We start from the raw sequence: 57,671 nt of genomic DNA on the forward strand, positions 1-57,671 counted from the left end.
ACGAATGCTTCGCTTAACTTCTTCTAAACTAATAGCGTTTTTTTGGAAAGAACGAATTCCGCCGAGTGTACCAACCACGTAAGCCTGATCTTTTGCAGCTTGTTTCGCTAATTTTACACCAGCAACATTGATGTCTTTGACTGAATCTTCTAATCCATAACGGGCAAGTTTTTGATAATTAGCAGCGTACGTATTTGTTTGAATAACGTTTGCACCAGCTTCTACATAGGCTCTGTGAATACGAGAAACCTCTTCTGGTTTGGTGATGTTTAGTTCTTCAAAACAGCTGTCAATACCGTGTGAGTAAAGGAGGGTACCAGTGGCACCATCCCCAATTAAAATTTTAGACTTTAAATCTTCAAGTAACCCCATGTCAAAACCTCCTTAAATTGTTCCGCTTCTATTTCACGAGTGATTCGTTTTATGCAATATGCCGATAAAATAGAAAAAGTCTTCTTAAGAAGAAGACTTTTTTCGCCTTCTTATCTTCCAAGCAATAAATTGCTTGCTGGATTTAGCACCATGTCTCTAACGACTGGTTGCTGAGGTTTCAAAGGGCCAGTCCCTCCACCTCTCATGATAAGAATCAATTGTATATAATTGAAACATATTTTTTTAAATAGAAAGAATACTTATTTAATAATTTATCTGATTTTTAGAAATTATACAACAGTAAATTATGAATTTCCAGCAAATATTGAGGAAAATTTAAAAGGTAAAGGGAAAATATCCGTATATTTTGTTTGAAAATGACTGTTATGTTAGGGGTTAAGGAGTTTTTTTTAAGAAATACAAAAAGAAAATGAAAAATAAAAAATAAACGAAAAGGCACAAGCGCTGGGATATGTGTCGATTTATACGTAAAAAGGCTCGTCTTTTTTTAACCGTTTCTACATATAGTGAACTATGAAGGGTAGAAGGGTGATGGGCATGAAAAGGTGGAAACTCACGCTGCAGGTTGCTGCTACGTATGTAGGAACCGTTGTAGGAGCCGGTTTTGCAACAGGGAAGGAAATCGTTCAATTTTTTACACAGTACGGAGAACTTGGAATGGTCGGAATTTTGGTCAGCGGCTTGTTTTTTATTTGGCTAGGTTCAAAAATGATGCTGCTTTCGCACGCAATTGGGGCTTCTTCTTATCAGCAGCTTAATACATATTTATTTGGTGATGTGCTTGGAAAAGTGGTAAACGGTGTAATGATTGTCATTTTATTTGGAGTAACTTCAGTCATGCTAGCGAGTACGGGGGCAATAGGAAAAGAACAGTTTGGGCTGTGGCCTCCTGTTGGGATGATTTTTACAATTGTTTTAACTTATATATTTATCGCAAGAGGAATTAACGGTATTTTAATGGTTAATTCTCTTGTTGTGCCGATGATGCTTTCATTTGCTTTTATCATCTTTGTGCCAAATATCAGCTATTTCTCACTGATTCAAACGAAGCCGGATTTAACGCTCGTCACGCAGTGGAAGTGGGCGGTTAGTCCCTTTTTATATATTTCCCTAAATCTAGCTTTGGCTCAGGCCGTTTTAGTTCCATTAGGAAGCTCCGTGAAAGATAGGAGCGTGATTAAAAAAGGGGCCGTAATAGGAGGATGTGTACTTACGTTTATGCTTGTTTCTACTCATCTTGCCCTTTCCAATTTGCCTTATTCATTTCAACTTGATATTCCTATGAGTGCCGTTGTTAAAAATATCTCAGCGTGGGTGAATGTTTTATTTACGGTAGTTGTGTTAGGCGAGATTTTTACTACATTGATTGGAAATGTATTTGGAATCGCTAAGCAGCTTCAGTCATTTCTTCCCCTGAATGATAAGCAAGCTTTTGCGTTTATTATCTTGGCATGCTTTATTATTGGGCAATTTGGATATGCACAGCTTCTTGAGTTTTTGTATCCGATATTTGGCTATATTGGACTAGCTTTTGTATGGATGCTATGTATTAAAAAAGAAAAAATAAGCTAAAAGCTAGATTTTAAAGAATAGATGTGAAAAAACGAAGTTAAATGATGTGACAAGTCGATTTTACTTTGCTATAATGTAAAACAAATAAGACTCTAGTAGTCGAATATATTATCCTTCGGGGTCGGGTGCAAGTCCCAACCGGCGGTGATAAAGCATATGCTTTTAAGCCCGTGACCCGTTTTCATACGATGTATGTTAGCGGTGGATCTAGTTAAAATCTAGAGCCGACAGTAAAAGTCTGGATGGGAGAAGGATCAGGAAGCACAGTTGTTTTTTTGTGTTGTATTAATAAGGGACAGGTTTGCCTTTTTTAAAGCTACCCTTGTTTTTGTACACAAAATATAACTGTTTATTTCGTATACAATTAGCGGAATTTTGCATAGATAAAACTGATTCAGCTCAGCCGACCCCTTGGACGTTTGTTCAAGGGGCTTTTTTATTTTCAGTGGTTGGGGGAAAGATAAATATGAAAAAAAAGCAGCTGCTGTTTCAAAACGGCATAAGAAGTTGGAATAGCGCCAAAGCAGGTGAAGAAAATGTTCACAGGTATTATTGAAGAAATTGGAAAAATAAAACGTATTCAAAAGGCTACAGAAGCAATTGTTCTTACGATTGATGCTAAGACCGTGTTAGAAGACGTGAACTTAGGGGACAGTATTTCAGTTAACGGCGTTTGTTTAACCGTAACGGCATACTCTCAAAATGAATTTACGGTCGACGTCATGCCGGAGACGATTAAAGCAAGTACCCTTCAGCTTCTAACCGTTGGATCACGTGTTAACTTAGAACGGGCGATGGCTGCAAATGGCCGGTTTGGAGGGCATTTCGTTAGCGGACACGTTGATGGAATTGGAACCATTGTAAGCAAAACACGTAAAGGAAATGCCTTTTATTATGAAATTCAAGTCGATCCTGAACTTCGTGAATTTATGATGTTAAAAGGATCTGTTTCCGTAGACGGAACAAGTCTTACTATTTTTGATGTCAGCAACCAATCATTTACTATTTCTCTTATTCCTCATACGGTGCTTCACACAGTCGTTGGAGACAAACAGCGAGGAGACAAGGTGAATATTGAATGCGATATGTTAGCTAAATATATGCATCAGATGATGACAAATAAGTCAACTCCTGGCGCCTCGAATCGTTCAGGTAACATGAAGGATTTATTGCAGCAGCATGGTTTTACAAATTAACAGTGAGGTGAAAGAGATGTTTCATAAAGTAGAAGAAGCCATTGAAGAGTTAAAAAAGGGAAAAGTGGTTATTGTATGCGATGATGAAGATCGAGAAAACGAAGGAGATTTTATTGCATTAGCCGAAAAAACGACGCCTGAGGTTATTAACTTTATGGCTACTCATGGAAGAGGATTAATTTGTACACCTGTTAATGAAGAAATTGCGCATAAATTGAATCTTCACCCGATGGTAGCGAACAATACGGATGTCCATGGAACAGCATTTACAGTAAGTATTGATCATATTTCAAGTACAACAGGTATCAGTGCATACGAACGCTCTGCTACCGTTATGGCTCTTGTAAATGAAGCGACGGTAGCAAGTGATTTTCAACGCCCAGGACATATTTTCCCGTTGATTGCAAAAGACGGGGGCGTTCTGCAGCGTGCAGGTCATACAGAGGCTGCAGTTGATTTAGCCGTATTAGCAGGAGGGAAGCCTGCGGGTGTTATTTGTGAAATTATGAATGAAGATGGAACAATGGCACGCGTACCGGATTTAACAAAAATTGCAGAGCAATTTGATTTAAAAATGATTACGATAAAAGATTTGATTGCCTACCGCCGCAAACATGACCAGCTTATTAGCCGTGAAGTAGAAGTGAGCTTACCTACGGCATTTGGTGAGTTTAAAGCTGTAGGGTATACAAATAAACTTGATAATAAAGAACATGTGGCTCTTATCAAAGGTGATATTGATCATAATAGCCCCGTTCTCGTTCGCGTTCACTCCGAGTGTTTGACTGGAGATGTGTTTGGCTCTGAGCGCTGCGACTGCGGTCCTCAGCTTCACGCGGCTCTTACGCAAATTGAAGAAGAAGGACGCGGCATTCTGCTGTATATGCGTCAAGAGGGCAGGGGCATTGGCTTATTAAATAAGCTAAGAGCATATAAGCTGCAGGAAGAAGGATACGATACCGTAGAAGCGAATGAAAAACTCGGGTTTGCTGCAGATTTACGAGAGTATGGAATCGGTGCTCAAATCTTAAAAGACCTTGGAGTCAAACAAATGAAGCTTTTAACGAATAACCCTCGTAAAATTACTGGGCTAAAAGGCTACGACCTTGAAGTGGTCGAGCGCGTGCCTCTTCAAATGCCGGCAGTGGATGCCAATAAAAAATACTTAGATACAAAAGCTAAAAAATTAGGCCATTTATTACATTTATAAGTTTACACTTTTTTTCGTTATAACAAATGAAGCTAATTCATGAAAAGAAATGTAAATAACTATACATTACTACTAGCAGGAGGAACAAAAGATGAATCATTTATATGAAGGAAATTTAGTAGGCACAGGATTAAAAATCGGAATCGTGGTAGGGCGTTTTAATGAATTTATTACAGGCCGTTTACTTAGTGGCGCAGAAGATGCGCTCAAACGTCACGGCGTAGCTGATGAAGATGTAGACGTGGCTTGGGTGCCGGGCGCTTATGAAATCCCATTAATCGCCAAAAAATTAGCTGAATCTAAAAAATATGATGCAGTTATTACGCTAGGCACCGTTATTCGAGGAGCTACTCCACACTTTGATTTTGTATGTAATGAAGTAGCAAAAGGTGTTGCATCTCAAAGCTTACAAACAGGCGTGCCAATTATCTTTGGTGTATTAACAACTGAAACAATTGAGCAAGCAATTGAGCGTGCAGGAACAAAAGCAGGAAATAAAGGATGGGAAGCTGCAGCATCAGCTATCGAAATGGCTAACCTTTCAAAAATGATTGAAGGATAATAGAGACCATTCCAGTTTTTATAAGCTGAAGAGTTAAAAGAGGCTGAAACAAAAGTATGTTAGTTGAAGGAAGATCCGAACGATGAATCGTTCGGATCTTTTCATTAGTAGGGTGAACGTAGGTTTCATTTATATGGTGGCTTCTAACTAAAGGGTAAGGCAAAGACTCCTGCAGGAAAAGCGGAAGAAGTGTGACCCCTCAGAAGCGGAAGCGACGAGGAGGCTCAGCGGCCGCGCGCGGAAAGCGAAGTCTTGCACGGAAATCAATTGCAGTGTAAAAAGCGATCCATACTATCTTATGTATCCCGTTTGTTCGCCTTTAGATTGGATTGATGTAGTTATGTCTCAAGCTCTTTTGAATAGAAGCTAGCTATGTATAATTTGGCTAAAACGTCTTACTCTAAGTAATAATTAGGTCGTAAAAGGGAGACGTCTATGCCTCATTATACTGCTTTTTTTGCATTGATTATTATCAGCACAGCCGTTTTGCTTACAGTATTCAAACGTAAAAAAGATAAAAAGCTAGTTGTTTTGCTTTTTTTTATCATTGGAATGGCTTATGTACTAGAATATGTTGTATTTGTGTTGTTTGAAAGTTACGATTACGATCCTGATTTTATGACCAATGAATATTTTGATAATTTGTTTGGTTCCTTAACTTCTCAAGCGTTTGCTTTTCCAATCATGGCTATGGTGGTAGCTGCTTATCAATTAAAATTCCGCTATATTTTAATTATTTCAGCTATATTTATGGGGATTGAAGAATTATTTTTACACTGGCATATTTATGAACATCACTGGTGGAAAACAGTTTATACAGGCGTTTTAATGACTATAGGCTTTAGCATTTCAAAGATTTGGTATGTATGGCTAACAGAACGGTATATGACATTTGTGCATTACGCTACATTTTTTCTCGGGATGCTCGCCATTACTTCTACTATTATGTTTATGCTGTTAGCATATTTTCATAATAATTGGTTTTATACGGGATGGTTTGCGTCGGCTACTCATGATTCCGTAAATGCAACGATGATTTACGTTTGTGTTGTTACGATTCTCCTCGTTTGGAGTGTAGCCAAAGAATTTTTTGTTGGAGCTGGAATGATTATAGCGGGGCTGCGTATAGTAGATATTTTGCTGATTCACTATGGGATTTTGCTGGTATCTATTACCACTTCACTTGTTCTTTTTACGCTTCTACAAGCGGGTGCATTCATTCTGAGCGTTATGCTTCAAAACTTTATTATGAAAAATTGTTATGGGACGAGCAAAAAAGACGTTGCGTTTCCAGCGAAGAACTACTAAGATAATACGTAACTCAAATAGTTTAGTTCAATAATATTTGAAACAAAGAAAAATGAATTGACGGTTATGCGTATTATTTGTAAGATAGGAAAGCAAATAATAGAAAGCCGAAACAGGGGAGTGAAGGATTCGTGAAAGAGTCCTTTTTTGTAGAAAAGGTACTTAATAATAATGTATTAATTGCTAAACACCTTACCTATGATGAAGTTGTGCTAATTGGGAAAGGAATAGGGTTTAATAAGAAAAAAGGCGATGAAATCGATGCAAAAGCCGTGGAGAAAATGTTTTTGTTAAAGAGTGAAGAAGAGCAAGAACAGTACAAGCAGCTCTTAGCTCAGGTGGATGAAGACGTGATTGAAATGATGAATGATATTGTAACCCACATTCAAAAGCGTGTTAACATTCCTTTGAATGAGCATATACACATTTCATTAACGGATCATATCGCGTTTGCGATAAAACGTTTTCAGCAGGGAATGGGGCTTAAAAATCCATTTTTACTTGAAACAAAAGCTTTATATCCAGAGGAATATACGATCGCATCTGAAGTGGTAGAAATTATTAGTCGCAAAATAGGCGTGCAGCTTCCAGTAGGAGAGATTGGTTTTATTGCGCTTCATATCCACAGTGCGCTGACTGAAAAAAACCTGCTGGAAGTGAATCAAGACTCGCAGCTTATTCAAACGATTATTAATGTGATTGAAGAGTCGCTTCATCTGCAGGTAGACAAAGAATCTGTGCACTATATGAGATTGATTCGTCATTTGCATTTTGCTATTGATCGAGTAAAAACAGGAGAAAAAATAGAAGAGCCAAAAAAAATTGCTTTGCTATTGAAAGAAGAATATCCCCTGTGTTACAATGTGTCTTGGAAAGTGATAAAAGTAATGCAGCAAGCGTTACATTTACCTGTGTATGAAGCAGAAGCAGTTTACTTAACGATGCATCTGCAGCGACTTATAACAAAAACGGATTTATAAAATCATTTCAATACGTGTTACTGATACGATCAGGCATGAGTGAGAAATGAAGCGATGTGTAATTGGATGAGTGTATCCATTTATCGTTTCTTTTTCCTCATGCCTTTTTTTGTTATAAGAAAGCGCAATCATTTAAAGCTTAGGCTTCAGGACACCAGGATATGTAATGAGTTTTCTAGTTAAAGAAAGCGTTTTATGAAAGCGCGTTAATGATTCACGTATCAAATAAATAGCTTGTTGCACACTAAATATATAAAAGGAGGTAAGCGCCATGTTTAAAAAACTTTTTGGAGTATTACAAAAAGTCGGAAAAGCGCTTATGTTACCGGTTGCGATTTTACCGGCAGCAGGGATTTTACTTGGGGTAGGGACAGCGCTTCAAAACCCTACATTGTTGGATGCAGTACCGGCACTTGGTGCAGACTGGGTTCAATTGGTTTCAAATGTTTTGTCGCAAGCAGGTCAAATTGTATTTGACAACTTATCGCTATTGTTTGCCGTTGGTGTTGCCGTTGGTTTAGCTGGTGGTGACGGTGTAGCAGGTATTGCTGCAATCGTAGGCTACTTAATTATGAACAAAACGATGAGCACAATCTTAGTTGCTACAGGACAACTAGATCCTGACAAAATGGGTGCCAATCCAGCTTACACTAGCATCTTAGGAATTCCTACGTTAGCTACAGGTGTATTCGGGGGTATCATAGTAGGTATTTTAGCTTCATCCATGTATAATCGTTATTTCAATATTGAATTACCATCTTATTTAGGGTTCTTTGCAGGAAAACGATTTGTACCAATCATTACTGGGGTATTTTCAATTGTTTTAGGTGTTATTATGATTTTCATTTGGCCGCCAATTCAAAGCGGATTAAATGCTTTCTCTACTAACATGATTGATGCAAACCCAACTTTATCAGCTTTTGTATTTGGATTGATTGAACGTTCATTAATTCCATTTGGACTTCATCACATTTTCTACTCTCCGTTCTGGTTTGAGTTTGGTGATTACGTTAATAAAGCAGGTCAACATATTCACGGTGACCAAAAGATTTTCTTTGCTCAATTAGCAGATGGCGTGCCTTTAACAGCAGGAACATTCCAAGTTGGTAAATTCCCGTTCATGATGTTCGGACTGCCAGCAGCAGCTCTTGCGATTTATCACGAAGCTCGTCCTGAAAACAAAAAATATGTAGCTGGTATCATGGGTTCAGCTGCTTTAACATCTTTCTTAACGGGTATTACAGAGCCGCTTGAGTTCTCATTCTTATTCGTAGCACCAGTACTATTTGCAATTCACGCAGTATTTGCTGGTTTATCATTTATGGTTATGCAATTATTAAATGTTAAAATCGGTATGACATTCTCAGGTGGGGTTATCGATTACGTTCTATTTGGAGTTATGCAAAACCGTACAGCATGGTGGCTAGTTATTCCAGTAGGTTTAGTTCTAGCAGTTATTTACTACTTCGGTTTCCGCTTTGCAATCCGTAAATTTAACTTAAAAACACCGGGTCGTGAAGATAAAGAAGAGGGAGAAGAAGATGTAGCAGTAGAAGCAGCAGAGCTTCCGACAAATATTTTGGCTGCACTTGGCGGTAAAGAAAACATTACACATTTAGATGCTTGTATTACGCGTTTGCGTGTATCAGTAGATGATGTAGGTAATGTTGATAAAAACCGCTTGAAAAAACTTGGAGCAGCTGGTGTTCTTGAAGTTGGTAACAATATTCAAGCTATTTTCGGTCCGAAATCTGACACGTTAAAAGGTCAAATTCAAGACATTATGAATGGCAAAACACCGGTTGTCACAAAAGAAGAGACAAAAACAATTGAAAAACCTGTTGCAACATCTGAAGTAGGAAGCGATAATGGTAATGATATTGTTTCACCGATTGAGGGAGAATTGGTACCTTTATCGGAAGTACCAGATCAGGTATTTTCACAAAAATTAATGGGTGACGGTTTTGCAATTATTCCGAAAACAGGCACAGTAGTTGCACCAGTGGACGGAAAAATAGTAAACTTATTCCCGACGAAACATGCTTTAGGTATTGAATCAACGACTGGACGTGAAATTTTAATTCACGTTGGTATTGATACAGTTAATTTAAAAGGCGAAGGTTTTGAAGCTTTAGTTGCCCAAGGCGATGAAGTGAAAAAAGGACAGCCTCTATTGAAAATTGATTTAGACTTTGTAAAAGAAAATGCGCCGTCGACGATTACGCCGATTATTTTCACGAATTTACAAGCTGATGAAAAAATTGATATCTTAAAGCAGGGCCAAGTTTCTCAACAAGAAGCAAATATTATTAACATTTCAAAGTAAAAAGGAGATTGATTTAACATGGCACAAAAAACATTTACAGTAACAGCAGACTCAGGAATTCACGCACGTCCGGCAACAACTTTAGTACAAGCAGCAAGCAAATTTGATTCTGATATCAACTTAGAATTCAACGGTAAAACTGTAAACTTAAAATCAATCATGGGCGTTATGTCTTTAGGTATTCAAAAAGGCGCTACAATCACTATCTCTGCAGAAGGTTCTGACGAAGCAGATGCACTTGCTGCTCTTGAAGATACAATGAGCAAAGAAGGATTAGGCGAATAATGACAAAGGAAATTCAAGGCATTGCCGCTTCTAGCGGCATTGCTATTGCTAAAGCATTTCGTCTAGAAAATCCAGAATTAACCGTTGAAAAAAAATCAGTAACTGAAGTTGAAGCAGAAGTAGCACGTCTAGAAGCTGCGCTAGAAAAGTCAAAATCAGAACTTGAAATTATTAGAGAGCACGCTCGTAAAGAACTTGGAGATGACAAAGCAGAAATCTTTGAAGCTCACTTATTAGTTCTAAGCGATCCTGAACTTATTAATCCAATTAAAGATAAAATTACAAATGAAAATGTAAACGCTGAACATGCACTTGATGAAGTAGCGGCAATGTTTATTAATATGTTTGAGTCAATGGACAATGAATATATGAAAGAACGTGCTGCTGATATCCGTGACGTAACAAAACGTGTATTAGCTCATCTTTTAGGTGTAAACGTTTCAAATCCAAGCTTAATCTCAGAAGAGGTTGTCATTATCGCAGAAGATTTAACGCCGTCTGATACAGCACAGTTAAATCGTAAGTTCGTAAAAGGATTTACAACAGATATTGGCGGACGTACTTCTCACTCAGCAATTATGGCGCGTTCAATGGAGATTCCAGCTGTTGTAGGTACAAAAACAGTTATGGAAGACATTCAAAACGGCGTATTAGTAATTGTTGATGGTTTAGATGGCGAAGTTATCGTTGACCCAAGCGAAGAAACAGTAAAAGCTTACGAGAAAAAAGCCGCTGAGTATGCAGAACAAAAAGCTGAGTGGGCTAAGCTTGTAAATGAAAAAACGGTTTCAGCTGATGATCATCACGTTGAACTTGCAGCTAACATTGGTACACCAGAAGATGTAAAAGGCGTATTAGAAAACGGCGGCGAAGGCGTTGGACTTTATCGTACAGAATTCTTATATATGGGCCGCGAAGAGCTTCCGACGGAAGAAGAGCAGTTTACTTCTTATAAAACAGTTCTTGAACGTATGGAAGGCAAACCAGTGGTTGTTCGTACTCTTGACATTGGTGGAGACAAAGAGCTTCCTTATTTAAATCTACCAAAAGAAATGAACCCATTCTTAGGATTCCGTGCCATTCGCTTATGTCTAGAGATGCAAGACATGTTCCGTACACAGCTTCGTGCGCTTCTACGTGCAAGCGTATACGGTAATCTGAAAATTATGTTTCCTATGATTGCTACTGTTGATGAGTTCCGTCAAGCAAAAGCTATTCTTTTAGAAGAAAAAGCTAAACTTCAACAAGAAGGCGTACAAGTTTCGGAAGACATCGAAGTAGGGATGATGGTAGAGATTCCTTCTTCAGCGGTAATCGCAGATTTATTTGCTAAAGAAGTAGATTTCTTCTCTATCGGAACAAACGATTTAATTCAATACACGCTTGCTGCTGACCGGATGAATGAGCGCGTGTCTTATTTATATCAACCGTATAACCCAGCGATTCTTCGCTTAGTGAATATGGTAATCAAAGCGGCTCACAAAGAAGGTAAGTGGGTAGGCATGTGCGGAGAGATGGCAGGAGATGAGATTGCAATTCCAATTCTTTTAGGCTTAGGCTTAGATGAATTCTCAATGAGTGCAACATCTATTCTGAAAGCTCGTTCTCAAATCCGTCAATTATCAAAAGCTGATATCGAACCTCATTTAGATACAATTCTATCAATGTCTTCTACGGAAGAAGTTATTGAGTTCGTAAAATCAACTTTTCATATTGGATAATAAAAAGGTGTGATCATATATGATCACACCTTTTTTATCTTTTAAGCGAAAATAGTAGGCAGAAGCATATTCGCAAACAGCATTGTAAGAAGGGCTGCTACGATCATGCCAAGGCTAGAAAAAGTACCTTCAATTTTTCCAAATTCAAAAGCTCTTGCTGTACCTGTCCCATGAGAAGCTACTCCTAAAAGAAGACCTCTTGCTAGAGAAGAGTGCAGTGCGAGGAGCTTAATCAGTTTTGGAGCGACCATACATCCTACTACACCGGTTATAATCACAAACATAATGGTAATATTCGGATCTCCTCCTAGCGTTTGAGATACATTAACGGCAATAGGAATCGTAACCGATCTTGGAATTAAGCTATGAACCAGCGTTGATTGTAAATGAAACACTAATGCTAACAGCATGGAAGATATCATGGCAGCAAACGTACCGAGCCCTACGCTTAAGCTGATTTCAACACGATGTTTTTTCAGTAAATCAAAATACTTGAACATAGGAACAGCAAAAGCAACGGTTGCTGGCCCAAGCATAAAGCTAATAGCACTGGCACCTTGCTTATAATGATCATAAGAGCCATTCGTTACTAATAAGATGCCAATTAAAAGAATGGGGGCTAGTAAAATAGGGGAAACTAGCATAGACTTATATTTTTTATAGAGCACTTTTGTGCCGACATAAACGAGCAGTGTAAGCGGAAGAGCAATCCATGTGAGCAATGTCATTTTAGCGAACCTTCCTTTCTTCTTGAAATATGTTCTGCAATGATTCCCGTTATAGACATCACAATAATCGTACTGATTGTGATAATAATCACAATCTGGATTCCAAAATGCATCAATACATCTCCATAATTGATGAGTCCAACGACGGCTGGTATGAAAAATAGTAATAGTTCTCCCACTAACAGTGTTCCACCTTGTTCAACCCAGCTTAATTTAATTACTTTAAAGTACAGTAAGAAAAACAGTAAGAAAAATCCGATGATACTACCTGGCACTGGGAGGTCAAACCACTGTGAAATACTTTCTCCTATTAAAAACAGAGCCGTTAGTAATAAAATCTGTAAAATCACCATAATCAGTTTCATGATTAGCCTCCTTTATTTATGTTTTTATTCATTCATTCCTAGTTTGTTGAGACAATAATGGAGTCGTCTATGCTGAAAAGACGACTCCATCATGGGAAAAGAGAAACTATTTGGATTTTGCAAATGGGGATACAACTTAAGTAAATGAATGCTACACACTTATCTTACAAAAAAACGACTATAATATGAAATATATAATAACTATGATAACTATTCTTTTTAGTTATAGTTGAAAGAAATCTCTTTACAAATGCATTGGTAACCTTTTCAAAAAAGAGTTTGTGAAATATCAGGTGTAACTATTTAATAAAAGGCAATCAAAAAAAGAAATGGAGACATGCCTAAAACAATTCCATATCAAAACGAACCAATAGGATAAATGATTTAGTATGAATGACTTGTTACACCGCCATGAAAAAATCCGAACGAGTTTGATTTTCTATCAAGAATCAAACTCATTCGGATTTTTAATTAAACTACTTTTGTCTCAGCTTTGTTAAACTGTACTTTTAATATAGTCAATAAAAGCCTGTGTAGCATAAGAGATATAGCGATCTTTTTTAACGATTAAAGCAATTTCCCATGGAATAGCATTCTCGAGATTAATTACTTTCACATGCTCTAAATCAAGCTTTTCACATAGTGAATAAGGGAAAAGAGCAATGCCGAGATTAGCAGCTACCAGCTCTCCAATGAAGTCCCACTGAGAGCTTTTAAAAGCAATATTAGGTGTAAATCCATTTTTTAAACATTCGTTATAGACCATTTCATGCATGGTGAAGTCTTCATGAAAGGAAATAAGCGTTTCGTCTTTTAACTCTTTTAATGAAATCGTAGAATGCTGAGCCAACGGATGAGATTTATGAACAACAAGCTGCAGTGTTTCTCGAGCTAAAGGAGTCGTAAAAAACATGTTTTCATCAACTGGAAGTAAAACTACGCCCACATCCACTTCTCCTTGTTCCACAAATTTTTGCATTCTTTTAGCGCCATATTCCACTAATTGAATATGAATCTCAGGGTATTGCTCTCGAAATGCTTTAATGATAGTAGGAAAAAACAATGTACCAATAATAGGGGGAATGCCTATTTTGATGGTTCCTCTTTTTAAATGCATTAAATCATAGAGGGAATCCGATAAATCTCGGAGAGAAGATAAAATGCTTTCAGCTTGCTCGTACACGATTATTCCTGCATCGGTAAGCTGAACTTGTTTGCCAGCGCGATCAAACAAAGGGGTGCCGAGCTCTTCTTCTAATGATTTAACCATTTTACTGAGAGAAGGTTGAGAAATATGCAGCGCTTCAGAAGCTCTTGTGAAATTTTTATGTTTAGCCACTTCTGTTAAGTAATGCAAATGGCGAACATCCATTTTGTATACCTCCGTGTTCATACATGCTAATTAATAAGATACACACATTCTACCACATTCACAATCAGCTCTATACCTTTCTTTCCTATCAAATAAAATGATCAGTAGAAGAGGTAGTGAATACAAAAGAAATTGCCAACAATATATATTTACACATTGTTTATTTTAGAAGTATAATATATAAATCAGTAGAACGGTTACATATCGATCACAGAATCAATCAATAAGGTGGTTAGAACGGTTGAGTAAAGCAGATGAAATAAGAGATATCGTTTATATTAATGGCCATGTAAATAAAAAATGCTTTATTACATATGGAATTGAATTTAAAGAGTTTTATCATTCCCTTCCTACGCCGCTTGCAAATATATTATTGTTAAAGCACGGTTTTGAAGACAGTGATTACCACTACCAAACCCATATGGACTACGTAGAAGAAGAACAAATTCATCTTTTAGCAGAGGATGATGTTTATAATTATGGTGACTTTTGTTGGATTGATTTTGAGGATATATCTTCGTTGGATTTGTTAGAACCTCAAGATATTGCAGCGCTGCTGTATTTAGGTCATTTAAAAAAACCGCTCAATTCACCATTTAATAATAAACTCGGTAATCAATTTGTTTATTTAGCTCATGATGATGGATTTTATAACAAAATCTATTTTCGAGATGTATATGATATGAAGCATATTTTAAGCCGAATCATTCCGTTAAAAATGTCAGCAATTAAGCAAAAAAGATTTGTATTTAGAAGGAAGAAGTTAGAATATCCAATATTGCCGCTCGTGTTAGCAAATACGCTTCTTACTTTAACGAATGACGGTTTGTTTATTGATTTCGAACATATGGTTCAATCCCGTAAAGATATTAAAATTCCTTTGTATACAATCGGTGATTTTGACGATATGAATGAAATGTATAATGATCGGTTTGAGCACAAAGAGATGAGTAAATTGCAGGCGCATCTTGTTCTCACTCACAAAGAACTAGAGTGGAGCATTGAAGAAGTTCAATAATCTAAAAAGACGTTGAGACATAAAGAAATGAATCCAATCAACTGCTAGAAGGAACGAAACAGATAAAACTATATTCACCATCACAAAAAAACGAACCGTTAATCAAACATGTTGATTAACGGTTCGTTTTTCACTTGGGCTAAAATACCTTTGTCCCAGCCTCTTTTTGAATAGCCGTATAAAATGGATTTTTCCATTCCATTAGTACGGCGTAGTTGTGCGAATCTTCATCTTCAATATAGTTTGCTGCGAGACCAATGGGCGTTCTGCCACAGCGCATTAAAAAGGTCATAACCGGGTCGTAGAGAGTTCCGGCTGATACAAGGTTCATGTATTCAACGGGCGTGTACAAGGAAGACACTGATGCGTATCCAGGGATGCGGCACCCGCCGAGCAGCCTTTCTAACTTGTAATGAATCACGACTTCATATAAAGACTGCAAAAGCAGCTTCCCAAGCCCCATCGATCGATGCGAAGGAGTGACGCATACGTCCACTACATAAAGCGTATTACCAGAAGGATCGTGCGTATGAATATATCCGCTTCCTGTTACTTCATCCCATGTGTGAGCCGCATTTCCTTCCACTGAAACAATCGCGCTTGTGATAGATCCGCATATTGTTCCGTCTATCTCCACGCATAGCGCTCCATCGGGAAAAAGGGAAACATGGTTATTTAACTGATCTTTGCTCCATAATAATTCAGAAGGGAAAGGAGCGGGAAAACTTTCTTCTTGAATCCGAATCAACTCATCGAAGTCGCTTGATGTATATGATCGTAATGTACATGTTACAGGCTTATTTTGATGAAAGACAAAGCATTGCTTTTTATACACTGCTTTTTTGCCTCCTTTAGAAAATAATTTTCAGATAATTAAGTATACCATATGGAAAAAAGAAATTATTTCATATTTATTGAAGAATTTGACGAGAACGTGATAAAGTTAAAAAGATTCGAACTATTAGACGAGGTGAAAGAAATGGATGTTGAATTAAAAGGAAAAACAGCGCTTGTATTTGCGGCCAGCCAAGGGCTTGGCAAAGCGATTGCTGCCAGACTTGCTGAAGAAGGCGCAAACGTTATGATTGCAAGTCGCTCAGAAGAGAAACTAATTCAAGTAGCGGAAGAGATTTCATATCTTGGAAGCGGACAAGTGTTACATAAAACGGCAGATGTCACGAAAACTCAAGACATTCAAGATGTTATTCAATATACAGTAGATACGTTTGGAACCATTGATATTTTAATTAATAATACAGGAGGTCCTAAAGCTGGGAACTTTCTTTCTTTAACAGATGATGATTGGAAGCATGCGTTTGAGTTAAATCTTCTCAGCTATATTCGTATTATTCGTGAGGTAGTGCCCGTTATGAAAAAGAGCGGAGGACGTATCGTCAATATTGCTTCTTCTTCCATTAAAGAGCCAATCGCTGGACTTATTCTGTCAAATACCTTCCGTACAGGAATCGTGGGACTTACCAAAACACTTGCTTCAGAACTAGCAGAGGACGGTATCTTAATTAACACGGTTGCTCCCGGAAGAATCGCAACAGACCGAGTGAAAGAACTAGATACCATTCGTGCTGAAAAAATGGGAGTAGAGGTTTCAGAAATTGAAGAAGAGATGAGAAACCAAATTCCTCTTAAACGCTACGGTCAGCCTGAAGAGTTTGCTAAAGCCGTTGCTTTCTTTGTTTCGGGAGCGAATTCATATATGACAGGCCAGTCGTTTCTAATCGACGGAGGCATGGTAAAATCCATTTAGTTACATAGAAAAACCCTGCAGCTGCAGGGTTTTTTGTTAAATCCAAGTTGTAACTTGATCTAATGGTAAACGATCGCTAGCGTGAGCTTCTTTAGCCGCTTTTCCAACTGAGATAAGCATAACCGGAATGTATCGATCCTCAATTTTAAATTCTTCTACAAATTTTTGAGCGTTAAATCCGCCCATTGAGCAAGTGTCATATCCTTTTGCTTTTGCTGCAAGCATGAATGTCATAGATGCAAGAGAAGCATTTGTAAACGCGGCATCGCGGGCAAAAGCACCGTTTTTATAAGCGCCGTTAATTTGTCCTGACAAAATGTTTTTTACGTCTTCTGTCATGTGACCTGCTTCGACTAGTGGGTTGTACACGTCATCTACATTTTTATTGGCTTCTAAATCACCTAAGACAGCTACTACAGCGCCTGCTTCTGTAATTTGTTTTTGGTTGTAAGCGATTGGAAGTAGACGTTCTTTCGCATCTTGGTCTGTAATAACAACGAAATGCCAGTGCTGTAAGTTCCAAGCTGATGGTGACTTCACTGTTGCTTCTAAAAGTTCCGTTAATTCTTCTTTGCTTAATTTAGCTGAAGAGTCATATTCTCGAATCGATGTACGTTCATTTACCACATCAAAAAAATCTTTTGTCATAATAAAAACCTCCGTTAAAAGTATGTATTTCTTTAGTGAATCGATGCACATTTTATAATGATACACTATTGAAGTCAATTTATATGCTTCTAGTATACCCGCTCTTATGTGCTGTCACTCACAAAAAAATGCATACACTTTTTATCATCGGCTTAACGTGATTGACGAGATGTAAGATAAGCTTCAATTCGATCACAAGCTTCACGCAGTGTATTCATGGAATACGCATACGACAGGCGGACATATCCTTCACCGTGGGAAGAAAAAGCGCTGCCGGGTACTAGTGCAACACCCGCTTCTTTTACTAACTCCAGGGCAAAATCAAATGAATTACTGTGGAAGTTCTGAATAGAAGGGAAGATATAAAAAGCACCGGTCGGCTTTTCTACGTCAAATCCCATATTTACTAGTCGGTCATACACATAATTCAGTCTTTGTTCGTATTCTTTTTTCATATCCACCGCATCGTTTTTACCTGCTGTCAGTGCCTCGAGTGCAGCTGCTTGAGAGACAGAAGAAGCACAGCTCACGTTGTATTGATGAACTTTTAAAATATGTTTGGCTAAATAAGAAGGAGCAAATAAAAGACCAATTCGCCAGCCCGTCATGGAATGAGACTTTGATACTCCGTTAATAACAATTGTTTTCTCTCTCATAGAGGAAATGGAGGCAATGGACTGATGTTTTTTATCAAAAACGAGCTCGCTGTATATTTCATCAGAGAGTACAAAAATATTTTTATCGCTTAAAAGAGCGGCAATTTCTTCTAATTCTTGCTGTGACAACGTCACGCCTGTAGGATTAGACGGATAAGGTAAGATGACGCATCTTGTTTTAGACGTCAAATGTTGTTGGATTAAATCCGCTGTTAGTCGAAATCCTGTTTCGGTTGTATCAATATGTACAGGTTTAGCGCCGTTTAACCGGATAAGCGGTTCGTATCCTGGGTAAACAGGTCCAGGTAAAATAACTTCAGAATCTTCTTCTAAAATGGTGCGAAGAGCAATGTCAATTGCTTGACTAGCTCCAATGGTCACAATCACTTCATCCGCTGGGTTATAGTGCAAGTCATATTTTTCTTTGACAAATTGAGCTGCTGCCTCGCGCAGTTCTATTGTTCCAGCATTGTGGGTATAAGAAGTTTGGTTACCATCAATTGCAGATTTTGCCGCTTCTTTTACATGCTGTGGAGTTAAGAAGTCAGGTTGTCCAATTGTGAGGGATAAAACATCTTGATATTGTGAGACCATATTATAAAATGTACGTATTCCTGATAGTTCAATTTCTTTGACACGTTTATTGATTAAGTGCTCCATGGTTTCAAATCCTTCCGCGTATTTTCAACTCATTTTATCACAATGAAAATAGGTAAAAAACCACTATTTGCGCATTTTGCAAATAGTGGTTTTAAGTTAGGTGTTATATAGCTTATTATAAGCAGTTGTTAGTTCATAAAATTGTTCTTCGTCTCTGTTATCTAACGCATCGTCGATAAGAGATTTCAAATGCTGTTTATTAAAGTTTGTACTCATAGCCGTTAAAATACGATCAGCTTCTTTGGCGTAATAGTGTTGGTAAGGTGTGTACTGAGATGAGTGAGGATAGTGATTCATATTTTTTCGATAAGAACTCATAACATAAACCTCCTTTTTTTAAATAAAACGCAGCTTCTATTACTTGAAATGTACCCTTTCTATATAGTTGTTAACCCTGTTTTTAGCTGCGAATGTGCTAAGGTATGTGTTAGGAAATCAGAGGTTCCTCGCTTCACGTTCAATTCTAGTTTCAAAAAAATAAGCGTATAAAAAGACCTGCATATATATGCAGGTCTTGTATATTAGTCAGTGTGTATTTGGCCTTCACGCCAATAAACGGGGGAAACGTAGCCAAAATCAACTTCATGATCGTCCAATGTTACAACGCAGTGATCAGAGCCTTCTTGTTCTTTAATATCTTGATATACAGCTTCTTCTACGTTTTCAATAATGGTCATTTCATTATCGTCATTAAAAAGAATGACGGAGCCTTTCATATTACGAACACCTTCTTTTAAGATTATTCATTCACTTTGTGTAGTATAAACCGTTTTGGCTGTAGAGTCCACAGCTATCTTCGATTTCTTGTTAAAAATTTGTGAACAGGCTTTTAGGAATGAATAAGAAACCCTCTAAATAGAAGAGTAACCGACTTGTCTATTCTTTCTTGAAGGGCAGTAGAGTCGGGTTGGTTGGTACACCAGTAGAGAAGTGTGCCAAAAAAGTTAAGTATAGCAATAGAAGCCATTTCTTCGGCCGGGATATCGACTATAAGTTCACCTCGGTCTTGTCCTGTTTGAAAAACTTTTGTAAAATGAGCACGCATTTTTTCAATTTGAAGAATTTCAGATTGTTGAAAGGAACTGTTGGTAATAGCAATATGAAACCAGGAACGGATTAGGTGAGGGTTCGCTTCTTCGTTTGATTGTGCTAATAATAAAAACAGTTGTTTAACAATGGCAGCAGTTGATTCTTTTGTTTTAAGGAGCTGTTCTAATTTATAGGAGATACGGTTTGTAAAATTAATTCCAAGGTAGTGAAGAACTTCTTCTTTCGTTTTGAAGTAATTAAAAAATGTTCCCTTTGCTACACCCGCTTCATGGGTAATTTGAGACACAGTCGTTTTTTGATATCCCTGCTGTTGGAATAAAGAGATAGCGGCTTTTTGGATGCGTTTTTTTGTTTCTTCTTTTTGTAATCCTCTGTTCATAAATTACACCTCGTTCGAATAGGAGTAGTCGTTTGACTCAAGTTCATAAGCTAGTATAGAGAAGTAAAGTAGAGTAAGTAAAAAACTGAGCAGAGGATGAGACGAAAGGGATCGACGCTCATGTTTTTATATAGTATATAATATTCTGTCAATTCGTAAAACAATATTTTATGTATATGTTTTAGGGAAAAAGGATAACAAAATAAGAAAATTTTTCTTTACGGATATAAGAGGCGGTCACTATAATGGGAAATATGGACTATTAGATAAGCAGGTGAGATGAGAGGAGTAAGTATATGAATCCAGATAAAGGAATACTGTTAGAAAGTGGTACAAACGAACTGGAAATTGTCGAATTTGAGATAGGAAATGTTTGGTTTGGTATCAATGTAGTAAAAGTTAGAGAGATTATTAATCCCGTATCTATTACACCTGTTCCAAATGCGCATTCTTACATAGAAGGTATTATAGAGCTAAGAGGGGAAGTACTTCCTGTTTTTGACATAGCAAAAGCGTTAAAAATGGAACCTTCAAATACGCCGGAGAAGGATAAGTTAATTGTTACAGAGTTCAATCAGCAAAAAATTGTCTTTCATACCCATGCAGTGACGCAAATTCACCGTATTTCTTGGAAAGAAATTGAGAAGCCTTCAGATTTGTACCAAGGTTTGGAAACGCAGATTACTGGAGTGGTGAAATTAAACGGTCAAATGATTCTGCTGTTAGACTTTGAAAAGTTGATTTCTGACGTAAACCCTGATGCGGGTATTAATCAGTCGAAAATAAAAAAGCTAGGGGCTAGGGAACGCTCTAATAAAAAGATTGTTGTGGCTGAAGACTCGCCGCTGCTGCGCCGAATGATTGAAGATACTCTTGCACAAGCAGGTTATGAGAACACGGAATTTTTTGAGAACGGCGAGGAAGCATGGAACTATCTAAGCTCGGTGATCGATGAAGGAGTGGAAATCAGTGATCAAGTCCAGCTGCTTATTACAGATATAGAAATGCCGCAAATGGATGGGCATCATTTAACTAAAAAAGTAAAAGAAAATCCTCAGCTTTCTATACTTCCAGTCATTATCTTCTCTTCTCTTATCACAGAAGATTTACGTCACAAGGGAAAAATGGTAGGAGCGGAAGGACAAGTAAGTAAGCCGGAAATCGGAGAGCTTGTTGAGTTGATCGATCTCTATATTTTGTAGGATGACAAAAAAGTGCCTGAAAGCAGATTGCTCCACTTCAGGCACTTTTTTAAAAATAACTTTTACCCAGCGGTTTAAACACAGGTGCTTGCCGTTTTCTTGGAGTCGAAACAGGGCTTTTGGCCGGCTGTACGAGATGACCCGTATATTTAGATAATAAGCGCTTCGCATAAGATAATGACATAGTCGTTTTGGGATTTCGATACTGATGGTTTAAATGGCCGAGGTGTGATAACTCTTTGAAGTCTTCTTTCTTTGGAGGCATATGGAAAAAGTAGTCTCCAACTGATACAAGTACATCTGATTTTTGTTGACTTTTACCAGGGTTTGGCGAAAAGTGAAGTCCTTCTTTTTTGGCTTTTCCTTCTAAAATTAGTTGATCTAATGCAATTTTCTTTAACGTATATAACTGCTTAGGATCAGGAGCAGCTTTTGCGTGACGATTTACAGTGAAAATAGCTTGTGCAATCTCAGATACAGACGGGGTCAAAGAGCCTTGTCCATTTGCTTGAGACATACGTTCACTCCCTTTCTATCATATCAGCTGTTCAACCTATAAGGTGAAAGCTGATACGTTCATTATAGCGTGTCTTGTCCCATTTGAAAATAATTACACGAAGAAGTATTTTGGTAATTAATGAAATTTCCTATGTATAGGGTTTGTTTTGTTACGCTTCCTTATACAAGTAAAGTGGAACAGCACGTCATACTTTCTATTTTAAAAAAAGTGCTGCTCGCACAGTTAAGCCATCATTGATTAGTAAATCCCGAACTACTGAGCCATTCGTCGAGAAGGTCGAATATACACACCAGTCCCATTTGGCACAATTTGAGCTAGCTCATTTACTTGGGCATTATACATGCGAATGCATCCTTTGGATACGGCTTTTCCAATAGAACTTGGATCATTTGTTCCGTGAATGCCATATGACTTTTTAGACAAGCTTAGCCACATTGTGCCAAAAGGCCCCCCGGGGTTTGGCTCCCGGTTAACGATAACAAAGTCTCCAGTAGGGGTTGCGCTCAGCATTTTTCCTGCTGCAATGGGATAGACTTTTTGTATGATATTATTTTTTCGTAATTCAAGCTGTTTTTCAGCAATAAACACGTGAATCGTGTAAGGAATGAGTTCTTTATCAGGGAGGTTTGGAATGATGATTACTTGCCCAGGCTTCAGCGTGCTATGGCTTACAAAAGGATTAGCCATCCACAGGTCTTCAACCGGAATCCGGTAGTCACCTGAAACGCTTTGCCAGGTTTCACCGCGCTTTACTATATATCTCATTAGCTTCGCTCCTTTGATATATGACTATGTTGTAACAGTATACGATTAAAAAAAGTAAAAGTGACCTTTGTGAGCATAAAGTTATTTTGAAAAAGGTGTTGAAATTACATTGACTTATAAGCATGGACTGATTGATATAGGTTCAAATACGATACGCCTTGTTATTTATGAATACAAAAAAGGCAGAGGGTTTAAGCAAATTGAAAACGTGAAAGTAGCTGCACGGCTTCGAAATTATTTAAGTAAAGAAGGAGTGTTAACGGCTAAAGGAATATATACCTTGCTTGATACGCTTAAAACGTTTGGAGTTATTACCAAGCATCAGCAGCTGCCGCATGTTACCTGTGTGGCCACAGCTACCATCCGTCAAGCGGCTAATGCAAAAGAAGTTCTAGCGCTTGTAAAAAAAGAAACGGACTTTTCTATTCAACTATTGTCTGAATATGAAGAAGCGTACTACGGCTTTGTTGCCGTTATTCATTCCACTTCGGTCGAAGAAGCCATTACAATTGACATTGGCGGGGGAAGTACGGAAGTTACGTATTTTCGCAATCGAGAGTTAGTGCAGTACCACAGCTTTCCATTCGGTGCCTTATCTCTGCGTCTGCAGTTCGTTAAAGGCAATATTCCCACTGCAGAAGAAAAAATGAAAATCCGAGATTTTGTGATCCGGCATTTCCATACCGTCCCGTGGCTTTTAAATCGCCAAGTTCCGATTGTAGCAATTGGAGGAAGCGCAAGAAGTATGGTGCAAGTGCATCAAGGTTTTATCCACTATCCTCTCGCCGGTCTGCATCAATATGAAATGAATTTAGCTGATATATTGCATGTGAAATCTGCTATAGGCTCATTGTCTTATCACAATCTTCAAAAGCTAGACCGCTTGTCAAAAGATCGCGTGGATACAATTTTGCCAGCGATTGAAGTATTTCAATCATTATATGAAACAGTGAACGCGACTCGCTTCATCTTAAGCCGCAAAGGCTTAAGAGAAGGGGTGTTATTTAAGGAAGCGTCTGATGCTAATATCCAGCCAATGTACCCCGATGTCATACAGCAAAGTTTTCAAGAAATAATGGAAGAGTTTGAAGTAAGTAAAGATTACGTCAAACAGCTTACGCGCACAGCTAGTATGATGTTTCAGCATCTTAAGGAGCAGGGACCGGTTGATTTAAAAGAGGATGACTTAGCGCTTCTTATAAAAGCTGCGCAAGTGTATGATATAGGAAAGTATATTGATGCGGAATCAAGCAGCCAGCATACGTTTTATGTGCTTGCTAATCGTACAATTGATGGTATTTCACATAGAGAACGTTTAAAGCTGGCGCTTGTTTCTTCATATAAAGGGAAGTCTTCTTTTAGGCAATATGTTGCTCCTTTTAAAAAGTGGTTAACAAAAGAAGAACAAAAAAAAGTCCAGCTGCTCGGTGCGGTTTTAAAAATAGCTGACGGTTTACATGCAACAAAGCGAAATGTTGTTCAACATATTGACATGAAAAGCGATGAAAACACAGTTACGATTAAACTATTATGTACAAAAACCTTTCGTCCTGAACAATATCAGGCTGAAAAACAGAAAAAGCATCTAGAAAAAGTAGTGAAAAAAAATATTGTTCTTGAATTTACTAAGCTTTAGAATAACGCTGGATCGGTTAGAATATTCAGTATAGCTAACTAGATTAAATCCATTATCCTGGAAGGTGAGGCTAATGTTAGAAAGTAATCGCACTTATAAGCAAACCATACAAGTAGCTGATTCAGCTTATTACAATAATCGTGAATTGAGCTGGCTGGCTTTTAATAAGAGGGTGCTGGAAGAAGCAGTAGATACGAAAAACCCTTTGCTTGAGCGGTTTAAATTTCTAGGAATTTTCAGTTCAAATCTGGATGAGTTTTTTATGATTCGGGTAGCCGGATTAAAAGATCAAGTGAAAGCTGGATTTAGCAAACCTGAAAACAAAGCAGGCTTAACTCCTAAACAGCAGCTATTTTCTATCTCCAAACAAAACCACGATCTAGTCAAGCAGCAGTATGATACCTATATTCACACACTTCTTCCCGAATTACAGAAATACGGTGTGGAAATCATTACGGTTGAAAAGCTGGAGAAATCAAATCTAGATAAGCTTGAACAGTATTTTGACGAGCAAATCTTTCCCGTATTAACTCCTATAGCTATTGATGCCTACCGCCCGTTTCCCATGTTGATGAATAAAAGCTTGAACTTAGCAGTCGTCCTTTCAGAAAATTTAAATGATGAGCAGCAAATTGCCGAGATAAAAGGAAGGTTAGCTATCGTTCAAGTACCTTCAATGCTAACGCGCTACATTGAAATAGCCACGTCAGATTCTACCCGTCTATTTGTATTGCTAGAGGATGTGATTGCCTATTTTATTAAAAAGTTGTTTAAGGGATATCGGGTTTCTTCCGTTTCTCAATTTCGAATTACCCGCAACGCAGATATGACTATTCACGAAGAAGACGCTCAAGATTTACTAAAAGAAATTGAAGAAGAGTTACAGAAGCGAAAATGGGGAGCGGCTGTTCGACTTGAGATTAAGAGGCCATATGATCAGGGTGTACTAGCGTATTTAAAGTCAGTACTTGAAATTGACGATGAAGATGTGTATGAGATTGAAGGACAGCTGGATTTAACCAGTTTATTTTCGTTTTATAGATTACTTAAATCTACGCATGAAGAGTTGGCTGAAAAAGCTTTTATTCCCAAGCTTACAACAGAGTTACATCCAGATCAAAATGTTTTCGACCAAATGATGCAAAGAGATATTTTGCTTCACCATCCTTATGAATCGTTTAAGCCGGTACTTGATTTTGTTAACTGTGCAGCAGACGATGAAAATGTGCTCGCTATTAAGCAAACGTTATACAGGGTAAGCGGAGATTCTCCCGTTATTAAAGCATTAAAACGAGCAGCTGCAAAAGGTAAGCAAGTGACGGTACTAGTTGAACTAAAAGCGAGGTTTGATGAAGAGAATAATGTGCAATGGGCTAAAGAGCTAGAGCGGGCAGGGTGCCACGTGATATATGGAATGCCTCATTTAAAAACGCATGGTAAAATTACGCTCGTGGTGAGAAGAGAAGGAGAGCATATTAAGCGATTTGTTCATCTTGGCACCGGGAATTACAACGATGCGACGGCGAAGATCTATACAGATATAAGTCTTTTTACTGTCAACAGAAACATCGGGATAGATGCGGCCAATTTTTTTAATTACTTAAGTGGCTATACGCAAAAACCAGTATATCATCATTTATCCGTTTCACCATTTGATATAAGAAATGATTTTTTGCATCTCATTGATCAGGAAATCCATTATCACAGACGGTATGGCAATGGAAGAATCATTGGGAAAATGAACTCATTGACGGATAAAATTTTAATTATGAAGCTATATGAAGCTTCTATAGCTGGTGTGACAATCGAACTCATTGTTAGAGGAGCGTGCTGCTTGCGCCCTCAAATTCAAGGCGTTAGCGAAAATATAAGAGTAAGAAGCATTGTCGGACGATTTTTAGAGCATAGCCGAATCTATTATTTTCATCATAATAAACAGGAAAAGTGTTTCTTTTCATCTGCAGATATGATGACAAGAAACATGGTGAAACGAGTAGAAATTTTATTTCCTATCTTGGATACACGTTTGAAAAAAAAAGTGTGGAAGTGGCTTCAAGTTATGCTTGCTGATAATGTAAAAGCACGAGAACAAGACCAACAAGGGAATTATCATTACGTCATAAAAAAAGAACATGAGCTCTCTATTAATAGTCAAGAGATCTTTTGTCAATATGCTCTTTGCAACAATCAAGAATAACATAAAAAAAGCCGAATACTCGGCTTTTTAGTCATGTTATTATCTAGGAATGGGACCAACAGGACCGTATCCAGGTCCGTAGTATGTGTTATAAACAGGAGCACCGCCTCCATAGCCGGCACCAGGGTAGCCTCCTCCAGGAAATCCTCCTCCAGGAAATCCACCGCCGTAAAAAGGAACTGGATAAGGATAAGGTGGTGGACAGCACCCAGGTCTGCCTCCAAAACCGCCAACAGCTAGTCCGCCAAGCAGCCCACCAGCTAAGCCAGCAACAAAAGGAAATCCAAAAAAGCGCTCGTCACCATTTGGAATATTACGATATCCTGTATAGGGATATTGATAGTACATAATTTAACCTCCTTGTCAGTTGTCTTTGTAGTGTATGGCTGAACGGAAACTTTTGAGCCTGGTTTATTTCTTTAAGACTAGAATTAGGCGGTCATGATCAGCTAAAAAAAGACAATCAACATAAAAACGCCCTGTAAGGGCGTTTTTATGTTGATTGCAAGGTGAAAAGCGTAATTTCAGGCGTAGCTAAAAAACGAAAAGGAATGCGAGTGGTTCCTAAGCCTCTATTCACATAAAGCTTCATTTTAGAATCTCCAACTTCGTACATTCCTTCAGGGTAAACCGTCCCAAAGGGCGGTGTAATCAAAGGACCGTAAAAAGGAATTTGAATTTGGCCTCCATGACTATGGCCGGAGAGCTGAAGATCCACTGGAAAAGGAGCTGCTTTGACAGCAACGTCAGGTTCATGAATCATAGCAATAGAAAAAATATCCGGCTGTAATTGCCCTAGCGTTCCTTCATATTGTGGGTTCCCAAGCATAATATCATCCAGTCCACAAATATGAATGTAGCTTTTATCGGGCATGGATACTCTGTCAACTTCATTTACTAAAAGTCTAAATCCTGCGTCTTCAATGGCTTGTTTGTAGATATTTGTTCCATATCCCCCATGATCATGATTACCATATATGGCATATTTTCCAAGAGGAGCCTGAAGCCTCTGTAAAATCGGGGGAATTCTTTCTGGATGCGGGTATTCATTAGGTACATCCATTAAATCTCCGGTAAATAATATAATAGTAGGCTTCAAATTATTTATGGTCACCATAAGCTGTTCCAGTTGTAATAAATCATAAGAGAGTCCAAGATGAATATCACTAAATTGTAAAATTTTTATTCCGTTAAAGCTTTTCGGAATGTTTTTAGAAGTAATTGTATGACGAACAATTTGCAGACGTCTAGGCTCAATATATTTGGCATATGTATACCCAAAAGACGTGGTGAGCAAAGACCCTAACGAAATAGACGCTAGTCCTTTCAAAAAAGATCGTCTTGTATACGTCTTTTTCATGCAAAATCAACCTATTCCTTATAGTTTTCAAGTTTTCATTATAGCATTGTTTTTTTTATCATCACAACGAGAAGTCTGCTTTTGAGTTAAATAGATAAAAGTTTCACTTTATTCAGAAAAAATAGTAAAATGATAGTTGTAAAACACTTACGTTTTGGGGAGGAATATAAATTGAAGAACAAGGTCGTAATTGTTACTGGCGGTTCAAGTGGAATGGGAAAACATATGGCGAAGCGATTTGCAGAACAAGGTGCTCATGTGGTAATTACAGGTAGGTCAGCCGATCGATTACAAGAGACAGAAAATGAAATTAAAACGTTTGATGGACAGGTACTTTCAGTGGTGATGGATGTACGCAATCCAGAAGATGTGGAACGAATGGTTCAAGAAACGGACAAGGCATTTGGCCAAATTGATTTTTTAGTTAATAATGCTGCAGGCAATTTTATATGTGCAGCTGAAGACTTATCCATTAACGGATGGAACAGCGTAATTAATATCGTATTAAATGGTACATTTTATTGCAGTTCCGCAGTAGGGAAATATTGGATCGATAAAGATACAAAAGGGGCCATTACAAACATTGTGGCTACATATGCCTGGAATGCAGGAGCAGGTGTTATTCATTCAGCTTGTGCCAAGTCAGGAGTTTTAACCATGACGCGCACGCTCGCAGTAGAGTGGGGAAAGAAATATGGTATACGGGTGAATGCAATTGCACCGGGGCCGATCGAGCGAACAGGAGGAGCCGATAAATTATTTGAGTCAGAAAAAATGAAAGCGCGTACATTAAATTCTGTACCATTAGGACGCCTTGGAACTCCTGAGGAAATAGCAGGATTAGCCAGTTTCTTATTCTCCGATGAAGCGTCTTATATCAATGGAGAGTGTATCACAATGGACGGGGGGCAGTGGCTAAATCAGCATCCTTTTTAAGGTTGGATACGTACTAAAAAGTACAAAGCAAACCGAGAAGGGCTAGCAAAATTATGCTATTCGTATTATACTAACGTAAAGTGAACAAGGAGAGGGGAGAGTTGAGTGGACCCGTTAGATGTATTAACAAACATAGAGAAAACTCTTCCGTATTATCAAGCAATTTTTAGTGCAGATGGACATAGAGTAATTGGCTATGAAGTGTTGGCGAGGTTTCAAAATGAAGGGGAAATTGAAAGTCTCGGCCCATTCTTTCATGATGATGCGATTCCGGATGAATATCGCATAGAAGTTGATTATGCTGTTTTAACACAAGCGCTCGAGCATATGTTGACCCAGGAAGAGCAATTTTTAATTTTTATTAATCAGAACCCTAATTTATTAATGAACGATCATGGAGAATCCTTGCTAGAATTATTGCAACTTTTCGAAAATAAAGGATTATCGCTTGATCGAATTGTTCTCGAAATTACAGAACACAATTTTAGTGGAGATTTGGAATCACTTCAACACTTACTAAAGTATTATCAAACATATGGTATTAAGATTGCAATTGATAATATAGGAAAAGAAAGTAGTAATCTAGACAGGATTGGGTTGCTTTCACCAGATATTTTAAAAGTAGATTTACATATTCTGAGACAAACGGACATGGCGCAGTCGTATCAAGACGTATTGTATTCTTTATCTCTGTTAGCAAGAAAAATGGGTGCTACGCTTCTATACGAAGATATAGAAGCCTCCTATCAGCTGCAATATGCATGGAGAAACGGAGGCAGGTATTTTCAAGGTTATTATTTACATAAGCCGGCTGCTGAACTTGTCGATCCGAACATCTTAAAGGATAAACTAAAGGAACGTTTTGAAATGTATATCGCTCATGAAAAGAAAAAGCTGCTTGCTGTTTACCAGCTGACAGAACGCTTTCAAGATAAAATGCAGCAGGTAATGACAAAGTGCAGAAAGCTAGAAACGTATGACGAGATGCTGCCTGTTATTGCAGAAGAACTATCCAACGTGTGTTTTCGCCTTTACATCTGCGATGAAAACGGATTTCAAAAGTCTTCTAACTATGTAAAGAAAAATGAGGATTGGATTCTTGAGCCTGAATATGTAAAGAAAAATTGGAGCTGGCGCCCATATTTTCTTGAGAATATTATTCGAATGAGCTATGAAAAAAAAGGCATATTATCAGATTTGTATAATGATATTGAAACAGGTGAGAATATCCGGACTTTTTCGTATCCGATTGATAATATGCACTATATATTCCTTGATATTTCATATTCTTTTTTATACGAAAGAGACGTTTTGTAGAGAATAAATAAGTTGAAGTTAAACCGGCAACCAGCAAAAGTGGTTGCCGGTTTTTTATGTTTTTTTAGAGGAGAACGACAGTCGATTATAGAGATATGCATAGGCAGGGGAAATTTCGGAATTCTAATAAAAAAGAAGTGAAGGAGCTGATTTAATTTGAAGAAAATATGCTTACTTGTCTTTTTGCTGATTGTCTTGTACTCAGGAAAATCTGTTCATGCAGAAGTATCAGGAGAGATTAGGCATGAAATCTTTATAAATTTGCAGGACGCTTATCAGGCTCAGCTAAGAGCTGCGTCTGCCCATACTAATCCAGGCGCTGTTCGTGAGCTGAAATTGTTTTTAGATGATGAGTATGCATCTGTGTTTTTTAATGAGTCTCTCTTACAAAAAGCTCAAGGGTATGTCGGAGAGGGACCTGAATATTTAACACACTACATCCCTTTCTTTTCTTTCGATGAACAGACGAAGGTAGCTCTTCATTCCGACCAAAACAAAGCTTATGTCTATCAATTTTTTCCGGCCGTGCATAATGAACGGGTAAAATACCAAGATCATTATGAAATGATCGCGTTAGTAAAAAAACAAGGGAAATGGAAAGTGCAAAAGTTTATATATAGTAAGTAACACTCAAAATAGCCGAGGAAAGCTTATTTTGAGTGTTTCTGTTACCCGATGTTAAGAAGCTTCTCAAGTGCTTGAAGATCAAATCCTCTGATAATTTCTTGGTCAACACGAATGGTCGGAGTGGAATAAGACTCTAACTCGGTAGTCATTCGTTTTCGAGCAGAAGCATCTTTAGATACGTCAAATTCTTTATAGGAAACGTGATGATGCTGTAAAAACTGTTTAACAATTTCGCAAGGTGGGCAAGCTGGTTGTGTGTACAACTCTATAGATCTCAATGAAAGCACCTCCCTATATTAAAATGAATGGTGTTAAAGTAGAATGAAGTTTTGTATGATACATAGTATATCGCTATGTTATTATAATAAAAAACGACATATATCGCTATAATAAGGCATTTTCTTATGAAAAATCACGTAAAGTACTTGTGTTTTTTTAGTATGTGGCATATAGTGAAATGGTGTCTTTTAAGTATTAGTTTAGATAAAGTATTTATTTGAATTGATATTGTAGAAAAGTCGAATGCGTAATGATGTAATAGGTGAAAGGAGAGATTATATGTCACAATTACAAGGTATTTTAACTCGTCTTGTGAATCTCCGTGAGCAAGCAAGTGGAAGTGAAGCGCCACAACGCTTCTTCGAAGTAGAGGGAAAAAGAATTTGCAGCGTGAAATATCATGCAAAAACTGAAACATACGAACTTGAAGTATATCAAGATGGTGAAAAGCCAGCCGTTTATCAATTTGATAACGTTGATATGATTGCAATTGAAATTTTTGAACTTATTCATTAAGGGATAAAGCAAAACGAATGCCGCAAAGGATTTTATACTTTGCGGCATTTTTTTGTTACTGCGTATGGAGTTTTTGCGGTGGCTTCCGCCCTATTTTCCCGAGAAATATCGACAAAGTGATAGCAGATTTTCTGATAAATAGAAGGAACGGGTCGAATGCTGTAAAAAAATCAAAATAAAAAATTCAGATAATTATGAACTTTCGTTGACACTTGTTTTAAAAAAATCTAGACTTAACATATAAGGGAGAACATCGAGTGTGTCTGCTTCTATTCCCTCTTAAAGGTTCGCATTTACGTAAGCAAGCTATTTTCATTTTGTAGCTTGTTCTTTTTCTCTTTACACACGTGGAAGTTATGAGAAATGGAAGGAGAATGTATAAATGATTGATATTGATCACAATCAGTTAAATCAAATTGAACTTCGAGATTTGCTTGTCACTTCTGATAAAGTTGCTCATGTTCAAGTGGGAAATAATTTAGAACATGCTTTGCTTGTGTTAACAAAGACTGGTTATACGTCCATTCCCGTATTAAATCCAAGGTTTCAGCTGCAGGGGTTCGTGAGCATGACGCTTATTTTAGATTCGATTTTAGGATTAAAGCGCATTGAATTTGAACGATTAGAAACCATGAAAGTAGAAGAAGTTATGAATCAAAATGTTCCTCGTGTCTCCATGAAAAAATCCGTATTAAAAGTCATAAATGCCATGATTAACCATCCTTTTTTGTGCGTAGAGAATGAAGATGGCATTTTTGAAGGGATTTTAACACGAAGAAATTTGTTAAAATCATTAAGAAGGCAGTCCATCATTCTCCCGAAAGAGTCATTTCAATAATTTTTTTAAGAAATCGTGTTTCAGCCTATCTTTCTCCGTTTTTTTCTTATATGATAAAGGTAAAATGAAAGTAAAAAGAGGCTTGAAAGGAATAACTGAATGCAATTAATAGAATGTCGAATGCTCGTTGTATTAGCTCAAGAATTAAATATGAGAAAAGCTGCAGAGAGATTATTTGTATCGCAACCAGCTTTATCACAGAGGCTGCAAACCATTGAAAAAGCATGGGATACACAAATCTTCATTCGTTCGCAAAAAGGACTGTCATTAACGCCTGCTGGAGAAAAGATTGTTCAATTTGCAAAAGAAGTGGTAGAAAAAGAAGATCGGGTTCGTGAGGACTTGCATCATTTAGATAATGAAGTATATGGTACACTCAAATTAGCGGTGGCTTCGATTATTGGACAGCACTGGCTGCCGGCGGTGTTAAAACGCTATATGGATCGTTACCCACATGCTAAAATCTCTCTTGTAACCGGCTGGAGCAGTGAAATGCTTCGCTATCTGTACGAAGATGAGGTACATATTGGAATCATACGCGGAAATCCGGATTGGAAAGGCGTCAAAGAACATTTGTTTACAGACCCTCTTTACCTAGTTGATTCAGAAATTGAAAGGGCAGCGGAAGTAGTAAACACTCATCGACCATTTATTCAATTTAAAAGTGACTCAACGTATTATCAAGAAATTTTAGAATGGTGGCATCGAGAGTTTCATACTACACCGAAGCGTACAATTGTAGTGGATCAGATTGAGACGTGTAAGCAAATGGCTTTGAATGGTCTTGGGTTCGCTATTTTACCATCGATTGCTATTAAAGAAGCTGGAAGCCATATTCACCGGACGCCGCTTCTGAAAGCAAATGGAGAGCCAATTACGCGAGACACTTCTTTAGTTGGATATGAATCAGCGTTTAAACTGAAGCAAGTTCGAGCATTTGTTGATATTGTACGTGAATATGTAAGAGAAACGGTCTAAAGCGAGCCCAGATGCTCGCTTTTTTTATTTGCAATCGTTATCTTTTTATTAAAACGATAATGATGCTTGTCATTGTGAAAGCATTTTGTTACATTAAATGAGACATTGCTTACTTAGGAGGAATACATAATGAAAATGATGGATGCTAATGAGATTATCTCATTTATTCAAAACAGCACAAAATCAACACCGGTAAAAGTTTACGTAAAAGGTGAAGTAGAAGGAATTGACTTTGGTTCATCTTCTAAAACATTCGTAACGGGCAACACAGGTGTAGTATTTGGTGAATGGAAAGAAATCAAAGCTGCTATTGAAGCAAACGAAGGAAAAATTGAAGACTACGTAATTGAAAACGATCGCCGCAACTCTGCGATTCCTTTATTAGATATGAAAGGAATTAAAGCTCGTATTGAGCCAGGCGCTATTATTCGCGATCAAGTTGAAATCGGCGACAACGCTGTTATTATGATGGGTGCATCTATTAACATCGGCTCGGTGATCGGTGAAGGAACAATGATCGACATGAACGTAGTACTTGGTGGTCGTGCGACAGTAGGTAAAAACTGTCACATCGGCGCAGGTTCTGTATTAGCTGGTGTTATTGAGCCACCTTCTGCAAAACCAGTTGTAGTAGAAGATGATGTAGTAATCGGTGCTAATGCTGTTGTTCTTGAAGGTGTAACAGTAGGTAAAGGTGCCGTAGTTGCTGCAGGTGCAATTGTGGTAGAAGATGTAGCTCCTTACACAGTAGTAGCAGGTACACCGGCTCGCGTTATTAAAGAAATTGACGAAAAAACAAAGTCTAAAACAGAAATCAAGCAAGAATTGCGTCAATTAAACGAAGAATAAGAAAAACGATCAGTTTGCGCTTTTTCTTTGCTGAATTAATAGGTTTTAGCGATTGGGATACTGAATCCTTGAACGTATCATATGGACAAGTTGGAAGCGTGGGCAACCACGCTTTCTTCTTTATTTCGTGAGGAGGACATACACATGGCTGAAAATGAATTTGTGAAAATAAGAAGAGAGCTACATAAAATTCCTGAATTAGGGTTTCAAGAGGTGAAAACACAGCGTTTTTTGCTTGATTATATTAACACTCTTCCGCAAGAGCGCTTAGAAGTAAAGACGTGGAAAACAGGACTCTTTGTTAAAGTACATGGTACAAACCCAACTAAAACAATAGGCTACCGAGCAGATATTGACGGTCTTCCTATCACGGAAGAAACGAATTATTCTTTTCAATCACAGCATGAAGGACTTATGCATGCCTGCGGACATGATATGCATATGGCCATTGGGCTAGGCGTACTAACTTACTTTGCTCAGCATGAAATCAAAGATAATGTACTGTTCATCTTTCAACCTGCAGAAGAAGGTCCAGGAGGAGCACAGCCAATGCTCGAAAGCGATATCATGAAAGAATGGCTTCCAGATTTCATCTTCGCCCTTCACGTAGCGCCTGAATATCCGGTTGGTTCGATTGCGCTGAAGGAAGGGTTGCTATTTGCTAACACGTCTGAGCTATTTATTGATTTAAAAGGAAAAGGCGGCCATGCTGCTTATCCACATACAACAAATGATATGGTAGTTGCTGCATGTCAGCTCGTTTCACAGCTTCAAACTATTGTTGCTCGCAACGTTGATCCGCTAGACAGCGCTGTAATTACAGTAGGAAAAATTCAAGGCGGGACGGTTCAAAATATTATTGCGGAGCGAGCTCGCATAGAAGGAACCATTCGCACGCTATCTCCTGAATCAATGACGCGTGTTAAAGAACGAATTGAAGCGATTGTTAAAGGAGTAGAAGTAGGGTATCAGTGTGAAACAGCCATTGATTATGGCTGTATGTATCATCAAGTATATAATCACCATGAAGTCACGCGAGAGTTCATGGAATTTGCCAAAGCGCAAACGGACGTGGATGTGATTGAGTGCAAAGAAGCAATGACAGGAGAAGATTTTGGCTATATGCTAAAAGATATTCCTGGATTTATGTTTTGGCTTGGCGTTCAGTCTGAATATGGGCTTCATCATGCAAAGCTGCAGCCTCATGAAGGCGCAATAGATATTGCGATTACACTTATTACAAAATATTTTGAACATAAAGGCAATCAATAAATCGTATAATCATTTTTCCTTATGGCTAAATTAATACCATGAGGAGGTGGGCAACGATGGCACGAATTGGTGTAGAATACGGTTTAACAGATGTACAAGCTGCACTTCAGCAGCTCGGACATGAAGTGGTACAATTACGCAACGAAAGTGATGCACAAGGGTGCGATTGCTGTGTTGTAACAGGACAGGATTCAAACGTAATGGGGATTTCTGATGCAGTAACGCAAGGCTCAGTTATTACAGCTAGCGGATTAACGGCAGAAGAAATTTGTCAGCAAGTAGGCAACAAGGTACAAGGGTAAAAGAAAGCCGAAGGATATAAATCCTTCGGCTATTTTTTATGCATGCTGAGGCTGCTTGGCATCTTCAGGCTGCTTTTTATCAATATTTACTTGATGAGGGAACGGAATATCAATACCGTTTGCGTCAAACGCTTCTTTAAACTCTTTGCGAAGCTGACGTTCAACTCCCCACTGTTCACCGTTTTTAGCTTTGCCAACTACACGAAGCACAACGTCCGATGCGCCTAGGCCTTGAACTCCTATCACGCTTGGACCTTCTACAATGTTTTCATTTGTTGCAGCAACGCGCTCGCATACTTTTTCTAGTACGGAAATAGCTTTGTCAATATCATCATCATACGAAATGCCAATATCAATCAACGCGCGCATATTGCCTCGGGAATGATTGCTTAAGCTTGTAATTTCACGGTTAGGCACATAGTGTAGAGTTCCATCAAATCCGCGAATTTGAGTAGTACGAAGACCTACTGATTCGACAATTCCTGAAAAACTTCCGGTTGTTACATAGTCGTCAACATCAAGCTGTTTTTCAAGAAGTAAAAAGAAACCTGTTACAACGTCGCTAACCAGTCCTTGAGCACCGAACCCGATTGCTAGACCAACAACTCCGGCACCAGCTAATAAAGCTGTCGCGTGGATATTTACTGCTTCAAGCAGCATAACGACAAAAATAAAAATAAGTACATATGAAAACACATTAACGGTTAAACTTTTGAGTGTGAGCATACGTCCGCGCGTAGCATTTTCGCGCTCGCTCATTTTTTCAAAGGAACGTTCAATAACTTTTTTACCAATTGCTCGTACAAGTAAAAATACAATGGTAATGGCAATGAGTTTTAACACAATAACTCCAGCATTGGTAAGAAGCTGTTCCCAGTTGATGTCTTGCATCTTAAACATTAGTTGTTCATCCTTCCTATGTTCTGTTTCAATATTAATAAGTGGGAATTTATTCTCTGGAAAAGATTTTGTAAGAGTATGAGCACATTTGTTTATTCCCGATATTAGACATGCTAAACTGAGAAGGTAAATAAATGCAACCCTTTTATAGCATTTTTTTGCTGAAGTCAGGGTTTAATTTGCCCTAAAGGCGGGCATAACAACTATGTTACCATTATAAGGTGTTGTTTAAATTCATTCTTAATTAATATTGACTAAAAAAACAATATCCATTATAATGAAAACCGTTATAACAGTACATAAGTGAGAATGTTTTATACATTTTCTCATTTAATAATTATTTGGAGGGATCATGTATGCCAGAACGTATGGTAGGTAAACAAGCTCCACGCTTTGAAATGGAAGCTGTATTATCAAACAAAGAATTCGGTAAAGTTAGCTTAGAAGAAAATATTAAAAATGACAAATGGACAGTATTATTCTTCTATCCGATGGACTTTACATTTGTATGTCCAACAGAAATCACTGCACTTTCTGACCGTTATGATGAGTTTGAAGATCTTGACGCAGAAGTAATCGGTGTTTCTACAGACACAATCCATACACACTTAGCTTGGATCAACACTGATCGTAAAGATAATGGTTTAGGTGATCTTAAATATCCATTAGCAGCTGATACAAATCACGTTGTTTCTCGTGAGTACGGCGTTTTAATTGAAGAAGAAGGTGTAGCACTTCGCGGTTTATTCATCATCAGCCCAGAAGGCGAATTACAATATTCAGTTGTAAACCACAACAATATTGGCCGTGACGTTGATGAAACTTTACGTGTTCTTCAAGCGTTACAAACTGGCGGACTTTGCCCAGCTAACTGGAAACCAGGTCAAGCTACTTTAAACGCGTAAGCACAACGTTTAAAAGGTCTAACGTCCACGTTAGGCCTTTTTTTCATCGGATAATAAAGAACATATAGTTAATAATAGTGAAAATAAGGGAGGCTTTTATTCATGAAATTACGTCAGCCAATGCCTGAGTTAACGGGCGCTACAGAATGGTTAAACGGAGAGGTTACAAAAGAGCAGCTAATCGGCGAAAAGCCAACGCTTATTCATTTTTGGTCAGTAAGCTGTCATTTATGTAAAGAAGCAATGCCTCAAGTAAATGAATTTCGCGACCAATACAAAGATCAATTAAACGTAGTAGCAGTTCATATGCCGCGCTCTGAAGATGATTTAGACTTATCAAAAATTAAAGAAGTAGCAGCAGAACATGATATTACGCAGCCAATTTTTGTAGACAGTGAGCATAAATTAACGGATGCATTTGAAAATCAGTATGTACCGGCATATTATGTATTTGACAAAACAGGTCAGCTACGCCACTTCCAAGCTGGTGGAAGCGGTATGAAAATGCTTGAAAAGCGCGTGAATCGTGTATTAGGCGAGAACGAATAAATACAGGCAGTTGTAACAGGTGAAAAGCATTCGATGCTTAGTAGAACTTGCATCGAATGTTTTTCTTTTTTGTGTGTAGGAAGTAACTGATAAAGGAAATATAAAAATGTGGATTTTTTCTTGTGAGTTTACACCATACTAACACTAACAACATGATACGAAACTTACTATTGGAGGTAATTTACATATGAAATTAGGTATGATTGGCTTAGGGAAAATGGGAGCAAACTTAGTATTGAATTTACTAGATCATAACCATTCTGTGGTAGCATTCGATGTGAATAACGAAGCCGTACAGAAAGTAGCAGAAAAGGGAGCAGAAGGCGCTTCTTCCATTAAAGAATTAGTGAGCAAATTAGAGAAACCACGCATTGCTTGGGTCATGGTTCCGGCTGGAGAGCTCACAGAAAAAGTAATTTCTGAGCTCCAAGAACTACTTGAAGAAGGAGATATGATTATTGAAGGCGGTAATTCTAAGTATAAAGATTCTGTACGACGTGCTGCAGCTTCTGCTGAAAAAGGAATTCACTACTTTGATGTCGGAACAAGCGGCGGAATGGAAGGTGCCCGAAACGGTGCTTGTATGATGATTGGGGGAGATAAAGAAGCATTTGCTACAATCGAACCTATTTTCCGCGACATCAACGTAGAAAACGGCTATCTTTATTCAGGTGCAGCAGGAAGCGGCCACTTCTTGAAAATGGTTCATAACGGAATTGAGTACGGAATGATGCAAGCAATTGCTGAAGGTTTTGATGTGTTAGAGAAAAGTGAATTTGACTATGATTATGAAGCTGTAGCCCGCGTATGGAATAATGGCTCTGTTATTCGCTCATGGTTAATCGAATTAATGGAACGTGCATTTTCAAAAGATGCAAAACTTGACAGTATTAAAGGAGTTATGCATTCTTCCGGTGAAGGAAAATGGACGGTTGAATCAGCTTTAGATTTACAAGTGCCAACGCCAGTTATTGCTCTATCGTTAATGATGCGCTATCGCTCACTTGAAGACGATACGTTTACAGGTAAAGTAGTTGCCGCTCTTCGCAATGAGTTCGGCGGACACGCAGTAGAAAAACAATAAAAAAAGAGGCTGGAACAAACGTATTTTAGACGAAGTGAAAAACGACCCATTGATCAACATGTTTGATTAGTGGGTCGTTTTTTGTTATGGTGAATAGTTTCGTCTGTTTAGATCCTTCTAGCAGTTGATAGGAGTGCAAGTTGGCCGCCCGCGCAAAGTCTTGCATGGAAATCAACTGCGGTATCACAAGCAGCTCAACTAATATATTCCATTTGTTCGTCTTTAGAGTGGATTCATTTAATTATATCACAGCCTCTTTTTTTATGACTATTTACCTTTTTTTGAAAAATTATCTAAAAATTATGGTAAATTATTTCGGGAACCGATATATTTAAATATGTGTGCCGCATTTTAGCTAAAGGAAGGACGGGGTATATGGAAACGTTTAAAAAACTAAAAAATTTTTATTTGCCGTACCGAATGTACTTTTTTTATTCTGCTATTTGCTTGTTGTTTGTAACCTCCATCACGGTGATTTACCCTATTGTGTTGCAATATACGATTGATCATATTGTGTTAGGAAAACAATATCAGCTAGTCGATAATGTAGCATTTATTTTTATTGGGCTAATGATTGTCAAAGGAATCTTTACATATATTCAGCAATATTACGGCGACTTATTTGGAATTAAGTCCGTGTATACTCTTCGCAATAAACTTTACCGCAAACTTCAGTATTTACCGTTTTCTTACTATGACAATGCTAAAACAGGGGACTTGATGTCCAGGTTGACAGCTGATGTAGAAGGATTTCGTTTTTTTCTATCTTTTGGCTTCTCAGAATTAATTCGCTTCGTTATTTTACTTACTGCCAGCTTTTCCGTTATGTTCTATTACTCTATTTCACTTACTCTTGTCACAATCTGCCTGCTGCCTTTTTTAGGGGTAGCTGTTTATCGTTTCGATAAACGCGTTCATCCAGCGTTTCGCTTAATTCGCCAATCGTTTGGAGAGCTTAATACCAATGTTCAAGAAAATATAAGCGGCATACAAACCGTCAAATCATTATCAAGAGAAAAATTTCAAACCTCTAAATTTAACGACTCCAACGGAGTTTATAAAAATCGAAATATTGAAACCGCGAATGTGTGGGCAACTTATTTCCCCTTAATGGAGTTTATAGGAAACTTATCTATTGTTGGTCTCCTTGCGTACGGAGGAGCGCTTGTTATGAACGGAAGCGTACGTCCGGGAGAGCTTGTTGCTTTCTTTAGCTTAACCTCTTATTTAATGTGGCCTATTATGAATCTAGGGTTTGTTATCAATATGTTTTCACAGTCTAAAGCTTCAGGTGAAAGGCTGCTAGAAATTTTAGAAGAAGAAGAAAAAGTCCATGAGCATGCCGGAAGTTTCTCTATTAATGGAACGGTCGAGTTTCAACATGTTAGCTTATCCTATCCAAACGAAGAAAAAAAGTCGCTTGAGAACATATCTTTTTCTGCTTCTAAAGGAAAAGTAGTAGGTTTAATCGGAGCAACTGGATCCGGCAAAACAAGCTTAACCCAGCTGCTCACGAGGTTTTACGAACCGACTTCAGGACGAATCTTAGTTAACCATCGTCCGATTAAAGAGTATCCGCTTCCTGTTCTTCGGAAAGAGATTGGCTTTGTACTTCAAGAAACCTTTTTGTTCTCAAGCAGTATAGGAACCAATATTTCCTATGGCGTGCCGGGTATTTCTAGAGAAGACATTATTGATGCTGCAAAACGAGCGCAGGCGCATGACTTTATTATGGAGCTTCCGGATGGGTATGACACGATGCTGGGAGAGAGAGGACTGGGGTTATCAGGCGGACAAAAGCAGCGCATTGCGATTGCACGAGCGCTTATCTTAAACCCTAGCATCTTAGTATTAGATGATGCGACAAGTGCTGTTGATATGAAAACAGAAAGAGAAATTCAATTGGCTTTAAAAGAAGTGATGAAAAATCGTACGACGTTTATTATCGCACACCGCCTTTCTTCTTTGCGACATGCCGATGAAATCTTAGTCTTGCATGAAGGTCAAATAAAAGAGAGAGGAAGCCATGAAACGCTCATTCAAAAGGAAGGGATTTATAAAAATATTTATGGCATTCAATATGAAAGCAATACGTCAGTGATGAACGTATAACAAGGGAGGAATAGAATGGAAGCCGAAAAAAATAAAGTTGTGCGAGAGCGCTTTTATTATCAAACAGATCAAATCATTGATAAGATGTTTAACTGGAAGCAAATGTCCCGCTTGTTTCGTTATCTTCATCCATATCGAAAAAACTTGCTTCCTTTCTCGTTTCTTATGGTCATTATCACGACGGTCATTAGACTCGCTATTCCTATTTTGATAGGTGTATATACGCTTGATCACGCTGTGAAAGATAAAAATAGCACGCTGCTCATGCAGTTAGTTTTCATAATCTTTAGCTTGTATGTACTATCTTATATTTCGAATATCTTTCGAATTAAATGGATGAACCAACTCGGGCAGCACGTTATATATGATTTAAGAAAACATTTATTTACGCATATTCAAGGGCTGTCGCACCGGTTTTTTGATACGCGTTCAGGAGGCTCTATTCTTGTAAGGATCATGAATGATATTAACTCTCTTCAAGATTTATTTACCAACGGGGTAGTTAACCTGTTTATGGATCTCTTATTGTTAGTGGGGATTGTAGTTATATTATTTTCTCTCAGTCCTGCTTTGACATGTGCTGTTTTAATCATTTTACCGATTATGTTTTTGATTTCCACAAAGCTGAGAAGAAGAATTCGTCGGTCGTGGCAAGTTGTTCGTATGAAGCAGTCAGTATTAAATTCACATTTAAATGAGAGTATTCAAGGCATTCGCGTCACTCAATCATTTGCTCAAGAACAAGAAAATATGCTGTTTTTTGAGCGCATAAACAGTGAAAATTACGAGAGCTGGAGGCAAGCTACTCGAAAAAATGCCATGTTTCGACCGTTTGTAGAACTCACAAATGCTGTCGGAACGGCTATTTTAATTTGGTTCGGTGCCGTACTTATTCAAGATGAACGGCTAACAATTGGTATTTTTGTATCATTTGCTTTTTATCTTGGAATGTTTTGGGAACCGATTTCCCGTTTAGGGCAAGTGTATAATCAATTATTAATGGGAATGGCTTCATCCGAGCGTATTTTTGAATTTCTAGATGAAAAACCTCTCGTCGCAGATTTGGAAACCGCTACGTCTTTAGAGGATATGAAAGGAAAAGTTGAGTTCAAACACGTCTCATTTTCTTATGATGGGAAGCGGAAAGCTCTCAACAACGTATCAATTGACATAAAAGAAGGCCAGACGGTTGCTTTAGTGGGGCATACTGGATCTGGAAAAACGTCCATTGCTAATTTAATCACCCGTTTTTATGATGTGAACGAAGGGCAGATTTTAATTGATAATATGCCTATTCGAGATATTACGTTAGCAAGTTTACGAGCGCAAATTAGTATTGTGCTGCAAGAAACCTTTATTTTTTCAGGAACCATTATGGAGAATATTCGGTTTGGAAAACCCGATGCTACTGATGATGAAGTGATTAAGGCCGCAGAAGCGGTAGGGGCTGCAGATTTTATAAAGCGTCTGAAAAAAGGCTATGATACGGAAGTAGAAGAACGAGGAAACGTTTTATCCGTGGGAGAGCGTCAATTGATTTCATTTGCTCGAACGCTGTTGGCTGATCCTCGTATTATCATTTTAGATGAAGCAACAGCAAGCATCGATACAGAAACAGAAGTGAAGATTCAACAAGCGCTTAAAACGCTGTTAAAAAACAGAACGGCTATCATGATTGCTCATCGGTTATCTACTATACGAGAAGCAGATAACATCATTGTATTAGATCACGGAAGCATTATTGAAACAGGGAATCACGGGGAACTTATGCAGCAAAAAGGCGTATATTATTACCTTGTTCACACCCATGCTACAGCTTAAAAAACAGAGGGAGCTAATCCTTCTGTTTTTTTATGAGTGTGAGAAATAGTAAAGAGATATAAGCGTTGTTAACGGGAAAATGAGGTTGATACAAAAGAATTGTGGTAAAATAACGGTAGTTCAGATTTTTTCCTGTACATAATGGAGGAATTCAAATGAAAAAAGAATTTGCAGTCATCGGATTAGGTAGATTTGGTGGAAGTATTTGTAAAACATTAAGCGATCAAGGAATGGAAGTTCTGGCGATTGATATTGATGAAGAAAAGGTAAATGAGTACGCTAACGTTGCTTCCCACGCAGTAGTAGGCGATTCAATGGATGAAGGGGTTCTAAAAAGTTTAGGAATTCGTAATTTTGATCATGTTATCGTAGCTATTGGTGACAATATTCAGGCGAGTATTTTGACGACCCTTATACTAAAAGAGCTGGGCGTTGAAAAAATAACGGTAAAAGCGCAAAATGATTATCATGCCAAAGTATTATCAAAAATTGGTGCCAATTTTATCGTGCATCCCGAACGAGATATGGGACGAAGAATTGCCAATAACATGATTTCAAACAGCGTGCTGGATTATTTAGAGCTATCTGAAGAACACAGCATTGTCGAATTAGTAGCGAGCAAAAGAATGGCTGGCAATACGCTGATTGAGTTAGACATTCGTGCGAAATATGGCATTAACATTGTAGCCATTAAGCGTGATCGAGATATCATCGTTTCTCCTCAGGCTTCCGAAACGATTCAAGAAGGGGACGTGTTGATTGTTATTGGAGCAGATGCAGATATCAACCGCTTCGAAAATAAATTTGCCAGTGCTTAATAAAAAAGAGCAGATGCGATTGCATCTGCTCTTTTTCTTGTATTAAACCTCCATAATGATTGGTAAAATCATTGGACGGCGCTTTGTTTTTTCGTAAAGGAATGGAGCCAATGTGTCTGTGATTTCATTTTTAATCTCAGACCATTGTGACGTACGACGTTCCATCACTTTGTTCAAGTGTTTTGTAATGAGGGACTGTGCATCATTAATTAAGTCGCCAGATTCGCGCATATAAACAAAACCACGAGAGATAATGTCTGGACCAGCAGCGATCTTGAAGTCTTTCATATTGATGCTTACAACGACAATAACAAGACCTTCTTCAGATAAAATGCGGCGGTCACGAAGTACGATATTTCCAATGTCACCGATTCCGCTTCCGTCAATATATACAGAGCCTGAAGGGATTTTGCCGGCTACTGAAGCTTCGCTGTCGCTTAAAGCTAGCACCTCTCCATTATCCATAATGAAGCAGTTTTCTTCAGGAACTCCACAGTCTGTTGCAAGTTTGATGTGCATCTTCTGCATGCGATACTCACCGTGAATTGGCATAAAGTATTTTGGCTTCATTAGGCGAAGCATTAATTTTTGCTCTTCCTGTCCACCGTGTCCAGAAGTATGGATATCGTTTAGAGCACCGTGAATAACCTCTGCTCCTGCACGGAATAGCATATCAATTGTTTTGCTAACACTTACTGTATTTCCTGGAATAGGTGAAGATGAGAATACAACCGTATCTCCAGGGATAATTTGAATTTGGCGGTGAGTACCATTTGCAATTCTAGATAGCGCTGCCATCGGTTCACCTTGGCTGCCTGTACATAAAATAGTCACGCGGTTAGCTGGAATTCGGTTAATTTGAGAAGGCTCAATGAACGTATCTTTTGGACATGAAATATATCCAAGCTGTTGGCCAATCTCAATAGCTGCTTCCATACTGCGTCCGAATACAGCAACTTTACGGTTATGCAATACGGCTGCTTCCACTACTTGCTGTAAGCGGTGAATATTTGAAGCAAACGTTGCAAAAATAATACGGCCGTCTACTTTACGGAAAATGTCATGAATGCTGTCACCTACGCGGCGCTCAGACATCGTAAAGTTAGGAATTTCACTGTTTGTACTGTCTGAAAGCAAGCATAGAACGCCTTCTTTACCGATTTCAGCCATTTTTGTTAAGTTAGCCGGTTCGCCCACTGGTGTAAAATCAAACTTGAAATCTCCTGTATGTACGATTTGTCCGTTTGGTGTTTTTACCACAATTCCGTAAGAATCAGGAATACTGTGAGTTGTACGGAAGAACGTTACCGATGTTTTACGGAATTTAATTACGTCATCTTCAGTAATTTCATGAAGCTGAGCTGTACGAAGCAACCCATGCTCGTCTAATTTGTTGCGAAGAAGCCCAAGGGCTAATTTCCCTGCATAAATAGGAATGTTTAATTCTCTTAATAAGTAAGGAATTCCGCCGATGTGATCTTCATGACCATGTGTAACGAAAAGGCCACGGATTTTATCTGCATTTTTTACTAAATAACTGTAGTCAGGAATAACGTAGTCAATTCCTAAAAGCTCATCTTCAGGGAATTTAATTCCTGCATCAATAAGAATAATTTCATCTTGAAACTGTACGGCATACGTGTTTTTACCGATTTCGCCTAGTCCACCCAGGGCGAAAACTGCCGTTTGATTATTTTTTACAAATTTCATTTTCATCATATCTCCAATACTTTAAAATCTTCATGCTGTTGTTCATATTCTAGATAGTCTCCAGTCACTGCTTGAACAAACTCAATATTAATTGAACGCGCTTTTAACTTTTTACGAACGTCACGCTCAGAATCTGCGTTCACATACACTGTTTTTGTATTTTCACGTACAGCTACTTCACTCATTTTTTCTTGAAAATAAACTTTAAAAATCATAACAAAAATCTCTCCTTAATTCCGAAATTCAAATAACTTATTTTATTATATTATAAAATGTGTATGTATTTCATGTATTTTCTAAAGAAACTTGCTTTCACTACATTTTAGTCATCTAAATATAACAAGTCAATTAATTATAGAATAATATTAATAGGAAACGGATACAAGACTATATTTTCCGGGCGTATAAAAAATAAGGGCTATTCCATTGTACGATGCAGACACACACTCTGCAAATTTTACAACAGAAAGCCCTAAAAAAATCGATTATGCCATCGTTTTTTTACGCAATAATTCATTCCAGCGTTTTAGCAGCCTTTTTCGAAAATCTTTTAACATGATTTTTCAGCTCCTTTGTTTTTTTTGCGATACCTGCCTGTCTCTCTCTGTACTTTTATTATATGATGAAAAGGGAGAGGTTTCTCGTGGTTAAATATGGAAAAATTGTAAATAAGGCCGTCCATTTATAGAGAAACCAGCGCTTGTTTGATATAATTGGAAAGGCTTAACAAAGAGATAAAAAATTATAAAAAATAAGGTGATAAACGTGGAACGAAAGATTATTTTTTTTGATATTGATGGAACGTTATTGGATCATGATAAAAAACTGCCTGCTTCTACAAAAAAAGCTGTCCAGCTGTTAAAAGAGCAGGGGCATGAAGTGGCAATTGCAACTGGAAGGGCTCCTTTTATGTTTAAAGATCTGCGTGAAGAGTTGGATATTCAAACATATATTAGCTTTAATGGTCAGTACATTGTTTTAAATGGAGAAGTTCTTTATAAAAACCCGTTAAATAAAGAAGAGCTTCAAGATTTAACAGCTTTTGCTGTTGAGCACGATCACCCTGTCGTATACATGGATCATGAAGATATGAAATCAAACATTGAATTTCATGATTATATCGAATCCAGCATCAGCACGCTGAAAATTGGATTTACCCACCCTCACCACGATCCTACTTATTTCAAAGGGCGTGAAATTTATCAATCCCTCTTATTCTGTACAGCGGGAGAAGAAGCTCCTTATGAAGAAAAATTTAAGAAATTTGATTTTATTCGCTGGCATGAATTTTCAACTGATGTTCTGCCAAAAGGTGGATCAAAAGCGCGAGGAATTGAGACCATGATTGAAAAGCTTGGCTTTGACAAAAAAGATGTATATGCATTCGGAGACGGCTTAAACGATATCGAAATGCTGGAATTTGTCGGAAATGGCGTAGCGATGGGAAATGCGGAAGAAGTCGTGAAAGAAGTTGCTAATCTTGTTACAAAAGATGTAGCAGAAGATGGTATTCTCCACGGATTAGAGCTAGTAGGATTATTAAAGTAAGAAAAAACGCGAGCTCTGGCTCGCGTTTTTTAGCGTTCATATGGAAAAGCATTTTCAGGTTCTTGAAATGGACTTTCTTTATTAATGTAATCATAAAACATAATTCCGTCTAAATGATCAATTTCGTGCTGAAATACGACAGCAGGAAGGCCCTTCAAACGAATTTTGACTTCTTCGCCTTCAAGCGTTGTGCCTTTTACTGTGATACGTGCATATCGAGGAACAAATCCTGGGATATCTTGATCGACAGACAAGCAGCCTTCACCGCCTGTAAGATATGTCTTTTCAACTGAGTGGCTAATGATCTTAGGGTTAAATAATGCATAGCTGTATAGCTTGCCTTTTTCATCCGTAACGTGTACCCCAATCATTCGTTTTGATACATTGATTTGAGGAGCGGCAAGCCCGATACCAGATCGCAGTCCATATTTAGCAGCAATTTCAGGATCTTGGCTGTTTTTTACATATTCTAATAAGCTATGTAAAATCTTTTTGTCTTCTTCAGAAGCAGGTAACGGTACTTCTTTTGCTACTTCTCGCAGCGTTGGGTGTCCGTCTTGAATAATATCATTCATTGTAATCAACTTTCACATCTCCCTAGGCTATTTTATAGGTATAAAGTGTACCAAATCCGTATAAAAAAGTCATTACCTCGACCTTCACCACATAAATGTTTCTACTAATTATATGTATCAAACATATGGAAAAACATGCATAAGAAAAAATAAAAGCGACCGTTAGCCGCTTTTATTGTATAATTACCAGCCGCCACAGCTGCAGCCGATAATAACTAATAAAATGAACAGTACGATTAATAACACAAAACCTTTATTAGAACCGCCGCAGCCATATCCACCATAACCCAACATAATATAACCTCCCGTAGTTATCAATCCCAAGGTAAAAAGTAATAAACTCCCTTTTTTTCACGATTGGGTTAGTATAATATATTAAAAGGTGGAAAAAGGGTGTAGATAAATTGCTAATTTCCTACAAAAATTGTATAATGACCCATGGATAAGGGAGGATTTACCAGATATGAAATGCGTCGGAAGATATATAGTTATCGGCATTGCTGCTATGTCACTAGCAGGCTGTGCAGAAGGCTCATCGCCTGAACTTGAAGTATATAATGGATTAGAAAAAGTGGTAGCACAAGAAAAGCAATTTGCTGATCAGCAAAAACCGTTAGCTGACTTAGAACAGCAAGAAAATGCGATATACGACCAAATTATTGAGCTAGGAATTAAAGATAAAAAGAAAATAAAAAATAAAGCACAAAAAGCGCAGCAGTTATTAGATGAGCGTGAAAGTAAATTACAAAAAGAAGTAAAAAGCATCAGCGCTTCGCAAAAACAGTTTGAAGCAACAGAGCCAAAGATCCAAAAGCTAGAGGATGGGAAAGCAAAAGAAGAGGCGCTTGAACTATCTTCGTTAATGAAGAAGCGTTATAAGGCCTACCAGTCCTTACATGACGCCTATCTTCATTCCATTGAATTAGATCGTCAGCTATATACGCTCTTTGAAAAAGACAATGTGAAATTAGAGAATCTTGAAACACAAATCGCTTCGATCAATACTACTTATAAAGAAGTTGAAAAGAAAAAAGAAGCGTTTAACACATTAACAGCTGACTATAACAAAGCCAAAGAGGATTTTTATAACAAAACGAAGTTAAAGGTGAAAAATAGCGAGGATAAATGAGGAGGCCTGTGAAGTTTACAGGTCTTTTTTTTTGGCTGAAAAGGAAGGTTTTCTGAAATAAAGAAAGAGTTTCGACATGATTCAAGTAAAAATTACAAAAGGTTATTGTTTTAAAAAATCGTTTATTTGTGGCAAGATAGGAGTTGTGCAGACGTAAAAAAAGAGAAGGTTATTATAAAACATATAATACAGTTTGTGTCTGTGTAATAGTACAGCATGTCTTTTTTATGTGTTTTATTTCACAAACTAAAAAAGCGTAATTTCTTGATGTAAATGCATTGACGAACTGTTTTAGTGTATTGTAAACTAGGTAGCGTAGTAAGTGTTGTATTAATCATTTTTGCAAAATAATTAATACAGTTTAACGAAACGCTCGTTTCGCTTAAACTTTCCTTTTACGTAAATGTTTGCACAGAATTCGCTGGGGAATACATAGAAATGTTAAGGATTAGCGAATTCAAAAAGCTACTCGACAAAATATGACTTTTACTTGTCCATTTGGGACATTCTAAAAGCGTGTATGTTTGTTTGATTAGTAAAATGAATTTATACGGCTTAAATGAAAGGAAGAGGTGACTTAGATGGCTGCTAAAACTAAAAAGGCTATTATTGATGTATCAAAGCAACTTGATAAAATCGCTGAGCAGTACCAAACGTTCCAAATTCTTAATGAAGAGGGCGAAGTAGTAAATAAATCAGCGTTGCCAGATTTATCTGACGAAAAATTAAAAGAGTTAATGACTCGCATGGTATACACTCGTATTCTTGATCAACGTTCAATTTCATTGAACCGTCAAGGTCGTTTAGGTTTCTATGCACCAACTGCTGGGCAAGAAGCTTCTCAAATCGCTTCACATTTCGCATTAGAAAAAGAAGACTTCATTTTACCTGGGTACCGTGATGTGCCTCAGTTGATTTGGCATGGTCTTCCACTATATCAAGCGTTCTTATTCTCCCGTGGTCATTTCCACGGTAACCAAGCGCCAGAAGGTGTAGATGTACTTTCTCCACAAATCATCATCGGTGCACAAATCGTGCAAACTGCTGGTGTGGCACTAGGTCTTAAAAAACGCGGTAAAAAAGCAGTAGCAATCACTTATACAGGTGACGGCGGAGCTTCACAAGGTGACTTCTACGAAGGTATGAACTTCGCAGGTGCATTCAAAGCTCCAGCAATCTTTGTTGTACAAAACAACCGCTTTGCAATTTCAACACCAGTTGAAAAGCAATCTGCAGCACGTACAATCGCTCAAAAAGCAGCGGCTGTTGGTATCCCAGGCGTTCAAGTAGACGGTATGGATGCACTAGCAGTATACGTTGCAGTAAGCGAAGCTCGTGAGCGTGCAGTAAACGGTGAAGGTCCAACTTTAATTGAAACATTAACTTACCGTTATGGTCCACATACAATGGCTGGTGACGATCCAACTCGTTATCGTACAGCTGAGCTTGACACTGAGTGGGAAAAGAAAGATCCACTTGTTCGCTTCCGTAAATTCTTAGAAGCTAAAGGCATCTGGAATGAAGAAGAAGAAAACAAAGTAATCGAGCAAGCTAAAGAAGATATCAAACAAGCTATTAAGAAGGCTGACGATTATCCAAAACAAAAAGTTACAGATTTAATGGAAATCATGTACGAAACTATGCCTTCAAACTTACAAGAGCAATATGAAATCTACAAAGAGAAGGAGTCGAAGTAAGCCATGGCGCAAATGACAATGATTCAAGCGATTACTGATGCGTTACGCACAGAAATGAAAAACGACGAAAACGTATTAGTTTTTGGTGAAGACGTTGGCGTAAACGGTGGAGTATTCCGTGCGACTGAAGGTCTTCAACAAGAATTCGGCGAAGATCGCGTATTCGATACGCCATTAGCTGAATCTGGTATCGGTGGTCTTGCTGTAGGTCTATCGACTCAAGGTTTCCGTCCGGTTCCTGAAATTCAATTCTTTGGTTTCGTATACGAAGTACTTGATTCTGTATCAGGTCAAGCTGCACGTATGCGCTACCGTTCTGGCGGTCGCTGGAATGCACCAATTACATTCCGTTCACCATTCGGTGGAGGCGTTCATACACCAGAACTTCACGCTGATAGCTTAGAAGGTATCGTAGCATCTCAACCTGGTTTAAAAGTTGTAATTCCTTCAACTCCATACGATGCAAAAGGTCTTTTAATTTCATCAATTCGTGATAACGATCCGGTTGTATACTTAGAGCACATGAAGCTTTACCGTTCATTCCGTCAAGAAGTACCTGAAGAATCATACACAATTGATTTAGGTACAGCTGATGTGAAACGTGAAGGTACAGACGTAACGCTTATCGCTTACGGTGCAATGGTACACTCATCATTAAAAGCAGCTGAAGAACTAGAAAAAGAAGGTATCTCTGCTGAAGTAGTGGACTTACGTACAGTTCAACCTTTAGATATCGATACAATTCTTGCATCAGTTGAAAAAACTGGTCGCGTAGTAGTAGTTCAAGAAGCTCAAAAACAAGCTGGTATCGCAGCTAACGTTGTAGCTGAAATTAACGATCGTGCAATCTTAAGCTTAGAAGCACCAGTATTACGTGTAACAGCACCGGATACTGTGTTCCCATTCTCTCAAGCTGAGGGCGTATGGTTACCAGACCACAAAGATATCGTTGAAACAGCTAAGAAAGTACTTGAATTTTAATTAGCATTTTACTGTGATAGAAATCAGCTTTGTGCTGATTTCTGTCTTAGATAAAATAAACACTAACAAATTGAACGCAACTAACTAGGAGGGTGAAGACACGTGGCATTTGAATTTAAACTGCCGGATATCGGTGAAGGTATCCACGAAGGTGAAATTGTAAAATGGTTCGTAAAAGCTGGAGATGAAATTGATGAGGATGATGTACTAGCAGAAGTACAAAATGACAAAGCTGTTGTTGAAATCCCATCTCCTGTAAAAGGTAAAGTATTAGAAGTAAAAGTTGACGAAGGTACAGTAGCTACTGTAGGACAAGTTATCGTTACTTTTGATGCTCCTGGATACGAAGACTTAAAATTCAAAGGTGACGATCATGATGATGCACCAGCAGAAGAAGCTAAAGAAAAAGCTTCAACTGAAGAAGTGACTGAAGAAGCAACAGCTCCTGCAGCACAAGCTGATGTTGATCCTAACCGTAAAGTAATTGCTATGCCTTCAGTGCGCAAATATGCTCGTGAAAAAGGTGTAGACATTAAAGCTGTTCCTGGTTCAGGTAAAAACGGACGTATTGTTAAAGATGACATTGATAGCTTCTTATCTGGTGGTTCTACAGCTACAGCAACTGCTGAAGCTCCAGCTAAAGAGGAAACTGCTTCAGCTGAACCAAAAGCAGCAGCAGCACAAGCTATTCCTGAAGGCGACCTACCAGAAACTCGCGAGAAAATGAGCGGTATCCGTCGTGCAATCGCAAAAGCTATGGTTAACTCTAAACACACTGCTCCACACGTAACATTAATGGATGAAATCGATGTAACAGCTCTTGTTGCTCATCGTAAAAAATTCAAAACAGTTGCAGCAGATCAAGGTATTAAATTAACATTCTTACCTTACGTGGTAAAAGCGTTAACTTCAGCACTTAAGAAGTTCCCAGCTCTTAACACTTCAATCGATGACTCTACAGATGAAGTAATTCAAAAACATTACTACAACATCGGTATCGCTGCTGACACTGAAAAAGGTCTTTTAGTACCAGTTGTGAAAAATGCTGATCGTAAATCTGTGTTCGAAATTTCTGATCAAATTAACGACCTTGCTGGAAAAGCACGTGATGGTAAATTAGCTCCTGCTGAAATGAAAGGCGCTTCTTGTACAATCACAAATATCGGTTCTGCTGGTGGACAATGGTTTACTCCTGTTATCAACCACCCAGAAGTTGCAATTCTAGGTATCGGACGTATCGCTGAAAAACCAGTCGTACGCGACGGTGAAATTGTAATTGCTCCAGTATTAGCATTATCACTAAGCTTTGACCACCGTATTATCGATGGCGCAACAGCTCAAAACGCTCTTAACCAAATCAAGCGTTTATTAAATGATCCAGAATTATTATTAATGGAGGCGTAATAAATGGTAGTAGGAGATTTCCCAATCGAAACTGATACTCTTGTCATTGGTGCTGGCCCTGGTGGCTACGTTGCAGCAATTCGTGCAGCTCAATTAGGTCAAAAAGTTACAATCGTAGAAAAAGGTAACCTTGGAGGCGTATGCTTAAACGTTGGTTGTATTCCTTCAAAAGCATTAATCGCTGCAGGTCACCGTTTTGAACACGCTAAACATTCTGAAGACATGGGGATTATCGCTGAGAATGTAACAGTTGATTTCTCTAAAGTTCAAGAATTCAAAAACGGCGTTGTAAACAAACTTACTGGCGGTGTTGAAGGCCTTCTTAAAGGTAACAAAGTTGACATCGTAAAAGGTGAAGCTTACTTCGTTGACAGCGAAACTGTACGTGTAATGGATGAAAATTCTGCACAAACGTACAAATTCAAAAATGCTATCCTTGCAACTGGTTCTCGTCCAATCGAGATCCCTGGTTTCAAATTCTCTGAGCGCGTAATCAACTCTACAGGTGCATTAGCGCTTAAAGAAGTTCCTAAAAAATTAGTTGTAATCGGCGGAGGTTACATCGGTACTGAGCTTGGTACTGCTTTTGCTAACTTCGGTACAGAAGTTACATTTGTAGAAGCTGCTGATGAAATCTTAGCTGGTTTTGAAAAACAAATGAGTTCACTTGTTAAACGTAACCTTAAGAAAAAAGGAAACGTTGAAATCTATACAAAAGCAATGGCTAAAGGTGTTGAAGAAACTGCTGACGGCGTACAAGTTACGTTTGAAGTAGGCGGAGAGTCAAAAGTAATCGATGCTGACTACGTATTAGTTACTGTAGGTCGTCGTCCTAACACTGATGAGCTTGGTCTTGAGCAAGTTGGCGTTAAAATGACTGACCGTGGTCTTATCGAAATCGATAACCAAACTCGTACATCTGTAAGCAACATCTTTGCAATTGGTGATATCGTAACTGGACCACCACTTGCACACAAAGCTTCTTACGAAGGTAAAATCGCAGCTGAAGTAATCGCTGGCGAACCTGCTGAAATTGACTACTTAGGAATTCCAGCAGTTGTATTCTCTGAGCCTGAGCTTGCATCTGTAGGTTATACTGAAGCACAAGCGAAAGAAGAAGGATTAGCTGTTAAAGCTTCTAAATTCCCATTTGCTGCTAACGGACGTGCACTTGCACTTAATGCTGCAGAAGGCTTCTTGAAGCTTATCACTCGTAAAGAAGACGGAGTAGTTGTTGGTGCTCAAATCGCTGGACCTAGCGCATCTGACATGATCGCTGAGCTTGGTCTTGCTATCGAAGCTGGCGTAACAGCTGAAGATATCGCATTAACAATTCACGCTCACCCAACATTAGGTGAAATCACAATGGAAGCTGCTGAAGTAGCTATTGGAAGCCCAATTCACATTGTAAAATAATGGTTTAAAAAGCTGATGCGTATGCATCAGCTTTTTTTTTTGAAGAAAACGGTTTTCACAAAGTATCAGGTGCTTGTCAGACAGTTTTTGTTGCTGATGAGCACTCCTTTTAGAAGAAACGTGTAAAAAGCGCTGAGACAGTCTTAAATGAGCTCTAGATGCATACATATGAAGTGGGACGTGCTTTCTTATAGGTAGATAAAAAACTGCTCTTTTGGATAACGAATGAAAAGGCGGCGTAGGAGCTATGAAGACGTATTTCGTTTGGAGCTTACACATTGTTATTTGGATGGGTTATTCACTGGTTGAATTGCTATCAAAACGTGATCAGTTGACATCGAAAATTATTTTATTTTTAGTATTCGCTTATTTAGCTTACGGCATAGCAGAAATGAACGTCAAATCTAAAAGGCTGGCGCTTATGATGACAGGTACAACTTCAGCTGTCTGCTTGACATGTTATCAACTAATTTTATTTTGCACAGCGTAAGATTGCATAAAAAAATCGTTAGCTTATATAAGCTAACGATTTTTTTTATCTTACACAGATTTCTTTTCTCTTTTTAATGCGCCTTCTTCTTTAAATGCTTTCATTAATGAGAAGACCGTTAGCACCAGCACAATTGAGAATGGAAGTGCTGCTATAATCGCAGCCGTTTGGAGCGCATCCAAACCACCTGTCCAAAGCAGAATGATTGCTGTTAACGATTGAATTAAGCCCCACGTAAGTTTAATAGAGCCTGAAGGATTTAGATCACCATTTGTTGTCTGCATTCCTAAAACAAATGTAGCTGAGTCAGCTGATGTAATGAAGAATGTAGCGATTAAGCAAATAGCCACAATGGACATAAACGTACCAAATGGAAACTGTTCAAGTACATAAAACAAAGCAACTTCTGTTCCTTTATTGTTGATAACATCCATAACAGGAAGATCCTTAAAAAAGTCTAAGTAGACCCCAGAACCTCCGAATACGGCAAACCACAATCCACCAAACACGGTCGGAACAGCTAGTACACCAATTAAAAATTCTCGAATCGTTCTACCTCGTGAAATACGAGCAATGAACGTACCAACGAACGGTGCCCAAGCGATCCACCATGCCCAGTAGAAAATTGTCCAATCTTGAACCCAGGTGCTATTATCAAAAGGGCTCAATTGAAAACTCATCGACGGCAAGTTTTGAATGTAGCTGCCGATTGTTGTAACGAATAAGTCCATAATAAAGTTGGTCGGACCTGCAAATAACAAGAATAGCATTAACAGAATCGCTAAAACAATATTAATGTTACTCAAATTCTTATTTTTCGTAATTATTTTAAAGTGATGAAATAGATGTGAAATTAGACATTGTTTTTTCATATAAATAGAGACGATGCTAAGCGTTCGGCTTTTTGAAAACAAATATAACATTTATGAGAAAAATATTTTTAATGTGACATACTAATTAGTTGTTGACATATTTAATGTGACATAATAATATAATATCAAGAGTTGTAAAACGCTTACAAAAAAAGACGGTTAAAGGGGAGTTTACAAAATGGGAACAATCGTATGTCAAACATGTAACTGCACAATTGATCATTTCGAAGATGAGAAAGTGACGCGATTATACTCAACATGTAAAAGCGGAGAATGTCAAAAAGCAGATGAAGATTTAGATTAATTCAATAAAAAAAGGTGCGGAAGTTCGCACCTTTTTTTTATTGAATTGCTTTATGTTCTTTAATGACACGAAATGTTTTTAATTCAAAATCTTCCGGACCCTGCACTGGTAAACCTGCCTCTAAGTTTGTTTCAATGTAGGTTAAATTTTCCTCAGTGATGATTTCCCCAGGAATAAAAATAGGAATGCCAGGAGGATAGACCATCACAAATTCTGCAATAATACGACCTGCCGACTCATGAAAAGGTACCACTTCGGTTTCCGCGTAAAAAGCATCACGAGGTGTTAAAGCCAATACAGGAATATCAGGTAATAAAATAGCCGGTTTTGCCGTTGTCTCAGAAAGATTATGGAACTTTGCAGATAACTCACGCAGAGCTGTGACCAGACGTGAAAGATCTTCTTCTGTATCTCCAGGCGTGATAATGCATAGAATATTATAAAGGTCAGACATTTCAACTTCGATATTATGAGCTTCACGCATCCATTTTTCTACGTCATAGCCCGTAATTCCTAAATCTGAAACAGAAATAATTAATTTAGTAGGGTCTAAATCATACGTAGCTTTTGTGCCTAAAATTTCTCTGCCTATACATCGGATGTGCTCAATTGTATTAATTTCTTTTCGTGCTTTTTCAGCAAGAGAAATTGCACGTTCAGCCAGCTCTTTTCCTTCTGTTGCTAAACGTTTTCGTGCAACATCTAAAGAAGCCAGCAGCAGATAAGATGTTGATGTTGTTGTCAGCATGCTTAAAATAGACTGTACACGTTTTGGAGAAATTAAGCCTTCGCGTATGTTTAGAATTGAACTTTGCGTCATAGAGCCGCCTAATTTATGCACGCTTGTTGCTGCCATATCTGCACCGGCCTGCATAGCAGACAGAGGCAAATCATCATGGAAGTGAATATGAACGCCGTGAGCTTCATCAACAAGTACAGGTACTTGATACGAGTGGGCAATTTCTACGATTTTACGAAGGTCTCCCGAAATTCCAAAATAAGTTGGATTGATAACAAGCACTGCTTTTGCTTCAGGATGCTGCTTTAAGGCTTTTTCTACAGAGTCCGATGTAATACCGTGAGAAATGCCAAGATTTTCGTCAATTTCAGGGTGAATAAAAATAGGCGTAGCTCCTGAAAAAACAATCGCACTCATAACAGATTTATGCACGTTTCTAGGAACGATAATTTTATCTCCAGGCCCACATGTCGCCATAACCATTGCCATAATTGCTCCGCTCGTTCCTTGAACAGAGAAAAAAGTATGGTCAGCACCAAATGCTTCTGCAGCTAAATCCTGCGCTTGTTTGATAATGCCTTTTGGCTGGTGAAGGTCATCAAGAGGACCGATATTAATTAAATCAATGGATAAAGCATCATCGCCAATAAATGAGCGGAATTCAGGATCCATTCCATTTCCTTTTTTATGTCCAGGGATATGGAATTGTGTTGGGTTTTTCTTAGCGTGATTAACCAATCCAGTAAATAATGGAGTTGAAAATTGAGAAGACAACTTTGCTATACACCTCTTTTATTATAAATTGTCAGTCCCTCTAAGCAAAGCTTAG

Annotated in this window: 58 protein-coding genes, 1 pseudogene and 2 riboswitches (1 of these 61 only partly in view); of the genes and pseudogenes, 37 read left to right on the plus strand and 22 right to left on the minus strand. The window is 38.1% G+C overall.

From position 1 onward, the window contains the following. Positions 1-372 carry the start of a bifunctional homocysteine S-methyltransferase/methylenetetrahydrofolate reductase gene (locus tag MMB68_RS14735; protein ID WP_277549140.1) on the minus strand. It extends 1,467 nt beyond the left edge of the window, so the window shows 372 of its 1,839 coding nt (coding positions 1-372); its start codon is at positions 370-372; its stop codon lies beyond the left edge, outside the window. A 107-nt stretch (positions 373-479) separates the two neighbouring features. Next, positions 480-586, minus strand: a riboswitch (SAM riboswitch). Positions 587-930: 344 nt separating this feature from the next. On the opposite strand from MMB68_RS14735, the gene MMB68_RS14740 reads away from it, so the two are divergent. The 9 genes from MMB68_RS14740 (at position 931) to ptsP (ending at position 11,553) form a co-directional block, all read left to right on the plus strand. Then, positions 931-1,965: a YkvI family membrane protein gene (locus MMB68_RS14740; RefSeq protein ID WP_260507798.1), complete on the plus strand. Its 1,035-nt coding sequence runs from the start codon at positions 931-933 to the stop codon at positions 1,963-1,965. Positions 1,966-2,072: 107 nt separating this feature from the next. Then, positions 2,073-2,223, plus strand: a riboswitch (FMN riboswitch). Positions 2,224-2,501: 278 nt separating this feature from the next. Beyond that, positions 2,502-3,161, plus strand: coding sequence for a riboflavin synthase (gene ribE, locus MMB68_RS14745; protein ID WP_013056005.1), 660 nt, complete (start codon positions 2,502-2,504; stop codon positions 3,159-3,161). A gap of 16 nt (positions 3,162-3,177) precedes the next feature. Continuing rightward, a complete protein-coding gene (locus tag MMB68_RS14750; RefSeq protein ID WP_097824380.1) occupies positions 3,178-4,371 on the plus strand; it encodes a bifunctional 3,4-dihydroxy-2-butanone-4-phosphate synthase/GTP cyclohydrolase II in 1,194 nt (397 codons plus the stop codon). A gap of 91 nt (positions 4,372-4,462) precedes the next feature. Continuing rightward, on the plus strand, positions 4,463-4,933 hold the full coding sequence (ribH, locus tag MMB68_RS14755) for a 6,7-dimethyl-8-ribityllumazine synthase (protein WP_013056007.1): 471 nt from the start codon (positions 4,463-4,465) through the stop codon (positions 4,931-4,933). A gap of 435 nt (positions 4,934-5,368) precedes the next feature. Continuing rightward, positions 5,369-6,241 carry a hypothetical protein gene (locus MMB68_RS14760; RefSeq protein WP_277549141.1) on the plus strand — a complete coding sequence of 291 codons (873 nt, stop codon included), beginning with the start codon at positions 5,369-5,371 and terminating at the stop codon, positions 6,239-6,241. 131 nt (positions 6,242-6,372) lie between these two features. Beyond that, positions 6,373-7,221 (plus strand): glucose PTS transporter transcription antiterminator GlcT, encoded by an 849-nt coding sequence (gene glcT, locus MMB68_RS14765; RefSeq protein WP_013056009.1) that lies wholly within the window; start codon positions 6,373-6,375, stop codon positions 7,219-7,221. 271 nt (positions 7,222-7,492) lie between these two features. After that, a complete protein-coding gene (ptsG, locus tag MMB68_RS14770) occupies positions 7,493-9,547 on the plus strand; it encodes a glucose-specific PTS transporter subunit IIBC (protein WP_098900754.1) in 2,055 nt (684 codons plus the stop codon). A gap of 18 nt (positions 9,548-9,565) precedes the next feature. Then, complete coding sequence (locus tag MMB68_RS14775) at positions 9,566-9,832, plus strand: phosphocarrier protein HPr (RefSeq protein WP_013056011.1); 267 nt, start codon at positions 9,566-9,568, stop codon at positions 9,830-9,832. Continuing rightward, positions 9,832-11,553 (plus strand): phosphoenolpyruvate--protein phosphotransferase, encoded by a 1,722-nt coding sequence (ptsP, locus tag MMB68_RS14780; RefSeq protein WP_045292764.1) that lies wholly within the window; start codon positions 9,832-9,834, stop codon positions 11,551-11,553. The genes MMB68_RS14775 and ptsP overlap by 1 nt, the downstream gene beginning before the upstream one ends. Positions 11,554-11,594: 41 nt before the next feature. On the opposite strand, the gene MMB68_RS14785 is transcribed toward ptsP, so the two are convergent. From MMB68_RS14785 to MMB68_RS14795, 3 genes are all read right to left on the minus strand, one after another. Then, positions 11,595-12,281, minus strand: coding sequence for an LrgB family protein (locus MMB68_RS14785; protein ID WP_013056013.1), 687 nt, complete (start codon positions 12,279-12,281; stop codon positions 11,595-11,597). Next, a complete protein-coding gene (locus MMB68_RS14790) occupies positions 12,278-12,646 on the minus strand; it encodes a CidA/LrgA family holin-like protein (protein WP_013082263.1) in 369 nt (122 codons plus the stop codon). Before MMB68_RS14790 ends, MMB68_RS14785 begins: the two co-directional genes overlap by 4 nt. Positions 12,647-13,142: 496 nt before the next feature. After that, on the minus strand, positions 13,143-14,018 hold the full coding sequence (locus MMB68_RS14795) for a LysR family transcriptional regulator (RefSeq protein ID WP_013056015.1): 876 nt from the start codon (positions 14,016-14,018) through the stop codon (positions 13,143-13,145). A 241-nt stretch (positions 14,019-14,259) separates the two neighbouring features. On the opposite strand from MMB68_RS14795, the gene MMB68_RS14800 reads away from it, so the two are divergent. Next, positions 14,260-15,036 (plus strand): hypothetical protein, encoded by a 777-nt coding sequence (locus tag MMB68_RS14800; RefSeq protein WP_033578396.1) that lies wholly within the window; start codon positions 14,260-14,262, stop codon positions 15,034-15,036. Positions 15,037-15,175: 139 nt separating this feature from the next. Here MMB68_RS14800 and MMB68_RS14805 read toward each other — a convergent pair whose 3' ends face one another. Next, the gene (locus tag MMB68_RS14805) at positions 15,176-15,871 is read right to left on the minus strand and encodes a GNAT family N-acetyltransferase (protein WP_221785670.1); all 696 of its coding nucleotides are present in this window, start codon (positions 15,869-15,871) and stop codon (positions 15,176-15,178) included. A 144-nt stretch (positions 15,872-16,015) separates the two neighbouring features. Here MMB68_RS14805 and MMB68_RS14810 point away from each other — a divergent pair, with 144 nt between their 5' ends. After that, complete coding sequence (locus MMB68_RS14810) at positions 16,016-16,801, plus strand: SDR family oxidoreductase (protein WP_221785669.1); 786 nt, start codon at positions 16,016-16,018, stop codon at positions 16,799-16,801. Positions 16,802-16,837: 36 nt separating this feature from the next. Here MMB68_RS14810 and MMB68_RS14815 read toward each other — a convergent pair whose 3' ends face one another. The 5 genes from MMB68_RS14815 to MMB68_RS14835 form a co-directional block, all read right to left on the minus strand. Then, the gene (locus tag MMB68_RS14815; protein WP_014461024.1) at positions 16,838-17,449 is read right to left on the minus strand and encodes a nitroreductase family protein; all 612 of its coding nucleotides are present in this window, start codon (positions 17,447-17,449) and stop codon (positions 16,838-16,840) included. A gap of 152 nt (positions 17,450-17,601) precedes the next feature. Then, positions 17,602-18,765 carry an aminotransferase A gene (locus tag MMB68_RS14820; RefSeq protein WP_016763417.1) on the minus strand — a complete coding sequence of 388 codons (1,164 nt, stop codon included), beginning with the start codon at positions 18,763-18,765 and terminating at the stop codon, positions 17,602-17,604. A gap of 96 nt (positions 18,766-18,861) precedes the next feature. Then, the gene (locus MMB68_RS14825; protein ID WP_028414125.1) at positions 18,862-19,083 is read right to left on the minus strand and encodes an IDEAL domain-containing protein; all 222 of its coding nucleotides are present in this window, start codon (positions 19,081-19,083) and stop codon (positions 18,862-18,864) included. A gap of 203 nt (positions 19,084-19,286) precedes the next feature. Continuing rightward, positions 19,287-19,481 (minus strand): hypothetical protein, encoded by a 195-nt coding sequence (locus tag MMB68_RS14830; RefSeq protein ID WP_013056022.1) that lies wholly within the window; start codon positions 19,479-19,481, stop codon positions 19,287-19,289. A gap of 113 nt (positions 19,482-19,594) precedes the next feature. Continuing rightward, complete coding sequence (locus MMB68_RS14835; RefSeq protein WP_277448360.1) at positions 19,595-20,194, minus strand: TetR/AcrR family transcriptional regulator; 600 nt, start codon at positions 20,192-20,194, stop codon at positions 19,595-19,597. 296 nt (positions 20,195-20,490) lie between these two features. Between MMB68_RS14835 and MMB68_RS14840 the strand changes: the two genes are divergently transcribed. Then, a complete protein-coding gene (locus MMB68_RS14840; protein ID WP_221785666.1) occupies positions 20,491-21,396 on the plus strand; it encodes a chemotaxis protein in 906 nt (301 codons plus the stop codon). A gap of 49 nt (positions 21,397-21,445) precedes the next feature. On the opposite strand, the gene MMB68_RS14845 is transcribed toward MMB68_RS14840, so the two are convergent. Together MMB68_RS14845 and MMB68_RS14850 are read right to left on the minus strand one after the other, a co-directional pair. Further along, positions 21,446-21,913 (minus strand): YkyB family protein, encoded by a 468-nt coding sequence (locus tag MMB68_RS14845; protein ID WP_013056025.1) that lies wholly within the window; start codon positions 21,911-21,913, stop codon positions 21,446-21,448. Between the two features lie 255 nt (positions 21,914-22,168). Continuing rightward, on the minus strand, positions 22,169-22,681 hold the full coding sequence (locus MMB68_RS14850) for a L,D-transpeptidase family protein (RefSeq protein ID WP_221785665.1): 513 nt from the start codon (positions 22,679-22,681) through the stop codon (positions 22,169-22,171). Between the two features lie 109 nt (positions 22,682-22,790). Between MMB68_RS14850 and MMB68_RS14855 the strand changes: the two genes are divergently transcribed. Together MMB68_RS14855 and MMB68_RS14860 are read left to right on the plus strand one after the other, a co-directional pair. After that, complete coding sequence (locus tag MMB68_RS14855; RefSeq protein WP_221812804.1) at positions 22,791-24,317, plus strand: Ppx/GppA family phosphatase; 1,527 nt, start codon at positions 22,791-22,793, stop codon at positions 24,315-24,317. Positions 24,318-24,390: 73 nt separating this feature from the next. Continuing rightward, a complete protein-coding gene (locus tag MMB68_RS14860) occupies positions 24,391-26,514 on the plus strand; it encodes an RNA degradosome polyphosphate kinase (RefSeq protein ID WP_221812803.1) in 2,124 nt (707 codons plus the stop codon). Between the two features lie 39 nt (positions 26,515-26,553). Here the strand turns inward: MMB68_RS14860 and MMB68_RS27535 are convergent, their stop codons facing one another. Both MMB68_RS27535 and MMB68_RS14870 read right to left on the minus strand, forming a co-directional pair. After that, a complete protein-coding gene (locus MMB68_RS27535) occupies positions 26,554-26,862 on the minus strand; it encodes a hypothetical protein (RefSeq protein ID WP_075420657.1) in 309 nt (102 codons plus the stop codon). Between the two features lie 145 nt (positions 26,863-27,007). Then, positions 27,008-27,874, minus strand: coding sequence for a metallophosphoesterase (locus MMB68_RS14870; protein WP_221785662.1), 867 nt, complete (start codon positions 27,872-27,874; stop codon positions 27,008-27,010). A gap of 171 nt (positions 27,875-28,045) precedes the next feature. Between MMB68_RS14870 and fadH the strand changes: the two genes are divergently transcribed. The 3 genes from fadH to MMB68_RS14885 all read left to right on the plus strand — a co-directional run bounded on the left by fadH (position 28,046) and on the right by MMB68_RS14885 (position 30,754). Next, complete coding sequence (fadH, locus tag MMB68_RS14875; RefSeq protein WP_277448362.1) at positions 28,046-28,810, plus strand: 2,4-dienoyl-CoA reductase; 765 nt, start codon at positions 28,046-28,048, stop codon at positions 28,808-28,810. A gap of 105 nt (positions 28,811-28,915) precedes the next feature. Then, complete coding sequence (locus MMB68_RS14880) at positions 28,916-30,127, plus strand: EAL domain-containing protein (protein ID WP_050689396.1); 1,212 nt, start codon at positions 28,916-28,918, stop codon at positions 30,125-30,127. A 156-nt stretch (positions 30,128-30,283) separates the two neighbouring features. Next, positions 30,284-30,754, plus strand: a complete 471-nt coding sequence (locus tag MMB68_RS14885; protein WP_221785661.1) for a DUF3993 domain-containing protein — start codon at positions 30,284-30,286, stop codon at positions 30,752-30,754. Between the two features lie 41 nt (positions 30,755-30,795). Here MMB68_RS14885 and MMB68_RS14890 read toward each other — a convergent pair whose 3' ends face one another. Then, entirely contained in the window at positions 30,796-31,032 is a 237-nt protein-coding gene (locus MMB68_RS14890) for a glutaredoxin domain-containing protein (RefSeq protein WP_013056034.1), read from the minus strand. A gap of 280 nt (positions 31,033-31,312) precedes the next feature. Between MMB68_RS14890 and MMB68_RS14895 the strand changes: the two genes are divergently transcribed. The 6 genes from MMB68_RS14895 to MMB68_RS14920 all read left to right on the plus strand — a co-directional run bounded on the left by MMB68_RS14895 (position 31,313) and on the right by MMB68_RS14920 (position 35,788). Then, a complete protein-coding gene (locus MMB68_RS14895; RefSeq protein ID WP_013056035.1) occupies positions 31,313-31,549 on the plus strand; it encodes a YkuJ family protein in 237 nt (78 codons plus the stop codon). Between the two features lie 382 nt (positions 31,550-31,931). Next, positions 31,932-32,387: a cyclic-di-AMP-binding protein CbpB gene (cbpB, locus tag MMB68_RS14900; protein WP_013056036.1), complete on the plus strand. Its 456-nt coding sequence runs from the start codon at positions 31,932-31,934 to the stop codon at positions 32,385-32,387. 99 nt (positions 32,388-32,486) lie between these two features. After that, complete coding sequence (locus MMB68_RS14905) at positions 32,487-33,365, plus strand: LysR family transcriptional regulator (protein WP_013056037.1); 879 nt, start codon at positions 32,487-32,489, stop codon at positions 33,363-33,365. A gap of 129 nt (positions 33,366-33,494) precedes the next feature. After that, a complete protein-coding gene (gene dapD / locus MMB68_RS14910; RefSeq protein ID WP_013082280.1) occupies positions 33,495-34,214 on the plus strand; it encodes a 2,3,4,5-tetrahydropyridine-2,6-dicarboxylate N-acetyltransferase in 720 nt (239 codons plus the stop codon). A 144-nt stretch (positions 34,215-34,358) separates the two neighbouring features. Then, positions 34,359-35,486 carry an N-acetyldiaminopimelate deacetylase gene (locus tag MMB68_RS14915; protein ID WP_277448367.1) on the plus strand — a complete coding sequence of 376 codons (1,128 nt, stop codon included), beginning with the start codon at positions 34,359-34,361 and terminating at the stop codon, positions 35,484-35,486. A gap of 56 nt (positions 35,487-35,542) precedes the next feature. After that, positions 35,543-35,788, plus strand: coding sequence for a YkuS family protein (locus MMB68_RS14920; protein ID WP_013056040.1), 246 nt, complete (start codon positions 35,543-35,545; stop codon positions 35,786-35,788). Positions 35,789-35,824: 36 nt separating this feature from the next. On the opposite strand, the gene MMB68_RS14925 is transcribed toward MMB68_RS14920, so the two are convergent. Next, positions 35,825-36,688, minus strand: a complete 864-nt coding sequence (locus MMB68_RS14925) for a mechanosensitive ion channel family protein (protein ID WP_043979565.1) — start codon at positions 36,686-36,688, stop codon at positions 35,825-35,827. Positions 36,689-37,044: 356 nt separating this feature from the next. On the opposite strand from MMB68_RS14925, the gene MMB68_RS14930 reads away from it, so the two are divergent. The 6 genes from MMB68_RS14930 (at position 37,045) to MMB68_RS14955 (ending at position 43,977) form a co-directional block, all read left to right on the plus strand. Beyond that, complete coding sequence (locus MMB68_RS14930; RefSeq protein WP_014461006.1) at positions 37,045-37,593, plus strand: peroxiredoxin; 549 nt, start codon at positions 37,045-37,047, stop codon at positions 37,591-37,593. A 102-nt stretch (positions 37,594-37,695) separates the two neighbouring features. Further along, positions 37,696-38,142, plus strand: a complete 447-nt coding sequence (locus tag MMB68_RS14935; RefSeq protein ID WP_013056043.1) for a redoxin domain-containing protein — start codon at positions 37,696-37,698, stop codon at positions 38,140-38,142. Between the two features lie 187 nt (positions 38,143-38,329). Further along, positions 38,330-39,226 (plus strand): phosphogluconate dehydrogenase (NAD(+)-dependent, decarboxylating), encoded by an 897-nt coding sequence (gnd, locus tag MMB68_RS14940; protein WP_013056044.1) that lies wholly within the window; start codon positions 38,330-38,332, stop codon positions 39,224-39,226. Positions 39,227-39,601: 375 nt separating this feature from the next. Then, positions 39,602-41,338 (plus strand): ABC transporter ATP-binding protein, encoded by a 1,737-nt coding sequence (locus MMB68_RS14945; RefSeq protein ID WP_269871856.1) that lies wholly within the window; start codon positions 39,602-39,604, stop codon positions 41,336-41,338. Positions 41,339-41,353: 15 nt separating this feature from the next. Continuing rightward, on the plus strand, positions 41,354-43,159 hold the full coding sequence (locus MMB68_RS14950) for an ABC transporter ATP-binding protein (protein ID WP_277549142.1): 1,806 nt from the start codon (positions 41,354-41,356) through the stop codon (positions 43,157-43,159). Positions 43,160-43,314: 155 nt separating this feature from the next. Beyond that, positions 43,315-43,977: a potassium channel family protein gene (locus MMB68_RS14955; RefSeq protein WP_013056047.1), complete on the plus strand. Its 663-nt coding sequence runs from the start codon at positions 43,315-43,317 to the stop codon at positions 43,975-43,977. 42 nt (positions 43,978-44,019) lie between these two features. On the opposite strand, the gene rnjA is transcribed toward MMB68_RS14955, so the two are convergent. Then, positions 44,020-45,687, minus strand: coding sequence for a ribonuclease J1 (gene rnjA / locus MMB68_RS14960; protein WP_013056048.1), 1,668 nt, complete (start codon positions 45,685-45,687; stop codon positions 44,020-44,022). Between the two features lie 5 nt (positions 45,688-45,692). Then, complete coding sequence (locus MMB68_RS14965) at positions 45,693-45,902, minus strand: DNA-dependent RNA polymerase subunit epsilon (RefSeq protein ID WP_013056049.1); 210 nt, start codon at positions 45,900-45,902, stop codon at positions 45,693-45,695. Between the two features lie 550 nt (positions 45,903-46,452). Here MMB68_RS14965 and MMB68_RS14970 point away from each other — a divergent pair. Further along, positions 46,453-47,235, plus strand: coding sequence for a Cof-type HAD-IIB family hydrolase (locus MMB68_RS14970; protein WP_028407939.1), 783 nt, complete (start codon positions 46,453-46,455; stop codon positions 47,233-47,235). Positions 47,236-47,264: 29 nt separating this feature from the next. On the opposite strand, the gene def is transcribed toward MMB68_RS14970, so the two are convergent. Together def and MMB68_RS14980 are read right to left on the minus strand one after the other, a co-directional pair. Beyond that, complete coding sequence (gene def, locus MMB68_RS14975; protein ID WP_221785657.1) at positions 47,265-47,819, minus strand: peptide deformylase; 555 nt, start codon at positions 47,817-47,819, stop codon at positions 47,265-47,267. 174 nt (positions 47,820-47,993) lie between these two features. Further along, complete coding sequence (locus tag MMB68_RS14980; RefSeq protein WP_016763434.1) at positions 47,994-48,104, minus strand: YjcZ family sporulation protein; 111 nt, start codon at positions 48,102-48,104, stop codon at positions 47,994-47,996. Positions 48,105-48,273: 169 nt separating this feature from the next. On the opposite strand from MMB68_RS14980, the gene MMB68_RS14985 reads away from it, so the two are divergent. The 6 genes from MMB68_RS14985 (at position 48,274) to MMB68_RS15010 (ending at position 54,927) form a co-directional block, all read left to right on the plus strand. Continuing rightward, the gene (locus tag MMB68_RS14985; protein WP_277549143.1) at positions 48,274-48,939 is read left to right on the plus strand and encodes a YkyA family protein; all 666 of its coding nucleotides are present in this window, start codon (positions 48,274-48,276) and stop codon (positions 48,937-48,939) included. A gap of 581 nt (positions 48,940-49,520) precedes the next feature. Beyond that, positions 49,521-50,636, plus strand: a complete 1,116-nt coding sequence (pdhA, locus tag MMB68_RS14990) for a pyruvate dehydrogenase (acetyl-transferring) E1 component subunit alpha (RefSeq protein WP_013056054.1) — start codon at positions 49,521-49,523, stop codon at positions 50,634-50,636. A 3-nt stretch (positions 50,637-50,639) separates the two neighbouring features. After that, a complete protein-coding gene (locus MMB68_RS14995) occupies positions 50,640-51,617 on the plus strand; it encodes an alpha-ketoacid dehydrogenase subunit beta (RefSeq protein WP_013056055.1) in 978 nt (325 codons plus the stop codon). Between the two features lie 102 nt (positions 51,618-51,719). Then, a complete protein-coding gene (locus MMB68_RS15000) occupies positions 51,720-53,021 on the plus strand; it encodes a dihydrolipoamide acetyltransferase family protein (RefSeq protein ID WP_277549144.1) in 1,302 nt (433 codons plus the stop codon). Between the two features lie 3 nt (positions 53,022-53,024). Then, entirely contained in the window at positions 53,025-54,437 is a 1,413-nt protein-coding gene (lpdA, locus tag MMB68_RS15005) for a dihydrolipoyl dehydrogenase (RefSeq protein WP_013082295.1), read from the plus strand. Positions 54,438-54,684: 247 nt separating this feature from the next. Continuing rightward, complete coding sequence (locus tag MMB68_RS15010) at positions 54,685-54,927, plus strand: hypothetical protein (RefSeq protein ID WP_016763437.1); 243 nt, start codon at positions 54,685-54,687, stop codon at positions 54,925-54,927. Positions 54,928-54,977: 50 nt separating this feature from the next. Here the strand turns inward: MMB68_RS15010 and MMB68_RS15015 are convergent. Further along, positions 54,978-55,739, minus strand: a pseudogene (locus MMB68_RS15015) (BCCT family transporter); the annotation flags it as partial. Positions 55,740-55,977: 238 nt separating this feature from the next. Between MMB68_RS15015 and MMB68_RS15020 the strand changes: the two are divergent. Next, positions 55,978-56,103 carry a GapA-binding peptide SR1P gene (locus MMB68_RS15020; protein WP_013056059.1) on the plus strand — a complete coding sequence of 42 codons (126 nt, stop codon included), beginning with the start codon at positions 55,978-55,980 and terminating at the stop codon, positions 56,101-56,103. Between the two features lie 37 nt (positions 56,104-56,140). On the opposite strand, the gene MMB68_RS15025 is transcribed toward MMB68_RS15020, so the two are convergent. Then, on the minus strand, positions 56,141-57,616 hold the full coding sequence (locus MMB68_RS15025) for an aminotransferase class I/II-fold pyridoxal phosphate-dependent enzyme (protein WP_028414107.1): 1,476 nt from the start codon (positions 57,614-57,616) through the stop codon (positions 56,141-56,143). Positions 57,617-57,671: the final 55 nt, after the last annotated feature.

This window comes from Priestia sp. Y58 (assembly GCF_029522095.1).
Classification (GTDB): domain Bacteria; phylum Bacillota; class Bacilli; order Bacillales; family Bacillaceae_H; genus Priestia; species Priestia megaterium_E.

Excerpts from the sequence above, each read along its gene's own strand:
- ribE (WP_013056005.1), top strand. The coding sequence starts at position 2,502 with ATGTTCACAGGTATTATTGAAGAAATTGGAAAAATAAAACGTATTCAA.
- MMB68_RS14915 (WP_277448367.1), top strand. The coding sequence starts at position 34,359 with ATGGCTGAAAATGAATTTGTGAAAATAAGAAGAGAGCTACATAAAATT.
- cbpB (WP_013056036.1), top strand. The coding sequence starts at position 31,932 with ATGATTGATATTGATCACAATCAGTTAAATCAAATTGAACTTCGAGAT.
- MMB68_RS14810 (WP_221785669.1), top strand. The coding sequence starts at position 16,016 with ATGGATGTTGAATTAAAAGGAAAAACAGCGCTTGTATTTGCGGCCAGC.
- MMB68_RS14905 (WP_013056037.1), top strand. The coding sequence starts at position 32,487 with ATGCAATTAATAGAATGTCGAATGCTCGTTGTATTAGCTCAAGAATTA.
- MMB68_RS14955 (WP_013056047.1), top strand. The coding sequence starts at position 43,315 with ATGAAAAAAGAATTTGCAGTCATCGGATTAGGTAGATTTGGTGGAAGT.
- MMB68_RS14830 (WP_013056022.1), bottom strand. The coding sequence starts at position 19,481 with ATGAAAGGCTCCGTCATTCTTTTTAATGACGATAATGAAATGACCATT.
- MMB68_RS14995 (WP_013056055.1), top strand. The coding sequence starts at position 50,640 with ATGGCGCAAATGACAATGATTCAAGCGATTACTGATGCGTTACGCACA.
- MMB68_RS14935 (WP_013056043.1), top strand. The coding sequence starts at position 37,696 with ATGAAATTACGTCAGCCAATGCCTGAGTTAACGGGCGCTACAGAATGG.
- MMB68_RS14835 (WP_277448360.1), bottom strand. The coding sequence starts at position 20,194 with ATGAACAGAGGATTACAAAAAGAAGAAACAAAAAAACGCATCCAAAAA.
- ptsP (WP_045292764.1), top strand. The coding sequence starts at position 9,832 with ATGACAAAGGAAATTCAAGGCATTGCCGCTTCTAGCGGCATTGCTATT.
- MMB68_RS14895 (WP_013056035.1), top strand. The coding sequence starts at position 31,313 with ATGTCACAATTACAAGGTATTTTAACTCGTCTTGTGAATCTCCGTGAG.
- rnjA (WP_013056048.1), bottom strand. The coding sequence starts at position 45,687 with ATGAAATTTGTAAAAAATAATCAAACGGCAGTTTTCGCCCTGGGTGGA.
- MMB68_RS14860 (WP_221812803.1), top strand. The coding sequence starts at position 24,391 with ATGTTAGAAAGTAATCGCACTTATAAGCAAACCATACAAGTAGCTGAT.
- MMB68_RS14750 (WP_097824380.1), top strand. The coding sequence starts at position 3,178 with ATGTTTCATAAAGTAGAAGAAGCCATTGAAGAGTTAAAAAAGGGAAAA.
- MMB68_RS14825 (WP_028414125.1), bottom strand. The coding sequence starts at position 19,083 with ATGAGTTCTTATCGAAAAAATATGAATCACTATCCTCACTCATCTCAG.
- MMB68_RS14760 (WP_277549141.1), top strand. The coding sequence starts at position 5,369 with ATGCCTCATTATACTGCTTTTTTTGCATTGATTATTATCAGCACAGCC.
- gnd (WP_013056044.1), top strand. The coding sequence starts at position 38,330 with ATGAAATTAGGTATGATTGGCTTAGGGAAAATGGGAGCAAACTTAGTA.
- MMB68_RS14795 (WP_013056015.1), bottom strand. The coding sequence starts at position 14,018 with ATGGATGTTCGCCATTTGCATTACTTAACAGAAGTGGCTAAACATAAA.
- MMB68_RS27535 (WP_075420657.1), bottom strand. The coding sequence starts at position 26,862 with ATGTACTATCAATATCCCTATACAGGATATCGTAATATTCCAAATGGT.
- lpdA (WP_013082295.1), top strand. The coding sequence starts at position 53,025 with ATGGTAGTAGGAGATTTCCCAATCGAAACTGATACTCTTGTCATTGGT.
- MMB68_RS14950 (WP_277549142.1), top strand. The coding sequence starts at position 41,354 with ATGGAAGCCGAAAAAAATAAAGTTGTGCGAGAGCGCTTTTATTATCAA.
- MMB68_RS14945 (WP_269871856.1), top strand. The coding sequence starts at position 39,602 with ATGGAAACGTTTAAAAAACTAAAAAATTTTTATTTGCCGTACCGAATG.
- MMB68_RS14985 (WP_277549143.1), top strand. The coding sequence starts at position 48,274 with ATGAAATGCGTCGGAAGATATATAGTTATCGGCATTGCTGCTATGTCA.
- ptsG (WP_098900754.1), top strand. The coding sequence starts at position 7,493 with ATGTTTAAAAAACTTTTTGGAGTATTACAAAAAGTCGGAAAAGCGCTT.
- MMB68_RS14870 (WP_221785662.1), bottom strand. The coding sequence starts at position 27,874 with ATGAAAAAGACGTATACAAGACGATCTTTTTTGAAAGGACTAGCGTCT.
- MMB68_RS14740 (WP_260507798.1), top strand. The coding sequence starts at position 931 with ATGAAAAGGTGGAAACTCACGCTGCAGGTTGCTGCTACGTATGTAGGA.
- MMB68_RS14775 (WP_013056011.1), top strand. The coding sequence starts at position 9,566 with ATGGCACAAAAAACATTTACAGTAACAGCAGACTCAGGAATTCACGCA.
- MMB68_RS14980 (WP_016763434.1), bottom strand. The coding sequence starts at position 48,104 with ATGTTGGGTTATGGTGGATATGGCTGCGGCGGTTCTAATAAAGGTTTT.
- MMB68_RS14965 (WP_013056049.1), bottom strand. The coding sequence starts at position 45,902 with ATGATTTTTAAAGTTTATTTTCAAGAAAAAATGAGTGAAGTAGCTGTA.
- MMB68_RS14925 (WP_043979565.1), bottom strand. The coding sequence starts at position 36,688 with ATGTTTAAGATGCAAGACATCAACTGGGAACAGCTTCTTACCAATGCT.
- MMB68_RS14790 (WP_013082263.1), bottom strand. The coding sequence starts at position 12,646 with ATGAAACTGATTATGGTGATTTTACAGATTTTATTACTAACGGCTCTG.
- pdhA (WP_013056054.1), top strand. The coding sequence starts at position 49,521 with ATGGCTGCTAAAACTAAAAAGGCTATTATTGATGTATCAAAGCAACTT.
- MMB68_RS14815 (WP_014461024.1), bottom strand. The coding sequence starts at position 17,449 with ATGACAAAAGATTTTTTTGATGTGGTAAATGAACGTACATCGATTCGA.
- MMB68_RS14845 (WP_013056025.1), bottom strand. The coding sequence starts at position 21,913 with ATGTCTCAAGCAAATGGACAAGGCTCTTTGACCCCGTCTGTATCTGAG.
- ribH (WP_013056007.1), top strand. The coding sequence starts at position 4,463 with ATGAATCATTTATATGAAGGAAATTTAGTAGGCACAGGATTAAAAATC.
- MMB68_RS14850 (WP_221785665.1), bottom strand. The coding sequence starts at position 22,681 with ATGAGATATATAGTAAAGCGCGGTGAAACCTGGCAAAGCGTTTCAGGT.
- MMB68_RS14840 (WP_221785666.1), top strand. The coding sequence starts at position 20,491 with ATGAATCCAGATAAAGGAATACTGTTAGAAAGTGGTACAAACGAACTG.
- dapD (WP_013082280.1), top strand. The coding sequence starts at position 33,495 with ATGAAAATGATGGATGCTAATGAGATTATCTCATTTATTCAAAACAGC.
- MMB68_RS15020 (WP_013056059.1), top strand. The coding sequence starts at position 55,978 with ATGGGAACAATCGTATGTCAAACATGTAACTGCACAATTGATCATTTC.
- MMB68_RS14930 (WP_014461006.1), top strand. The coding sequence starts at position 37,045 with ATGCCAGAACGTATGGTAGGTAAACAAGCTCCACGCTTTGAAATGGAA.
- MMB68_RS14785 (WP_013056013.1), bottom strand. The coding sequence starts at position 12,281 with ATGACATTGCTCACATGGATTGCTCTTCCGCTTACACTGCTCGTTTAT.
- MMB68_RS14920 (WP_013056040.1), top strand. The coding sequence starts at position 35,543 with ATGGCACGAATTGGTGTAGAATACGGTTTAACAGATGTACAAGCTGCA.
- MMB68_RS15010 (WP_016763437.1), top strand. The coding sequence starts at position 54,685 with ATGAAGACGTATTTCGTTTGGAGCTTACACATTGTTATTTGGATGGGT.
- MMB68_RS14820 (WP_016763417.1), bottom strand. The coding sequence starts at position 18,765 with ATGGAGCACTTAATCAATAAACGTGTCAAAGAAATTGAACTATCAGGA.